The sequence below is a fragment of the Kribbella steppae genome (assembly GCF_004342025.1).
GTDB classification, from domain to species: Bacteria; Actinomycetota; Actinomycetes; order Propionibacteriales; family Kribbellaceae; genus Kribbella; species Kribbella steppae.
Genome location: NZ_SLWN01000026.1, coordinates 1 through 56221, shown reverse-complemented (window position 1 = coordinate 56221; position 56221 = coordinate 1). Strand labels below are relative to the sequence as shown.

At 67.8% G+C, this 56221-nt stretch carries 52 protein-coding genes, 1 tRNA gene and 1 pseudogene (1 of these 54 cut by a window edge); 28 read left to right on the top strand and 26 right to left on the bottom strand.

Going from position 1 to position 56221, the window contains the following annotated elements:
- Positions 1-461 carry the end of a hypothetical protein gene (locus tag EV652_RS42665; RefSeq protein WP_132216854.1) on the top strand. The gene continues 712 nt to the left of window position 1, outside the view, so only the last 461 of its 1173 coding nucleotides appear in the window; its start codon lies beyond the left edge, outside the window; the stop codon is at positions 459-461.
- Complete coding sequence (locus EV652_RS42660; protein WP_132216852.1) at positions 461-1813, top strand: coproporphyrinogen-III oxidase family protein; 1353 nt, start codon at positions 461-463, stop codon at positions 1811-1813. The genes EV652_RS42665 and EV652_RS42660 overlap by 1 nt, the downstream gene beginning before the upstream one ends.
- Before the next feature lie 3 nt (positions 1814-1816).
- On the opposite strand, the gene EV652_RS42655 is transcribed toward EV652_RS42660, so the two are convergent.
- From EV652_RS42655 to adh, 3 genes are all read right to left on the bottom strand, one after another.
- Positions 1817-2347: a hypothetical protein gene (locus EV652_RS42655; RefSeq protein WP_132216850.1), complete on the bottom strand. Its 531-nt coding sequence runs from the start codon at positions 2345-2347 to the stop codon at positions 1817-1819.
- Between the two features lie 109 nt (positions 2348-2456).
- A complete protein-coding gene (locus EV652_RS42650) occupies positions 2457-2837 on the bottom strand; it encodes a DUF779 domain-containing protein (RefSeq protein WP_439649128.1) in 381 nt (126 codons plus the stop codon).
- A gap of 2 nt (positions 2838-2839) precedes the next feature.
- On the bottom strand, positions 2840-4363 hold the full coding sequence (gene adh, locus EV652_RS42645) for an aldehyde dehydrogenase (RefSeq protein WP_132216848.1): 1524 nt from the start codon (positions 4361-4363) through the stop codon (positions 2840-2842).
- 82 nt (positions 4364-4445) lie between these two features.
- Here adh and EV652_RS42640 point away from each other — a divergent pair, with 82 nt between their 5' ends.
- Entirely contained in the window at positions 4446-5897 is a 1452-nt protein-coding gene (locus EV652_RS42640; protein WP_132216846.1) for a GAF domain-containing protein, read from the top strand.
- Between the two features lie 2 nt (positions 5898-5899).
- Here the strand turns inward: EV652_RS42640 and EV652_RS42635 are convergent, their stop codons facing one another.
- The gene (locus EV652_RS42635; protein ID WP_132216844.1) at positions 5900-6448 is read right to left on the bottom strand and encodes a hypothetical protein; all 549 of its coding nucleotides are present in this window, start codon (positions 6446-6448) and stop codon (positions 5900-5902) included.
- 186 nt (positions 6449-6634) lie between these two features.
- On the opposite strand from EV652_RS42635, the gene EV652_RS42630 reads away from it, so the two are divergent.
- The 5 genes from EV652_RS42630 (at position 6635) to EV652_RS42610 (ending at position 13006) form a co-directional block, all read left to right on the top strand.
- Entirely contained in the window at positions 6635-8788 is a 2154-nt protein-coding gene (locus tag EV652_RS42630; protein WP_132216842.1) for a (Fe-S)-binding protein, read from the top strand.
- An 87-nt stretch (positions 8789-8875) separates the two neighbouring features.
- Positions 8876-9664 (top strand): SCO4651 family lipoprotein, encoded by a 789-nt coding sequence (locus EV652_RS42625; protein ID WP_132216840.1) that lies wholly within the window; start codon positions 8876-8878, stop codon positions 9662-9664.
- Positions 9661-10437: a LolA-like protein gene (locus EV652_RS42620; RefSeq protein ID WP_132216838.1), complete on the top strand. Its 777-nt coding sequence runs from the start codon at positions 9661-9663 to the stop codon at positions 10435-10437. The genes EV652_RS42625 and EV652_RS42620 overlap by 4 nt, the downstream gene beginning before the upstream one ends.
- A gap of 120 nt (positions 10438-10557) precedes the next feature.
- Positions 10558-12135, top strand: coding sequence for an alkaline phosphatase D family protein (locus EV652_RS42615; protein ID WP_132216836.1), 1578 nt, complete (start codon positions 10558-10560; stop codon positions 12133-12135).
- Positions 12136-12145: 10 nt separating this feature from the next.
- Complete coding sequence (locus tag EV652_RS42610) at positions 12146-13006, top strand: discoidin domain-containing protein (RefSeq protein ID WP_132216834.1); 861 nt, start codon at positions 12146-12148, stop codon at positions 13004-13006.
- On the opposite strand, the gene EV652_RS42605 is transcribed toward EV652_RS42610, so the two are convergent.
- Entirely contained in the window at positions 13003-13797 is a 795-nt protein-coding gene (locus tag EV652_RS42605) for an SDR family NAD(P)-dependent oxidoreductase (protein ID WP_132216832.1), read from the bottom strand. The genes EV652_RS42610 and EV652_RS42605 overlap by 4 nt on opposite strands.
- Positions 13798-13908: 111 nt before the next feature.
- Here EV652_RS42605 and EV652_RS44385 point away from each other — a divergent pair, with 111 nt between their 5' ends.
- The 4 genes from EV652_RS44385 (at position 13909) to EV652_RS42590 (ending at position 17489) form a co-directional block, all read left to right on the top strand.
- Entirely contained in the window at positions 13909-14673 is a 765-nt protein-coding gene (locus EV652_RS44385) for a hypothetical protein (protein WP_158441554.1), read from the top strand.
- Complete coding sequence (locus tag EV652_RS42600) at positions 14670-15500, top strand: DUF4097 family beta strand repeat-containing protein (protein ID WP_132216830.1); 831 nt, start codon at positions 14670-14672, stop codon at positions 15498-15500. Before EV652_RS44385 ends, EV652_RS42600 begins: the two co-directional genes overlap by 4 nt.
- 99 nt (positions 15501-15599) lie before the next feature.
- A complete protein-coding gene (locus EV652_RS42595) occupies positions 15600-15827 on the top strand; it encodes a hypothetical protein (protein WP_132216828.1) in 228 nt (75 codons plus the stop codon).
- A 135-nt stretch (positions 15828-15962) separates the two neighbouring features.
- A complete protein-coding gene (locus EV652_RS42590) occupies positions 15963-17489 on the top strand; it encodes a PQQ-binding-like beta-propeller repeat protein (RefSeq protein ID WP_132216826.1) in 1527 nt (508 codons plus the stop codon).
- A gap of 11 nt (positions 17490-17500) precedes the next feature.
- On the opposite strand, the gene dcd is transcribed toward EV652_RS42590, so the two are convergent.
- Together dcd and EV652_RS42580 are read right to left on the bottom strand one after the other, a co-directional pair.
- Positions 17501-18076 (bottom strand): dCTP deaminase, encoded by a 576-nt coding sequence (gene dcd, locus EV652_RS42585; protein ID WP_132216824.1) that lies wholly within the window; start codon positions 18074-18076, stop codon positions 17501-17503.
- 219 nt (positions 18077-18295) lie between these two features.
- On the bottom strand, positions 18296-18739 hold the full coding sequence (locus EV652_RS42580) for a MarR family winged helix-turn-helix transcriptional regulator (RefSeq protein WP_242002341.1): 444 nt from the start codon (positions 18737-18739) through the stop codon (positions 18296-18298).
- A gap of 380 nt (positions 18740-19119) precedes the next feature.
- Here EV652_RS42580 and EV652_RS42575 point away from each other — a divergent pair.
- Positions 19120-19193 (top strand) — tRNA-Gly (locus tag EV652_RS42575).
- Between the two features lie 120 nt (positions 19194-19313).
- Here the strand turns inward: EV652_RS42575 and EV652_RS42570 are convergent.
- A complete protein-coding gene (locus EV652_RS42570; protein WP_132216822.1) occupies positions 19314-20063 on the bottom strand; it encodes a phosphatase PAP2 family protein in 750 nt (249 codons plus the stop codon).
- Between the two features lie 103 nt (positions 20064-20166).
- Positions 20167-20757, bottom strand: coding sequence for a TetR/AcrR family transcriptional regulator (locus EV652_RS42565; RefSeq protein WP_158441552.1), 591 nt, complete (start codon positions 20755-20757; stop codon positions 20167-20169).
- Positions 20758-20938: 181 nt separating this feature from the next.
- Here EV652_RS42565 and EV652_RS42560 point away from each other — a divergent pair, with 181 nt between their 5' ends.
- Both EV652_RS42560 and EV652_RS42555 read left to right on the top strand, forming a co-directional pair.
- On the top strand, positions 20939-22918 hold the full coding sequence (locus EV652_RS42560; RefSeq protein WP_132216818.1) for a DUF8094 domain-containing protein: 1980 nt from the start codon (positions 20939-20941) through the stop codon (positions 22916-22918).
- Between the two features lie 128 nt (positions 22919-23046).
- Positions 23047-25569 carry a polysaccharide lyase family 8 super-sandwich domain-containing protein gene (locus EV652_RS42555; RefSeq protein WP_132216816.1) on the top strand — a complete coding sequence of 841 codons (2523 nt, stop codon included), beginning with the start codon at positions 23047-23049 and terminating at the stop codon, positions 25567-25569.
- On the opposite strand, the gene EV652_RS42550 is transcribed toward EV652_RS42555, so the two are convergent.
- Genes EV652_RS42550 through EV652_RS42530 form a run of 5 tightly spaced genes read right to left on the bottom strand, consistent with a single transcriptional unit; the run spans position 25547 to position 29432 of the window.
- Entirely contained in the window at positions 25547-26023 is a 477-nt protein-coding gene (locus EV652_RS42550) for a MarR family winged helix-turn-helix transcriptional regulator (RefSeq protein ID WP_132216814.1), read from the bottom strand. The genes EV652_RS42555 and EV652_RS42550 overlap by 23 nt on opposite strands.
- Positions 26023-26625 carry a DJ-1/PfpI family protein gene (locus EV652_RS42545; protein ID WP_132216812.1) on the bottom strand — a complete coding sequence of 201 codons (603 nt, stop codon included), beginning with the start codon at positions 26623-26625 and terminating at the stop codon, positions 26023-26025. The genes EV652_RS42550 and EV652_RS42545 overlap by 1 nt, the downstream gene beginning before the upstream one ends.
- Before the next feature lie 56 nt (positions 26626-26681).
- Positions 26682-27710: a DNA polymerase III subunit beta family protein gene (locus tag EV652_RS42540; protein WP_132216810.1), complete on the bottom strand. Its 1029-nt coding sequence runs from the start codon at positions 27708-27710 to the stop codon at positions 26682-26684.
- Positions 27711-27743: 33 nt separating this feature from the next.
- Positions 27744-28262, bottom strand: a complete 519-nt coding sequence (locus tag EV652_RS42535) for an AAA family ATPase (RefSeq protein ID WP_242002340.1) — start codon at positions 28260-28262, stop codon at positions 27744-27746.
- 15 nt (positions 28263-28277) lie between these two features.
- The gene (locus EV652_RS42530) at positions 28278-29432 is read right to left on the bottom strand and encodes an anhydro-N-acetylmuramic acid kinase (RefSeq protein WP_132216807.1); all 1155 of its coding nucleotides are present in this window, start codon (positions 29430-29432) and stop codon (positions 28278-28280) included.
- A gap of 140 nt (positions 29433-29572) precedes the next feature.
- Between EV652_RS42530 and EV652_RS42525 the strand changes: the two genes are divergently transcribed.
- The 3 genes from EV652_RS42525 to EV652_RS42515 all read left to right on the top strand — a co-directional run bounded on the left by EV652_RS42525 (position 29573) and on the right by EV652_RS42515 (position 32440).
- A complete protein-coding gene (locus EV652_RS42525) occupies positions 29573-30073 on the top strand; it encodes a SigE family RNA polymerase sigma factor (RefSeq protein WP_132216804.1) in 501 nt (166 codons plus the stop codon).
- Positions 30070-31425: a hypothetical protein gene (locus EV652_RS42520; RefSeq protein ID WP_132216801.1), complete on the top strand. Its 1356-nt coding sequence runs from the start codon at positions 30070-30072 to the stop codon at positions 31423-31425. Before EV652_RS42525 ends, EV652_RS42520 begins: the two co-directional genes overlap by 4 nt.
- 100 nt (positions 31426-31525) lie before the next feature.
- Complete coding sequence (locus EV652_RS42515) at positions 31526-32440, top strand: endo-beta-N-acetylglucosaminidase H (RefSeq protein ID WP_132216798.1); 915 nt, start codon at positions 31526-31528, stop codon at positions 32438-32440.
- On the opposite strand, the gene EV652_RS42510 is transcribed toward EV652_RS42515, so the two are convergent.
- Positions 32437-32979: a histidine phosphatase family protein gene (locus EV652_RS42510; protein WP_242002339.1), complete on the bottom strand. Its 543-nt coding sequence runs from the start codon at positions 32977-32979 to the stop codon at positions 32437-32439. The genes EV652_RS42515 and EV652_RS42510 overlap by 4 nt on opposite strands.
- 90 nt (positions 32980-33069) lie before the next feature.
- On the opposite strand from EV652_RS42510, the gene EV652_RS42505 reads away from it, so the two are divergent.
- From EV652_RS42505 to EV652_RS42480, 6 genes are all read left to right on the top strand, one after another.
- On the top strand, positions 33070-34929 hold the full coding sequence (locus EV652_RS42505; protein WP_132216795.1) for an acyl-CoA dehydrogenase: 1860 nt from the start codon (positions 33070-33072) through the stop codon (positions 34927-34929).
- 169 nt (positions 34930-35098) lie between these two features.
- Positions 35099-36319, top strand: a complete 1221-nt coding sequence (locus EV652_RS42500; protein ID WP_132216792.1) for a hypothetical protein — start codon at positions 35099-35101, stop codon at positions 36317-36319.
- Entirely contained in the window at positions 36316-36969 is a 654-nt protein-coding gene (locus EV652_RS42495) for a hypothetical protein (RefSeq protein WP_132216789.1), read from the top strand. The genes EV652_RS42500 and EV652_RS42495 overlap by 4 nt, the downstream gene beginning before the upstream one ends.
- Complete coding sequence (locus tag EV652_RS42490) at positions 36966-38210, top strand: hypothetical protein (RefSeq protein ID WP_132216786.1); 1245 nt, start codon at positions 36966-36968, stop codon at positions 38208-38210. The genes EV652_RS42495 and EV652_RS42490 overlap by 4 nt, the downstream gene beginning before the upstream one ends.
- Positions 38211-38320: 110 nt before the next feature.
- Positions 38321-39094 (top strand): DUF4097 family beta strand repeat-containing protein, encoded by a 774-nt coding sequence (locus tag EV652_RS42485; protein WP_242002338.1) that lies wholly within the window; start codon positions 38321-38323, stop codon positions 39092-39094.
- A gap of 113 nt (positions 39095-39207) precedes the next feature.
- Positions 39208-39456, top strand: coding sequence for a DUF6458 family protein (locus tag EV652_RS42480; protein ID WP_132216783.1), 249 nt, complete (start codon positions 39208-39210; stop codon positions 39454-39456).
- Here the strand turns inward: EV652_RS42480 and EV652_RS42475 are convergent.
- The 6 genes from EV652_RS42475 to EV652_RS42450 all read right to left on the bottom strand — a co-directional run bounded on the left by EV652_RS42475 (position 39446) and on the right by EV652_RS42450 (position 46891).
- Entirely contained in the window at positions 39446-41224 is a 1779-nt protein-coding gene (locus EV652_RS42475; protein WP_132216780.1) for an NHL domain-containing thioredoxin family protein, read from the bottom strand. The genes EV652_RS42480 and EV652_RS42475 overlap by 11 nt on opposite strands.
- A gap of 33 nt (positions 41225-41257) precedes the next feature.
- Positions 41258-42892 carry a hypothetical protein gene (locus tag EV652_RS42470; protein WP_242002337.1) on the bottom strand — a complete coding sequence of 545 codons (1635 nt, stop codon included), beginning with the start codon at positions 42890-42892 and terminating at the stop codon, positions 41258-41260.
- Positions 42893-43036: 144 nt separating this feature from the next.
- Positions 43037-43936 (bottom strand): carbohydrate ABC transporter permease, encoded by a 900-nt coding sequence (locus EV652_RS42465; RefSeq protein WP_132216777.1) that lies wholly within the window; start codon positions 43934-43936, stop codon positions 43037-43039.
- On the bottom strand, positions 43933-44835 hold the full coding sequence (locus EV652_RS42460) for a carbohydrate ABC transporter permease (protein ID WP_132216774.1): 903 nt from the start codon (positions 44833-44835) through the stop codon (positions 43933-43935). Before EV652_RS42460 ends, EV652_RS42465 begins: the two co-directional genes overlap by 4 nt.
- A gap of 43 nt (positions 44836-44878) precedes the next feature.
- On the bottom strand, positions 44879-46159 hold the full coding sequence (locus EV652_RS42455; protein WP_132216771.1) for an ABC transporter substrate-binding protein: 1281 nt from the start codon (positions 46157-46159) through the stop codon (positions 44879-44881).
- Between the two features lie 288 nt (positions 46160-46447).
- Positions 46448-46891 carry a PNPOx family protein gene (locus EV652_RS42450; protein WP_132216768.1) on the bottom strand — a complete coding sequence of 148 codons (444 nt, stop codon included), beginning with the start codon at positions 46889-46891 and terminating at the stop codon, positions 46448-46450.
- Between the two features lie 60 nt (positions 46892-46951).
- On the opposite strand from EV652_RS42450, the gene EV652_RS42445 reads away from it, so the two are divergent.
- A complete protein-coding gene (locus EV652_RS42445; RefSeq protein WP_158441550.1) occupies positions 46952-47416 on the top strand; it encodes a MarR family winged helix-turn-helix transcriptional regulator in 465 nt (154 codons plus the stop codon).
- Here EV652_RS42445 and EV652_RS42440 read toward each other — a convergent pair.
- From EV652_RS42440 to paaN, 3 genes are read right to left on the bottom strand one after another with little or no spacing between them, the layout of a single operon-like run.
- Complete coding sequence (locus tag EV652_RS42440; RefSeq protein WP_132216762.1) at positions 47401-47919, bottom strand: flavin reductase family protein; 519 nt, start codon at positions 47917-47919, stop codon at positions 47401-47403. The genes EV652_RS42445 and EV652_RS42440 overlap by 16 nt on opposite strands.
- A 13-nt stretch (positions 47920-47932) precedes the next feature.
- Positions 47933-49321, bottom strand: coding sequence for a serine hydrolase domain-containing protein (locus tag EV652_RS42435; protein ID WP_132216759.1), 1389 nt, complete (start codon positions 49319-49321; stop codon positions 47933-47935).
- Positions 49314-50993 carry a phenylacetic acid degradation protein PaaN gene (paaN, locus tag EV652_RS42430; RefSeq protein ID WP_132216756.1) on the bottom strand — a complete coding sequence of 560 codons (1680 nt, stop codon included), beginning with the start codon at positions 50991-50993 and terminating at the stop codon, positions 49314-49316. Before paaN ends, EV652_RS42435 begins: the two co-directional genes overlap by 8 nt.
- A 98-nt stretch (positions 50994-51091) precedes the next feature.
- Between paaN and paaI the strand changes: the two genes are divergently transcribed.
- Genes paaI through paaK form a run of 3 tightly spaced genes read left to right on the top strand, consistent with a single transcriptional unit; the run spans position 51092 to position 54027 of the window.
- Positions 51092-51523, top strand: a complete 432-nt coding sequence (paaI, locus tag EV652_RS42425) for a hydroxyphenylacetyl-CoA thioesterase PaaI (RefSeq protein ID WP_132216753.1) — start codon at positions 51092-51094, stop codon at positions 51521-51523.
- A complete protein-coding gene (gene pcaF, locus EV652_RS42420; protein ID WP_132216750.1) occupies positions 51520-52722 on the top strand; it encodes a 3-oxoadipyl-CoA thiolase in 1203 nt (400 codons plus the stop codon). Before paaI ends, pcaF begins: the two co-directional genes overlap by 4 nt.
- Before the next feature lie 9 nt (positions 52723-52731).
- Positions 52732-54027 (top strand): phenylacetate--CoA ligase PaaK, encoded by a 1296-nt coding sequence (gene paaK, locus EV652_RS42415; RefSeq protein ID WP_132216747.1) that lies wholly within the window; start codon positions 52732-52734, stop codon positions 54025-54027.
- 296 nt (positions 54028-54323) lie between these two features.
- Here paaK and EV652_RS42410 read toward each other — a convergent pair whose 3' ends face one another.
- On the bottom strand, positions 54324-54755 hold the full coding sequence (locus EV652_RS42410) for a peptidoglycan-binding domain-containing protein (RefSeq protein ID WP_132216744.1): 432 nt from the start codon (positions 54753-54755) through the stop codon (positions 54324-54326).
- Positions 54756-55801: 1046 nt separating this feature from the next.
- Positions 55802-56221, bottom strand: a pseudogene (locus EV652_RS44380) (DUF222 domain-containing protein); the annotation flags it as partial.

Genomic DNA, 56221 nt, shown 5'->3' with positions numbered 1-56221 from the left:
CGCTGCTCGCCTGCACCAGTATGCAGAACGAGTTCTACCACTATGTAGATCTGACGTTCCTCGCCATGACGGACCAGCGCCTGGCTCTGAACGGCGTATCGGACCCCGAGCTCCGGCCGGTGTCCGTACCGACCCTCGTGCGGTTGAACGCCGCGCTCGAAGACGACTCTGGGAAGACTGCTCCGCGTTACATGTTCACACTCGACGAGATGGCTTGGTTCCATCGCAGCGGACTACTTTTCCAGCCGGTCGCCAACGCCTTCGAGTCCTTCTGCCGGAAAGTCGTCGCCGTCGAGGTCATCGACGGGCCGCAGGCAAGTGTCCGCTTGCCGGCCCTATTCTCCCGGGACGGACCCCTTGAGGTGCCACTCGCTGTCCGCGGTGGCGAGGTCCGCTCAGTGCTCGATTCGTTTTCCAAGTCCAGCCGCACCGCCCTGCCATTTTACGAAGGGCCACTGTAATGAAGCTGCTTGCCGACTCCCCGCAGGATGTCGACATTCGGGCACTGATGTCTAGCGACACGCAAGGCGACTACATCTACATGTATCCGCCGCGCCAGGCCTACTCCACGATCGACGGCAGGACCGCGACCAGCGTGATCGACAAGTCGCTGGAGCACACCCAGCATGACCCGGTGAATCTGTATCTCCACTTCCCGTTCTGCAAGCAAATCTGCAAGTTCTGCAACCTGTACGCGGTACCGCTCGGCGACGACAGCCTGTTCGACGCGTATGTGACCATGCTCGAACGAGAGATGCAATCCTGGTCAGCTCGCATTGGCGGACGGCCCATCGACACCGTCTATCTCGGTGGCGGCACCCCCTCGCTGCTGCCGGTCGATGCATTGGATCGTGTATTGCGAGGCATCGAGAAGACGTTCTCAGTCGACATGGACTCGGTCGCAGAAGTCGCACTCGAGGTCGCGCCTGACACCGTCGACGCGCGCAAACTTCACGACCTCCAGGGCATCGGCATCAACCGCGTCAACCTCGGACTCCAGTCCGCGACCGACGAAGAGATTCGGTCAATCGGACGTCGGCACGGGTTCGACCGAGCTCAGCGCTCGATCGTCGACGCCCTGGAAGCGGGATTCGGCAACGTCTGCATCGACTTGATCTATGGACTGCCCGGGCAGTCTGTGGAGAGCTGGATCGCCACACTCGAGAAGGTAGTCGCACTGTCCGCGCCCACAGTCTGCGCCTACCCCCTGACTCTCAGACCAGGAACGGGTTTCGGACGGCGCGGAGTCAGCATCGAGGGGCACGACCAGTATCGCAAGTACGAACTTGCGCGAGATGTACTGCGCTCCGTTGGCTACGAGCAGGAGACACACGTTCGCTACGTGGTCGCAGGAGTCGGCGGTTATCGGCAGAAGGTCAACCACTGGGCCGGCCAGGACATCGTGGGGCTGGGCGCCGGAGCCCGTGGCTACCTGCATCGCTTGGACTACCGAAACGGCTACAGCCTTCGTCGACGAAAGTCTGCTCTCGTCACCTACATGGAAGACATGACAGATGGTCGCTGCCCGATTCGTAGCGGCTTTGAGTTGGACCCCGACGAACGCCTGCGAAAAGCACTCATCCTCGGTCTGCTGAACTTGGACCGGCGCAGGGTGGTGACGCACCACGGGGTCGATCCGGTCGACGCGTTTCCCGGCATCTTCGACGAACTCACGTCACTCGACCTGGCGCAGGTCGACGATGACCGAATCGCGTTGACCGAGGCAGGCCGCAAGTTCCGCGATCTCGTCGTACAACTGTTCTTCTCGTCCGATGTCTGGAAACGGATTAAGGAGTTCGACTACTCGGAATGAGGACTAGGTTCGGTGCGTCGCCTCTATGACAGTCAGCGGTAGCACGCCAGCATCGGACTCGAACTGAGCGACGAACCGAATCAATCCCGATCCGCGCGTCACACAGGGAAGTTCAAACGACTGACCACCAGATAATCGGCGCGGCGCCAGCGTCCAATTCGGTGATGTGGAGAATCCGCCATCACCTGGCACGGATCCCAACTGGAGATTGTCGACGGCCAAGTCTCCGACGTTCCTCAAAACCAGCACCTGTTCAGGAAGACTCGCGACCATACGCTGCTCCACAGTGGCAACGAGTTCAGCCCGCCGCTCCTGCTTCGCACCTGTGACGGTCTGCACGATTGCGCCCCGCTTTGTCGTCGCCATCAGTGCAGGTCCGTCCGACAACTGGTTGCCAGAGCCAGAGATGGCCCTTCCCTGGCTATTGGCCACCGCAGTCTGATACCGACGAATATAGAACCTGGCGGCCAATGTACCCCCAACGGCTCCACTGACCAGACCGCCGATTATCGCGCCGATGAGCTCAGTGACCATTGCTGGAGAATACATTGCACAGTCAGGTGATTGTAGGGCTCGCCGCCATCCGCCGGAACTGAAAGAGTGCCGGCCGTCCGGCAACGCCACCGGACGGTCGGCACTCGCTCTAGTGGAGTCCCAGTTGAGCGGACTCTTGGTCGGTGAAGAGGCGGGAGCGGATCAGGAAGCGGACGCCTTCGGGGGCTTCCACCGAGAAGCCGCTGCCACGGCCTTTCACCACGTCGACGGTGAGCTGGGTGTGCTTCCAGTACTCGTACTGGTTCGCGGACATCCAGAACGCGATCGGCCGGTCCAGGCCGTCCACGACCAGATCGCCGAGATGCACGTCCGCCGACCCCGTCTTGAATTCCCCGTCCGGGTAGCACATCGGCGAACTGCCGTCGCAGCACCCACCGGACTGGTGGAACATCAGCGGACCGTGCATCGCGGTGAGACGGCGCAGCAACTCCGCCGCCGCGTCCGTGAGCCCGACCTTCTCAACCACCATGGCTAGAAGAACCCGAGCTTCTGCGGGCTGTAGCTGACCAGCAGGTTCTTGGTCTGCTGGTAGTGGTCGAGCATCATCTTGTGGTTCTCCCGGCCGATGCCGGAGCTCTTGTATCCGCCGAACGCCGCGTGCGCTGGGTAGGCGTGGTAGCAGTTCGTCCAGACCCGGCCGGCCTGGATCTCACGACCGGCCCGGTACGCCGTGTTGATGTCCCGCGACCAGACTCCAGCGCCGAGCCCGTAGAGGGTGTCGTTGGCGATCTTCATCGCGTCGGCGTAGTCGTCGAACTTCGTCACCGCGACCACCGGACCGAAGATCTCCTCCTGGAAGATCCGCATCTTGTTGTCGCCCTCGAAGATCGTCGGCTGGATGTAGTACCCGCCGGCCAGGTCACCGTCGAGCTCAGCGCGAGCGCCGCCGGTGACGACGCGGGCGCCTTCTTCCTTGCCGATGTCGATGTAGGCAAGGATCTTCTCGTACTGGTCGTTACTCGCCTGCGCGCCCATCATCGTGTCGGTGTCGAGTGGGTTGCCCTGTTTGATCGCCCGGGTCCGGCCGGTCGCGTCGGCCAGGAAGTCGTCGTAGATCGACGACTGGATCAGCGCCCGGGACGGGCAGGTGCAGACCTCGCCCTGGTTCAGCGCGAACAGCGTGAACCCTTCGAGCGCCTTGTCGTAGAACTCGTCGTGGGACGACGCGACGTCGGCGAAGAAGATGTTCGGACTCTTGCCGCCGAGCTCGAGCGTGACCGGGATGATGTTCTCCGACGCGTACTGCATGATCAGGCGCCCGGTCGTGGTCTCACCAGTGAACGCGACCTTGGCAACTCTGTTGCTAGAGGCAAGCGGTTTGCCCGCCTCGACACCGAACCCGTTGACCACGTTGAGCACACCGGGCGGCAGCAGGTCGTGGATCAGCTCGAGCAGCACGTGGATCGACGCCGGCGTCTGCTCGGCGGGCTTCAGGACGACGGCATTGCCGGCCGCCAGTGCGGGAGCCAGCTTCCAGGTCGCCATCAGGATCGGGAAGTTCCACGGGATGATCTGCCCGACCACGCCGAGCGGCTCGTGGAAGTGGTACGCGATGGTGTCGTCGTCGATGACCGAGACCGACCCCTCCTGGGCCCGCAACGCACCGGCGAAGTAGCGGAAGTGGTCGATCGCCAGCGGCAGGTCGGCGGCCAGCGTCTCCCGCACCGCCTTGCCGTTGTCCCAGGTCTCGGCGACCGCGAGCGCCTCGAGGTTGGCCTCGATCCGGTCCGCGATCTTGTTCAGGATGTTGGCGCGATCGGCCGGCGAGGTGCGGCCCCAGCCCGGCGCGGCACCGTGGGCGGCATCGAGAGCACGCTCGACGTCCTCCGCCGTACCGCGGGCGATCTCGGTGAAGACCTCACCGGTGACCGGGGTGGGATTCTCGAAGTATCCGCCCTTGACCGGCGGCACCCACTCGCCGCCGATGTAGTGCTCGTACCGCGATTTGTACGCGACCGGGCTGCCATCGCTGCCGGGAACTGCGAAGATCGTCATAGGTCCTCCTACGGAACTCGACGGTGGACCGAACCTAGGTGGCGCGACGTTGCAAGGACGTTGCAACCCGGAGTGAGGCTGGATGGACGCACCGGAGCAGGCCCGCCGGTTGAGCGAGTTGTACGACGAGGTGCTCGGTGGCGGCCGGGAACCCAGCGGCCCGCGCCCGCTGGTCGCTGCGTCATGGGAGCGATCACTCGCCGCCGACGTCGATCCCGAACTGGACGCGCCGCCGGTGATCGTCAATCCCGACGTCGTCGAGGGCATTCGCGAGAACCACCCGCTCCGCGCCGTCCTGCCGGTGCTGCGCCAGACGCTGACCTCGATCGCCGACGAGGCCTCGCACATCATGATCATCACCGACGCCCAGGGGATGATCCTCTGGCGCGAAGGTGCGGCCGACGTACGGCGCCGGGCCGACCGGATCGCCCTGTCCGAAGGCGCGATCTGGTCGGAGGACAAGATCGGCACCAACGGCATGGGTACGTCGCTCGCCGTCGGGAAACCGGTGCAGATCCACTCGGCCGAGCATCTGGTCCGCCGGATCCACGAGTGGACCTGTGCCGCCGCGCCGGTCCACGATCCCGACACCGGCAAGCTGCTCGGCGCGGTCGACGTCTCCGGGCCGTTGCGGACCGTTCATCCCGCGATGGTCGCGCTGGTGACTGCCGCGGCACAGCTCGCCGAGGGGCAGCTGAAGGTCCGGATGGCCGCGGCCGACGAGATGCTGCGCGCCCGGAACATGCGGCACCTGATGGCCTTGGGCGACGCACCCGGCGCACTGCTCACGCCGACGGGCCGAGTGCTCGCCGTCCAACCGCTCGAGTGGTTGCCCGATCGCCTCGTCGTACCGGATGGCGCCGACCGCATCGACCTCGGCGACGGCCGTGAGGGCTTGATCGAGCGGCTCGACGAGGGCTACCTGCTGCGCATGCCCGGTGCGCCGGTCCGCCGCAGCAGGCCGTCACTCCGGCTGAGGTTGCTCGGGACCGGCCAGCCGATCGCGGTCGTCGGCGGTCGTGAGATCGCCTTGACGCTGCGACGGGCCGAAGTACTCGCACTGCTCCTGCTGCACCCGGCCGGGCTCACCGCCGAGCAGCTGATGCTCCAGTTGTACGGCGACGAAGGTAACCCGACCACCGTTCGGGCCGAGATGCACCGGCTGCGGAACCTGCTCGGCGGCGGAGTCCTCGACACCAAGCCGTACCGGATCATCGCCGATGTCACCGGCGACGTCACCGACCTACAAGCCGCCCTGCGCGACGGTGACCTGAGCACGGCTCTCGACCTCTACAACGGTCCGTTGCTTGCCCGCTCCGACGCCCCGGCCCTCCGAGCCGAACGCGACGAGCTCGACGCCACCCTGCGCCGCGCGATCCTCGACACCGGCGATGCCGACCTGCTGTGGCGGTTCGCCCAGACATCAACCGGTGCCGAGGACCTGGAGATCTTCGAGACCCTGCATGCGGTGCTGCCACCCACGGACCGCCGGTTGCCGGCCGTCGCGGCCCGGCTCGACCGGCTGACCGGTTAGTTTCACTCGCGACCGACGAGGATCCACATGTAGTCGCGGTTCTTGACCGGGAAGGTCGCGGTCTTGCTGCTGAGTTCCTTCGTCTTCTTGCAGTCGCTGGTGGTGTAGCGCCAGCGGACCACCTGGACGCGCCAGGACTGCTTGAGTTGGTGCAGCCGGCGGATCTTTCCGGCCGGGACCTCGGCCGTGTACGACCAGGTCTGCGAGACAGCGTGCGACTTGCCAACGGTCTTGGAGTACTTGTTCTGGATCTCCGCGATCACCAGCGGGATGCTCACCCCGAGGTCGCCGGACCAGGACGAGTTCGACTCCGAGGTCGCCGTCTTCTGGTAGGTGATCCGGCCCGGGCCCTCCAGCCACTCGCTGTAGAGGTTCGTGCCGACGTACACCTCCTTGCCACCGCGGGTGTACCAGTTGACCTCTTTGGTGTTGCACTTCTTCGCGGCCCGGACTTCCGGCTCCACCGGCGCCGCACTCGCCGTACCCGCGCCGTGCACCAGCAACCCACTCGCCAGCACCGCACCTGCGACCGCTGCCCTCTGAAGACGCATCCCACTCTCCCGTGAAATCATTTCCATCACTGCATTCGCAGTTGTTGGAAACTTACGGATTGGTCTACTTCTCCGGCAACGTCTTCCCTGTAACGCTCTGTGTCGGTTTGCTCACGGTCACATCTCGGGCGTGACGAGCCCTACACCGACATGACTCACGGGTAACCAACCAATAACATCGCTGGTATGCAGATCCTCGCCATCGTCGTCTCGCTCGCGATCGCCGCCGTCGGTGTCGCGTTGTTCGGCAAGACGATCGGGCACATCGTGTCCGTCATCAAGCTCGGCCAGCCGGTCAGCCGGACCGACAAGCCCGGGCAGCGCAGCGTCACGCTGGCCAAGGAGACACTCGGCCACACCCGGATGCTGCAGTGGAGTCACATCGGCGTATTGCACTGGTTCGTCGCGTTCGGCTTCATCGGGCTGTTCCTCAGCCTGGTGACGGCGTTCGGGCAGCTCTTCGACGCGCACTATGCGCTGCCGATCATCGGGCACTGGTTCGTGTTCGAGTGGGTCACCGAGTTCCTCACCTGGACCGGGCTGATCTCGATCATCGGGCTGATGGCGATCCGGCTGCTCAACCTGCCGAAGGGTCACCTGGCCCGGTACAGCCGGTTCTTCGGCTCGCGGGCCTGGCAGGCGTACTACGTCGAGTACACGATCCTCGGCGTACTGCTCTGCATCCTGCTGCTGCGCGGCCTGGAGTACGAGCTGGGGGCCGGCTCGAAGTTCCACTTCCCGACCACGTTCTTCATCGGCGAGGCGCTGTTCGGCGGGCTGAGCGAGTCGGCCCTGGAGAACACGGTCTACCTGGTCGCGATGATCAAGATCCTGATCTCGTTCGCGTGGATGATCACGATCTCGCTGAACGCGACGATGGGTGTCGCCTGGCACCGGTTCACCGCCTGGCCGAACATCTGGTTCAAGCGCGAGGCCGACGGCGGCACGGCGCTCGGCGCGTTGCAGCCGATCATGGTCAAGGGCGAACCGATCGACTTCGAGAACATCGAGGAGCTGGACGAGGACGCCGCCCTCGGTGTCGGCAAGGTCGAGGACTTCACCTGGAAGGGCCTGCTCGACTTCACCACCTGCACCGAGTGCGGCCGCTGCCAGTCCCAGTGCCCGGCCTGGAACACCGACAAGCCGCTGTCGCCCAAGCTGGTGGTGATGAACCTCCGCGAGCACGCGTACGCCAAGGCGCCGTACCTGCTGGCCAGTGACGACGACACCCGCAAGTCGCTGCCCGAGCTGGTGCTCGCCGAGCAGGACAAGCCGCTGGTCGGTGCCGCCGACGTCGCGGTGATCGACGAGGAAGCGTTGTGGGCGTGTACGTCGTGCGGCGCGTGCGTGCAGCAGTGCCCGGTCGACATCGAGCACGTCGACGCGATCATGGACATGCGCCGCTACCAGGTGCTGATCGAGTCCTCGTTCCCGTCCGAGCTGAACGGATTGTTCAAGGGTCTGGAGAACAAGGGCAACCCGTGGAACATGAACCCGTCAGGCCGGATGGACTGGGCCAAGGACCTCCCGTTCGAGGTCAAGCAGGTCGGGACCGACGTGGAGACGCTGGCCGAGGTCGAGTACCTGTTCTGGGTCGGTTGCGCCGGCGCCTTCGAGGACCGCGCGAAGAAGACCACCCAGGCCGTCGCCGAACTGCTCAACATCGCCGGCGTCAGCTTCGCCGTCCTGGGTGACGGCGAGACCTGCACCGGTGACCCGGCTCGGCGGTCCGGCAACGAGTTCGTCTTCCAGCAGCTGGCGATGCAGAACGCGGAGGTCTTCGAGGAGACCGGCGCCAAGAAGGTCGTCTCCACCTGCGCACACTGCTTCAACACGCTGAAGAACGAGTACTCACAGCTCGGTGTCGAGCTCGACGTCATCCACCACACCCAGCTGCTGAACCGCCTGGTCCGCGAGGGCAAGCTCACCCCGGTCGCCCCGGCCGACAGCTCACTCAACGGCCAGAAGATCACCTACCACGACCCTTGCTACCTCGGCCGCCACAACCAGGTGTACGACGCCCCGCGCGAGCTGCTCGACATCATCCCCGGTGCCGAGTACGCCGAGATGCCGCGGAACCAGACCAAGTCGTTCTGCTGTGGCGCGGGCGGTGCGCGGATGTGGATGGAGGAGAAGATCGGCAGCCGGATCAACCTGAACCGGACCACCGAGGCGGTCGAGACCGGCGCCGACAAGATCGCCACCGGCTGCCCGTTCTGCCGGGTGATGCTGTCCGACGGCCTGACCGCGAAACAGGCCGACGGCTCGGCCCGCGAGTCCGTCGAGGTCGCCGACGTCGCCCAACTCCTGCTCGCCTCCGTAAAACGCAGCGAAAGTTAGGTTGCAGCTAGCTGCAAAAGGCTTCCTCTCCAGGCGGTCCAGACCATAAGATCCTGCGTCTGCATCACCTGGGGAGGAAACCGCACCATGAAGCTCCGCTTCGCCATGTCCACTGCCGCCGTACTGCCGCTGGCGCTCGGACTGGCCGCCTGTGGCTCCGGAGAGCCCGAAGCCACCGGCTACAAACCATCCATGCCGACCGCCACGCCGGTCGTCACCACCACCGCCGCACCGCAGAAGGTCGCGCCGGCCGTCCACCTCAACCGGGTCACCTTCGTCCCGGCGATGAACACCGCGCTGACCAAGCAGAAGTCCTGGCGGATCGCCGGCACGATGACGGCCGGCGGCGCCACCATGATGACGATCGACGGCATCCAGACCGCCAAGCCGCTCGCCATGTCGGTGACGATGTCCGGCGCGGCGTTCGACGGGAAGACCGCGAAGGTCGTCCTGGTCAAGGGCACCGGGTACGCCTCGATCCCGGGAGCCACACCGGCCGGGAAGTACATCACGTTCGAGGCCGGTGACTCCGCCGAGCTCGACCAGCTGCTCGAGGGCGGCGACCCGACCAAGATCTTCAAGTCGTTCGGCGGCGCCCTGAAGGGCGTGAAGTTCGTCCGCACGGAGACCGTCGGCGGCCAGAAGCTCGACCGGTACGACATCACCGTGAACACCGCGAAGGCCCTTGCCGCGCAGGGCAAGAAGGTCCCGGCCGGCGTACCGGCGACGCTGACCTACTCGCTCTGGATGGACAAGTCCCACCTGGTCCGCAAGATCTCCTTCGACCTGGCCGGCGTCGCCATGGTGATCACCATGTCCGACTACAACAAGCCCGTCACCATCACCGCGCCGCCGGCGAGCAAGATCGTTCGGTGAGGCTCTCGACGCGAGTTGCGGCCGCGGCCGCGATCCTGCCACTGCTCCTCGGCACCGCTGCTTGTGGAGGCGAGAAGCCGGTCTCCACGGCGATCAAGCCGGCGCCCGTCACCACCACTGCTGCACCGCAGCAGGCGGCCCCGGTCGTCTATCTCAATCGGAAGACCTTCGTCCCGGCGATGACCGCGGCGCAGGCCAAGCTGAAGTCGTGGCGGCTCCTCGGCAGGATGATGATCAACGGGTCACCGGTGCTGACGATGAGCGGGCTGCAGACCACGAGACCGGCGGCGATGGCATTGGTCATGAAGGGCTCGGCGATCGACGGCAAGACGGCCCGGGTCGTGATGATCAAGAACACCGTCTACCTGTCGGTGCCGGGGGTGTCACCGGCAGGCAAGTTCGTGAAGCTGGCGGCCGGCCAGACCAGCGAGCTCCGCGACCTGGTCGACACCAACGATCCGACGAAGAACTTCGAGGCGCTCGGCCCCGCCCTGCGCGGCGTCACGCACACCGGTTCGCAGCAGTTCAGCGGTGAGAAGCTGCAGGTGTACGAGGTCACCGTCGACGTTGCCAAGTTGCTCAAGGCACAGGGTAAGAAGGTCCCCGCCGGCGCGCCGCGGACGGCGACGTACGTCTTGTGGATGGACTCGGCCCACCGGGTCCGCGAGCTGACCTTCGAGTTCGCCCAGGTGTCGGTGTCGATGAGCCTGTCCGACTTCGACAAGCCGGTCTCGATCAAGGCGCCGCCGGCGAGCAAGATCGTCCGTCGCTGAGGCCGGATCCGGTCACTTCACATCCATGCGTGAGAACTTCTCGTAATGTGACGTTAGTCAGGTAGAAACCTACCTGTTGCGGAAGTAATCACCTGCGGATGATCGGGTGGGCTGGTGCCGATGAGCGTGCGTGTTGGTAGTACTCGACGAAGCTTTCTGACAGTCACCGGAGCGGCGGCCGCGCTGGCGCTGTCCGGCAACCTGCCCGAGGTGGGGCAGGCGTTGGCCGGGGCGACCGGTCGCGGCGACCGCCGGGATCCGTTCACCCTCGGCATCGCGTCCGGCGATCCACTACCGGACGCGGTGGTGATCTGGACCCGGCTCGCCCCGGACCCGTTGGCGCCGTTCGGCGGCATGGACCGCCGGCCGGTCGAAGTCCAGTGGCAGGTCGCCGAGGACGAGCAGTTCCGCCGGATCGTCCGCCAGGGCACGACCCAGGCCCGGCCTGAGTCGAGTCATTCGGTGCACGTCGACGTACGCGGGCTGCGTCCGTGGCGGCACTACTGGTACCGCTTCCGTGTGGACGGGAAGCTCAGCCCGGTCGGACGGACCCGCACCGCGCCGCCGGCCGACGCGATCGTGCCCGAGATGTCGCTGGCGTTCGCGTCCTGCCAGGCGTGGTGGGAGGGCTGGTACACGGCGTACGCCGACATGGCCAAGCGCGACCACGACGTGGTGTTCTTCCTCGGCGACTACATCTACGAGTTCGGTATCGACCGTGGCATCCGGCCGAACTCGAACGAGCCTTGGATGACCCAGCAGACGGTCACGCTGGACGAGTACCGCGTCCGCTACGCGTCGTACAAGATGGACCCCGACCTCCAGGCGGCGCACGCGGCCGCGCCCTGGGTGGTCACCCTCGACGACCACGAGGTGGTCGACAACTGGGCCGACGAGGCGCATCCGAGTGCACCGCCCGCGCAGTTCCTGGTACGCCGAGCCAACGCCTTCCGCGCGTACTGGGAACACATGCCACTGCGGCTCGCGCAGATGCCGAAGGGCCCGGACATGCAGCTCTACCGGCGGATCCGGTACGGCCAGCTGGCCGAGTTCAGCGTGCTCGACACCCGGCAATACCGCTCCGACCAGGCGTACGGCGACGGCACGAAGGCACCCGGCCCGGAGACCAAGGACCCGGCCCGTACGATCACTGGCGCCGCCCAGGAGAAGTGGTTGCTCGACGGCTGGTCGGCGTCACGCTCGCGCTGGAACGTGCTCGCCCATCAGACGGCGATCGCCCGGCTCGACACGAAGGACGGCCCGGACGTGCTGGTCCCGATGGACACCTGGGACGGGTACGAGGCGTCCCGCGACCGCGTCCTCGGCGGCGCCGTCCAGCGCAATGTCAGCAACCTGGTCTCGATCGCCGGCGACCTGCACCGCAGCGTCGCTTCGGACCTCAAGCTGGACTTCACCAACCCGGACTCGCCGACTGTCGGCACCGAGTTCGTCGGTACGTCGATCACGTCCGGGATCGACGGGATGGACCTGGATCCCGGCGGCCTGACCCTGCTCAAGGAGAACCCGCACATCAAGTTCGGCAACTTCCAGCGTGGCTACGTCAGCTGCAGCATCACCCCGCAGCGCTGGATCTCCGACTACCGCGTGGTCGACAAGGTCAGCGTCCAGAACGGCACCGTCAGCACTCGCGCCAAGCTCCTCGTCGAGGACGGGCGCCCGGGCATCCAGACCCTCTGAGGAGAGACCGATGACGATTCGATGGCAGTCGGCGGTCGCGCTCGGAACCGCGGTGGCGGCGACCGTGATCGCGTTGCCCCAGGCAACTACCAACCCACCGCGGACCGACGTACAGGTCTCCGTCCAGCCCGAGCAGCTGAGCGTCGTCGGCCTGCCCTGCTTGCCGGGCAACCTGACGCTCACCATGACCAACACCGGCACCGAGGACCGGTACGCCGACCTGACCCTGGACCCGAGTGGTCCGCTGCAGCTGTCCCGCGAACTGTTCTCGTCCTGGCTCCCGGCGGTCGACCCCGACCAACCGGTGTCGGCACCGGTCGACGTCCGCGTCCCGCGCGACACCCAGCCCGGCAACTACTCCATGGAACTCGAGGTCGACAAGTCCAAGCTGACCGTTCCGGTGACGGTGAATCCCCTGCCATCCAAGGGCCCTGGCAGCAACGTCGCACTCGGAGAACAGGCCTCTGCCTCGTCGACGCACGGCAACTTCGCGCTCTGCGGCGCGGTCGACGGTGACAACGACACCGAGCACTGGGACACCCTGACCGGCTGGAACGACGGGACCCGCGCGGTCTTCCCGGACAACTACGACGTCGCGCTCGCGGCGCCGACCACGATCAACCGCGTCGAGCTCTACACCCTCGATTCGAAGCAGTACCCGGCCCCGACCAACGGCCTGCGCGACTGGGACGTCCAGGTCCGCAAGGGCACCGGCGACTGGCAGACCGTGTCCCAGGTCCGCGGCAACACCCTGGGCCACGTCACGTCGACGTTCGATCCGGTCGAGGCGGACGCCGTACGCATCCTCTGCCTGGCCGGCAACGGCAACACCTACTCCCGGATCGTGGAGCTGGAGGTCTACGGGAGTTAGTGCAGGTAGGAGGCGCCGTTGAAGTCGAGGACGGCGCCGCTGGACCAGCCGGCCGCCGGGGAGGCGAGCCAGTAGATCGCTTCGGCGACCTCCTCGGCGGTGGCGGCCCGGTTGAACGGGCTCTGCGCCCGGATCGAGTCACCGTCCGGCCCTGCCAGCCACGCCTCGGTCATGTCGGTGGCGATGAATCCGGGCGCGATTGACGTCACCGTGATGTCATGTGGCGCCAGCGATACCGCCAACGACTGCCCCAGCGAGTGCAGTCCCGCCTTCGAGGCTCCGTAGGCGGGCACATCCGGCTCACCCCTGTACGCCCCGCGCGATCCGACGTTGACGATCGCGCCCCGCCGGCCGCCGTCAGCTGGGTCCATGTCCAGCATCTGCCGGGCCACGCACCAGGTCAGGTGCGCCGCCCCTTCCAGATTCACCGCGAGCGTACGACGCCACGCCGACACCCACTCGTCGTACGACGTCTCGGCGAGCGGATGCCCGATCCGGCGGGAACCGGAGACCGGCTCGTCCACGAACAGCGCCGCGTTGTTCACCAGTACGTCGATCCGGCCGAGGACTCCGGCCGATTCCTCAACCAGGGCAGGGATCGCGGCCGGATCACCGAGGTCGGCCGCGACCACCCCATGCCCGTCCCCGGGCAGCTCGGCCCGGACCTGTTCGGCCCGGTCGACCGCGCCGCGGCAGTGCAGCATGACCCGGTCACCGGCCCGCGCGAACACCTTCGCGACCTCCGCTCCGACACCCCTGGACGCACCTGTGACGAGAACACCTCTGGACACCGCAGCTCCTTGTCGTCGACTGAGCCCTCATTCTGCCGTGGCGGCACTCTGGCGACACGATGACATCAGAAGGGTTGACAGTGACGTCACGGTGACGTCATAGTTGCAGTCATGGAACTTGATCACTATCTCGAGTCGGTCCGGCGGAGCGTGGAGAACGCCACCGCCCTGGCCGACGACCAAACTCGCTCCGTGGCCCAGCGCCTCGGAGCCACGCTGGATGACGCGGGCCGGCTGGCCCTCATCTCAGCCCTGTCCGACGCCGCCGGGGAGATCAGCCGCGAGCTGTCCCCCGGTTCGGTCGAGCTCCGGATGGCCGGCGGCCGTCCCGAGTTCGTGGTCACGCCGGCCCCGAGCCAGCTGACAGGCCACGACGACGCGGACGACGACGAAATCGACGAGGACGAGACCGACGACCAGCCTGACGAAGCCGTCACGCCGGAGGCCGACGAGCCGACCGCGCGGATCACGCTGCGGCTGCCGATGTCGGTGAAGAACAAGGTGGACGAGGCCGCCGCGGCCGATGGCATCTCCTCGAACGCGTGGCTGATGCGCACCGTGATGACCGAGCTGCGCGACCGGGGCCGAGGCCGCGGACCGCGCCCGCCCCGTCCCCCGCGCCCGCCGCGCGGCGGCGGCATCTTCGGCCCCGAAGGACCGCTCGGCCCGAACGGCCCGCTCGGACCTGAGGGTGTCTTCGGCCCGGACGGCGTGTTCGGCCCCGACGGCCCCTTCGGCGAGGAGGGCGTCTTCGGACCCGAGCGCGGCGGCAAGCGCAACCGGGACCGCGATCGCGATCGTGGCCGGCGTGACCGGGACCGGGACCACCGCGGGCGCCGCGGCCCGGGCCAGCGGATGACGGGGTGGGTCGAATGAGCGGCTTCAGCAGTCAATTGGTCGAGGACGCGAGCCTGATCGACCGGGTCCGGATCGAGATCGGCTCCGGCCGGGTCGAGATCGTCCCGAACGACGGCACCGAGACCGCCGTCACCCTCGAGGTCGACCGCGGCAGCGAGGAGGACGTCGTCTTCAAGGTGAACGACGGCGAGCTGATCGTCGAGGGTCCCCGCAACGTCCGCAACGGACCGGAGATCCACGTCCGGATCGTCACACCGTCGACACTGGACGCCCGGATCAAGACCGGTTCCGGTGACATCAGCTCGCGGATGCCGCTGGGCACCGCGCGACTGTCGACGGGCTCCGGCGACGTCCGGATCGAGCGGGTCGAGGGCGACCTCGGCATCAGCACCGGCAGCGGTGACGTCCGGGTCGAGTACGCCGCGGGCACGGTCCGCGCCAGCACCGGCTCGGGCGGGATCGACATCAACGAGGCCGCCGACGCGCTCGGGCTGAGCACCGGTTCCGGTGACGTCCGGGTCGGCGACGCGGCCGGCCCGACGACCGTCAAGGTCGGCTCGGGTGACATCACCATCGAGCGGATCCGGGACCACTCGGTCGCCACCTCCGGGTCCGGCGACGTCCGGGTCGAGCTCGCCGACGGGCCGAGTGTCCGCGCGGAGACGGCCCGCGGCGACGTCCAGATCGGGGTACCCGACGGCGTCCCGACGTACCTGGACCTGAAGACCGTCACCGGGCGGATCCGGTGCGACCTGGAGCCCGGCGAGAAGCCGGCCGAGGGCGAGCGCGCGCTGATGCTGCGGGCCCGCACGGTCTCCGGCGACATCAGCGTCGTCAAGGTCTGATCCACACCACCCAGGAGGTTCCGCCGGCGACGGTCCGGCGGGACCTGGGCGAAGCACTGCCGAAAACAGCACGGGGACAACAGTGAGGGGAGCACGACCATGATCACCGAACACCAAGAGGTAGCGCGCTACCGCGTCGCCGAGAGAGTCCGCGTTGCCGAGGCCCGGGCCCGACGCCAGGAAGTCCGGGAGGCCCTCAAGGTCGACCGCGTCAGCGCCCCACGCCACGGACTGGCCGCCGCCCTCCGCCGGCTGGCCGACCGCCTCGAGCCCCAGCCGATGAACCGGCGCCCAGGGCTGTCCGTCGTCCGATCGCAGGCTCGCTGATGGGGTCTGTGAACAGCGCGGCGGCCTCCGTTTGCAGCATCCTGCAACGGCTGGGGCTGGTGACGGTGAGGACCCGGAGTGACTGCTAGCGTTCAGGCGATCATTCCGGGTCTGACTTCGGGAGAGTAACCAACGATGCTGCGTCCGACGGCCGCCAAAGCAGTCGCCACCGCCGCCACCGCCCTCGTTCTGCTGACCGCCTGTGGCGGCAGCGACGACAAGAGCGCCGACACCGGAGCCCAGGGCGGCGGCGACACACCCGCCGGCACCCCGTCGGCACCGGCGGTCGCCTCGTTCGACCCACCCAAGACCTTCGTCACCAGCTCCGCCTTCGGCGTCGAGCCGACGAAGAAGGACAACCAGTTCACGTTCACGGCCGGGATGGTCGGGCAGACCACTCTGATCGCGGGCCTGGAAGGCATCAGCGGGCGCAACATCGCCGCGCAGGGCAAGGCCTGGTTCTACCCCGCCACCGAGTTGGACACCACCGAGACGCTGGACCTGAGTGCGCCGATGGGCGTCCAGGTGGACGGCAAGGACGTCGTCGCCATCGCCTACACCCAGACCGACAAGGGCAACGGCACGCAGAAGGCCAAGGGCCAGGTCGTGTTCCAGTGGATCGACGCCGCCGAGGGCAAGAAGGTTGCCGAGGTGGTCGCGGACCTCACGCCGGCCCTCGGGCCCGGCGCCGGCGCAGACGACGTGGTGAGCCAGGCCTATGACCCCGCCACCGGACAGATCGCGTTGGGTGTCTCGCCGTACAACGGCCCCAAGAACTCCGAGGCTCTGACCGTCTACGCCGACCCGAAGACCCAGAAGTCGAGCGTCGTCGCCGATGTCACGCCGGCCGGTGTGCTGAACGGCGTCATCGTCGGCGCCAAGGGCGGCAACCAGGAGGGTGCCAACGACGGCACGATCGTGGTCGCCGACGGCGCCACCGGCAAGGTCACCAAGCAAACCCCGACCAAGCAGGACTACCTGTTCCCGGCGAGCAACGGCGGCACCAAGCGCGCCTACCTGTCAGGTCACTCCTACGTGAAGGCGAAGCCGGGGTCGTACGACGGCACGTACACCAACACCCTGTACTCCGTCGACATCGCGACCGGGGCCGTCGTACCGACCAAGTCGCCGTTCGCCGCTGACTCGATGAACTACACCTGTCTGGGCGACCGGGCCAACGCGGTGGTGTGCACGGGCAAGGACAACATGTCGAAGGAAGAGATCCTCGGCCTGGACGACTCGACCGGTAAGAAGACCTGGGGCTACACCAAGGAATCGGCGAGCCGGATCATCCCGGAGGTCACCGCGGCCTTCCACGGCATGATCTATGCGCAGGCCGAGGTCCAGCCGGTCCTGATGGACGCCGCCACCGGCAACGACGTGAAGGGCCCGTCGGACAGCGCCACCCCCACCGAGGGCTCGACGCCGTCCGACGGCTCGACTCCGACCGAGGGTTCGTCCCCATCTGAAGGTTCGTCCCCGTCCGCAGGCTCGACGCCGCAGGGTGCTGACCCGGGCAGCGCGAACGGTTCGGACATGTCGCTGTTCAACGGCAAGATGAAATCGCCGGTCGCGGTGACCCAGTACGGCGGCACCTACCTGCAGAGCACCATGGGCAGCAGCTTCTACACGATCCTGATCGCCCTGACCCCGACCGCCTGATCACACCAACGCTAGACGTCGGTGCGGTGGAAGTTCTTGTACGAGCGGGACGGCGTCGGGCCGCGCTGACCCTGGTAGCGGGAACCGTACTTCGCTGAGCCGTACGGGTGCTCGGCCGGCGAGGACAGCCGGAAGAAGCACAGTTGGCCGATCTTCATCCCGGGCCAGAGCTTGATCGGCAACGTGGCGACGTTGGACAGCTCCAGCGTCACGTGCCCGGAGAACCCGGGGTCGATGAACCCCGCGGTGGAGTGGGTGAGCAACCCGAGCCGGCCCAGCGAGGACTTGCCCTCCAGCCGCGCGGCCACGTCGTCGGGCAGCGTCACCATCTCGTACGTCGACCCGAGCACGAACTCACCCGGGTGCAGGATGAACGGCTCGTCACCCTCCGGTTCGACCATCCGGGTCAGGTCGGGCTGTTCCTCGGCCGGGTCGATGTGCGGGTATTTGTGGTTCTCGAACACCCGGAAGAACCGATCCAGCCGTACGTCGACACTCGACGGCTGCACCATCGCAGCATCGAACGGATCCAGCTGGACCCGCTTCGCGTCGAGCTCGGCCAAGATGTCACGGTCGGAGAGCAGCACGAACGCACGTTAGCAGCGTGCCGCGTCTCCGCCCAGTTTCGGGGCCGGATCGGGATCCCGGTGCCCGGCGACCGATCGTCCGGAGCCCTCAGCTCTCCGGCGAGACCACGTCCCCGGGCTTCCCCGAGTTGCGTCCAGCTGTTTTCGGCCGTCGTACCCCGATGATCGTCCGGCGCCGTTGCGGCGCACCGGCCAACTCGGGGCCTGAGGCAACGAACGTCAGTCGGACAGCTTGTTGAAGCGCGACACCTGGGTGGCGAAGGTCTTCACCTGCGCCGGCGACCAGTCCTTGAGCAGGTCCTCGATCACCTTGTGCCGCTTCTTCCGGGCTGCCGCAAGCTTGCGCTTGCCCGCCGCGGTCAGCGTCAGCAGGGTCGCCCGGGCGTCCGACTTGTCGGCCGCACGCTTCAGCAGACCCTCTTCCTCCAGCCGCGCGCAGGCCCGGCTGACCGGACCCTTGTCCACCTCGAGAGCTGCCACCAGGTCGGCCATCCGCACCGGCGCCAGTTCCTCGACGTGGTTCAGCAACGCGTACTGCGCCGGCTCCAGATCCGGATGTGCCTCGTCGGACAGCGTCCGCTGCAGACCGCGCAGCCGGCGCGCCAACGTGACGAGCTCCTTCTCCAGGTTGTCCAACGCGTCACTCGTGTCTGTTGCCACCATTCACCCCTTCATCCAGTTGCCCCGCAACCATCTTGTCCGGTCCCGGCGAGGACCGCATCCTCACGTTGCGTTCAAATGTTGCCCCCGGCAACGCGTTCTAATCTGCCAGAAGATGCCGGACCACTCCAGTCCTCAGCGTGCCCTTTGTGGAAAACTGCCCAAGAACCCCCCTCGCAAACCGCCCCACACCCCCTTTTCGATGCATCCGGCATCAGTCCACTGGGTGCACTGTCGTCCGTCCGGCGGGCGCCGGCGTACTCAATTGGTGCACAAGGTCGAGAGATCGGCGCGATCGGCCGCGGCGCGCCGAACCCGCCGTGGCTCGGGCCCCACCCATCGGCTATGCTCTTCTCCGCCTGCTGGTCCCACCGCCAGGCACTGCGGGTGTAGTTCAATGGCAGAACATCAGCTTCCCAAGCTGACAGTGCGGGTTCGATTCCCGTCACCCGCTCCATATGTCAGGACATGACTGAGCCCAGGCCGGACGGCCTGGGCTTTCGATTTGGTTGCCTAGACACCCTTCTTCCGACAAGCCGGGTTTTCGGCTCGATCAAACGGTTGACCCAGGCAAGGTTCAGACGGCTGTGACCGTGCGGTCGTTCACACCCTCAGCCATTGCCGACTGCTTCATCTCATCGATCCTGCGACGTCTGACCAGGAAGTCAACCGCTCTCGTCAGGAGCGGGTTGGCGATCAGCAGCATCGCGGCGACAAGGGTCGCGCCGAGAGCAGCACCGGCGACGACGTCATGCGGGTAGTGAACGCCGGCCGCTATCCGCGCCAACGCCACCGCGGCCGCCAGCGGCAACGCAACCACGGCCAGCCGAGGGCGCATCAACGCGATGCCGACAGCGAGACCGGCCGCGAGCGTGGCGTGGTTACTGGGGAAGGACCAGTCGCCTATCGCCGGACAGTGCGCGATCACCTCGGCCCCGGACACCACGCGGCAGGGACGGTCCTCGTCGACCACTAACTTCAGCGCCTCACTCATGCCATAGGCGACCACAGTCCCGACACCAGTCAGCAGTACGCCGGCCAGAGTCCGGGCATCGCGATAACGCAGAGCCGTCCAGACCAGCAGCAGACCCAACACAAGCAGCAGCCCGTCCCCCGCGAGGTCGACCAACGACTCCACCCAGGACGGCGCATCAGCCACCGCCTCGTTCAGCACCCGGAACACCGACGCCGACTCACCGCTCGTCACGCGCACCGGCACGGTCGTGCCCAGTCCACCCGGGTAAAGCAGCAGAACGACGACCGCTCCCGCGACCAGTACGCCGATCGACCCCAGTACCCGACGGACTCCGTCGTACCTCGATGTCATTTCCCCAACACTAGGAGCGACCACAAGCACGGCACACTGACCCAAAGTCCAGCCCCACCCCTGACGATCGTCAGGTAGTTGCCTCAAGCACCTTGGAACACCGTCACTCCTGAGCCAGGTAGGGCGCGATCACCAGGTCGAGCTGCTCGGTCAGGAACTCGGTGAGGGAGCCCCAGCCGTTCACGGCCCAGACTTGGAGGGCGCCGTTGAAACAGACCAGGGTGTGCCGGGCGAGCGCCGGTACGTCGGCGTGCGGCCGCAGCTCGCCCGCTTCCTGGGCCGCCCGGTAGAGCCGGGCGCAGCTGTCGACGATGGCGGCGGAGTGCGCCAGCGCATGCTGGCGGAACTCGGCATCGGCCACGTCGAGCTGGACGAAGCCGAGACCGTTGCCGAGCTCCTGGCGGTGCTTGATGTGGGCAACCGCCGACAACGCGAAGTCCCGCAAGGTCGCCAGCGGCGAGGTATTCCGCGCCTCGGCCTCCTCGACCGCCCGGAGCACCATCAGCGGCGATCTGGCCGCCGACGCCAGCAGCAGACCGCGCTTGTTGCCGAAGCGCTGCATCAGCGTCGGCGGAGCCAGCCCGACCCGCGCGCCGACCGCGGCCAGGGTCAGTTTCGTGGGCCCCAACTCGGCCAGAACCTGCCTGGTCGCGTCCAGGATCGCGTCGTCGCTGACCAGTCGCGGCCGGGCCACCGAGGCCACCTCCGAGTTTATGAACGGCCATTCGTTAACTCGCAGACAGTAACAGATCCTTGTTCGCTCAGTTATTCACGGCAACGGGTGAACTACGGGGCGCAACATTGGCCCGCTGCGGGGAGCCCGTTGCCCGGTCCACCCGCCGCGGCCCGGGCTCGTCGTACAACGGGAGCTCTTCATGCGTTTCGCCCGCACCGCCCTGGGCCTGTTGCTGACTCTGGCCGGCCTGGTGGTCACGCTCGCCGGAGCAGTCGCCGCCTTCTGGCTGGTCGGCCCGGACAACACCATCACTACCGGCAGCCGCCAGTTCACCAGCCAGGGCCTGGCCATCATCACCGCGCCCGACCTGCTCGACCGGCACGGACCGACCCTGCACGTGACCGCGTCCGGCGACAGACCGGTCTTCGTCGGCGTCGGGCAGGACCTGGACGTCGCGAACTACCTGTCCGGCACGGCGCACACCCGGCTGATCCGGTTCGACCCGCCGGCGACGTACGGCACGCAGGAGATGCGTGGTCGCAGCGCCAACCTGACGCCGCCCGGCGAGCTCGACTGGTGGGTCGCGCAGGCCGGCGGGTCCGGCCGACAGTCGGTCGCCTGGCCGATCCAGGACGGCCGGTACGACGTGGTCGTGATGAACGCGGACGGGACGCCGGCCGTCGGCGCCGACGTACGGTTCGGCGTCGAGGTCGACCGCGCGTTCGGGATCTGCCTGCTGGTGCTGGGCGCCGGCATCCTGGCGCTCACCTTCGGCCTGATGCTGACCTTCCGCCGCCGCTCCGCCACAGCTCCGGCCGCCGCACCCACCCGCATCACCCCAGTCCCCGCCATTCAGGCTGCGATTACTCCTGGTTTCGCCGGCCCGAGTCCGTTCGCTCCGGCTGCGGCGGAGGCTGCCCCTGCCTACCGGGCGCCGGCGATCAAGCCCACCGAGCAGCGGGAATCGATCACCACGGCGCCGATGCTGATGTCACCCGTCGCGGTGGCGAAGGCGAAGTCCCCGGCCTTCCTGATCGCGGTCGGCGCGGTCGCCGACGACGAGGAGCCCGGCTACGACGAGACGACGTACGCCGAGGACGCGGTGGACCCGGAGCCCGTGCGGCTGCGCGTGGTCGAGCCGGAGACTGTGAGCCTCGAGGAGTCGCCGGAGTTCGAGCGGAGCGACGAAGCCGTGCGGAAGACCGCGGCCCTCCTGGCCAGCGGCGCTTTGTTGCTCACGACAACGAGTTGCGGACTGCTGCCGGCCAAGAACAGCGAGGCCGCGCCGGAGACCCGGCCGGCCGTCACCCTCGCCGACGCACAGGCCGTGGTCCAGCGGTACAACCAGCTCAACAACCAGGCGAACCAGGCCCGCGACGCCAAGGTGGCCGAGACCATCGAGGCGAACCCGACGCTGACCCAGACCCGGGCCGGCTACCTGATCGGCCGCAAACTCGACGCGGCCGGCAAGGACAAGAGCAAGCCGTTCACCTTCACCGAGCCGCAGATCGGCGCTCCGGAGTTCGGGTCGTACCCGATGCGGTTCGTGGTCAGCTCCGGCCTCTCGACCGATCCCGGCAGCCGCCAGCTCGGCGTCTGGCAGCGGCAGAGCGCCGGTACGCCGTGGCTGCTGACGAACACGGTCTACCCACTGAAGTCGGTCAAGCTCCCGTCGATGGAGGGTCTGCGAACGCCGGACCAGGCGGACCTGGACTCGCTCTACAGCCTGCCGTCGTCGGCCGCAACCAACCTGGCGGCGTACCTGACGGAGGGCGCGACATCGGCCAATGCCAAGCTGTTCGTCCCATCCCCGGGTACGACGACTCTGCTCGAGCGGCGGGCCAAGGCGAAGGTCGCGGACACCAAGGAGACGTACATCGCGAGCGTCTCCGACAAGTTCGCGCCGTCCGGCGAGCCGCTCACGTTCATCACCTCCACCGGCGAGGCGCTGGTCTTCGTCACCCTCACCGAGCAGTACCTGCAGCGGGTCGAGCCGGGCTCGAACGCCTACTGGACCAGCGGCGAGGCGACCGCGTTCAGCAGCATGGTCAAGTACACCCAGACCCTGCACCAGGACTACCTGTACCAGGCCGCCCTGGTCATCCCGACCAAGGCCACCGGCGGCACCATCCGCGTCCTGTCGATCGACGGCCAGCTAGTGGGAGCCGGCGGCTCCTAACAACCAGCGCCCACGGGGTCGCGATCCCGGCAATCTTCCTGATTGGTCAGCGGCAAACGGTTGCTGAAGGATAGTTCCGGCTGATTGACTCTCGGGGTGAGGTTTTTCCCATCCGCCTGGGAGTATCAGTGCACATCACCCGCCGCCGCCTGCTGTCGTTCGTGCCCGCCACCGCATTGTTGACCGCGGTCAACCCGGCCCCGGCCGCCCGCGCCACGCGCGGGACGATTGCTTCCGTGACCGCCGACGCGAGCCAGTTGCTCGCCAACGCGGTCGCGATCTACGCCGGTACGCCGGAGTCCAACGCCCGGCCCGACGTCGCCGCCAAGATCGCCGCCCTCGACGCGACCGCCCGGACCTGGCTCACCGCGATGGACCGAGCCGGAGCGGGTGAGCTCTTCGCCGGGCTCCCCCTCGGCACCAGCGATCCGAACCTCAACGCGTCGTACCAGCACCTCTACGAGATCGCGCTGGCGACCAAGCGTCCCGGCCCGGCCTCCGACCTGCAGGGCAACGAGCAGGTCCGCGCCCGGGTCGCCGAGAAGCTCGTCTGGCTGCACGAGAACTACTACGGCGACCAGTCGAAGGGGTACTACGGCAACTGGTTCAACTGGGAGATCGGTATCTCGACCCACGTGTCGAAGACGCTCGCTCTACTCGACGCGCCCGCCGCGCTCGTGGCGCAGTACGTCCCCTCGATGGACGCTTACCTGCGCAACGGCAAGGACGGCGACGTCGACCTGGACTCGCGCTTCCACACCGGCGCCAACCTCGTCGACATCACCGCCAACCGGGTCCTGCAGGGTGCGTTGATGGGTGACGACGCGCGGATCCGCAAGGCGCTGCAGGACCAGTTCACCGTGTTCGCGACGATCGACCCGTACAACCTCCAGCACGGGGTCACCGACGGGTACTACGCCGACGGCTCGTTCATCCAGCACTCGTCCGTCGCGTACACGGGCTCCTACGGAAAGGGCCTGCTCAGCCGGGTCGTCCAGACCATCAAGGTGCTCGCCGGGACGGAGTACGCGCAGAGCGACGACCTCGTCGGCGTGGTCCAGGGCTGGGTCGAGCACGGGTTCGCGCCGCTGATCTTCGAGGGCTGGATGATGGAGATCGTCAAGGGCCGGGCAGTCTCCCGGACCGCCACCGGGTACGCCGACGTGGCGGTCGTGGTGGAGGCGATCGTCGACCTGGCCGACTACGCGACCGGCGACGACGCGGCGCGGCTCAAGTCGTTCGCGAAGTTCACCGCCCAACCGACGATCAACCCGAACAGCTTCGTCTCCCCGGTCAGCATCGCCCGGTTCGCCGATATCAAGGCCGATCCCACGATCGTGCCGGCCGACCTCAACCCGGCCGCGAGCACGACCGCGTTCAACGCGATGGACCGCACCGTGCACCGGCGGCCGGGGTTCGCGTTCGCGCTGGCCCGCAACTCGGACCGGATCAGCAAGTACGAGTACATGAGCGGCGAGAACCTGCTCCCCTGGTTCCAGGGCGACGGCGCGCACTACCTCTACCTGGCCGGCCAGGACCAGACCCTGTCGTACGGCGTCGACTACTTCACGACCGTGTCGCCGTACGCGCTGGGCGGCGTCACCGCGCCGGTGGAGGTCCGCAAGACGATCCCGGAGCTGTACGGGACGCCGTACTACGACAACCCGGATCACCCGCTGAACTTCACGTCCTCGAGTGAGTCGCAGAACACCTACGTCTACTTCCCGACCGGGACCAACACGCATTCCGGCGGCGCCACGCTCGGTGCGTACGGCGCGGTCGGTTGGGTCCAGTCGAGTGACTTCGCCTACGCGTCGCGCGACATCCTGCCCGACGATTTCGTCGTCTACCGCAACGCGGAGGCGACCAAATCGTGGTTCCTGCTCGACGACGAGATCGTCGTCCTGGCTGCCGGCGTCGGTGACGACACTCGCGCGGTGACGACGACGATCGACACCCGGATCGCAGCGCCGGGTGATGCCATTTCGATCACCGGCGTACGACGGGATGGCGGCGCCTGGAGCGGCACGGGTACGACGGACCCGCGGTGGCTGCGGTACGCGAACGGCGGAGTGTCACTCGGGTACTACTTCCTGCAGCCGAATCAGGTGTCGGTGGATCTGCAGCAGGTGACGCGGAGCCGCCGGGTGGTGCGGACGGCGAACCCGGACACCGCGGTGACCAAGCAGGTCTTCGGGTTGACCGTCGCACAGCCGGCCGGGTCCAAGCAGTCTCTCGCCTACGCATTGGTGCCTAATGCAACAGAATCCGGGCTCAGGTCGTATGAGCACGGGCGGGTCGCGGTGCTCTCGAACACTCCGCGGTTGCAGGCGATCCACCACCTCGGACTCGGGTTGACCGGTGCCAACAGCTTCGGGCCCGGTAAGCACAACCTGCCCGGTTTGACCATCGATGGGCCGGCGTCGGTGCTGCTGCAACGGCACAAGGACCGCACGATCACGGTCTCCGCGGCCGACCCGACCACGACACGCGACACGATCACGGTCAACCTGTGGGCGCAGTACCTGCGGCCGGTTTCGGCGGATCCCGGCGTACAGGTGGTGCGGACCGTGACCGGGACGCGGCTGACGTTCACCACTCACCACACTTATGGGCGGAGCCTGACGGTCAAGCTTCTTCCAGCCTGGTGATCAGGGTCTGCATGGTGGCGAGCGTCGTCCGCAGCTCGTCGAGGTCGATGTTCGCGCTCAGCTTGTCGGCGAACGGGTGCTGAGCGACGGAGATCTGCCGGATCGCCCAGTAGCCGGCCTCGGTACAGGCGAGCAGTTTGGCGCGGCGGTGGGCCGGGTTCGGCCGGTACTCGGCCAGGCCGCGCTCGACCAGCAGGTCGGCGATCCGCTGCACGCCCTGCCGGCTGACACCCATGATCCGGCCGACGTCGGCGACCGACCGCGGCTCGTCCAGGACGCCGCCGAGGACCTGCCACCACGCGGCGGTCAGCCCGCCGTGAGCGGCGAGATCCTGGGCGGCCTCCATCAGCCTGGCGTTCAGCCGGAACGTGGCGAGGATGACATCGGTCACCAGCACACCACCTTCCGGCAGCGGGTCCGGCCTCGGCCAGTCCTTGCGCGGTGGAACAGTCATCAGCCGACGAGCGCCGGGTAGGCGGACGGGTCGGCGCGGTGGAACACCGCCTCGTACGCGTCCAACTTCTCGTCCGACGCGAGGCCGAGCCGCTCGAGCGTCGCCCGCGCGAACTGCACCGGTGAATCCGGGCCGGCCGTGATCAGGTCGCCGTCGATCACCGCACGCTCGTCCACGTAGTTGTCGCCGCCCTGGTAGCCGGTGGCCAGCAGGTACTCCTTCACCGCACTGGTGTGCTTGCGGTCGTCGAGCAGACCAGCCCTCGCAAGCCCCGCTGTCGCGCCGCAGATGGCGGCGACCGGCTTTCCTGCCTCGAGGAACCGCTGCGCCACCTTGGTGAACGCTTCGCCTTGAGCTTCGTCCCACAGCGCCGACCCGGCCAGCACCAGCAGGTCGCCGTTCTCCGGCTCGACGTCGGCCAGCACCATGTCCGGAACGACCCGCAACCCACCCATCGTCGTCACCGGCTCGGCCGACTCGGCGACCGTCACGATGTTCCACTGCTCACCGGTGAACCGCCCGGTCCGCAGCTCGACCAGCAGATGCCCGATCTCCCAGTCCGCCCACGTCTCGTACACACCCACATAAGCTGTCTTGGTCATAGACAACATGCTGTCATCTCGACAACATGTTGTCAATAGCCGAAATTGGGCTGCCCTCAGCTGTCCAGGCGAACGGGCATGACCAGGGTGGTGAAGGTGCCTTGGTCGGCGGACCGTACGACGACCGGGCGGTCGGACGCGCAGATCTCGAGGAGGACGTCTGGGCCGACGCTGGCGTCCAAGGCGGCGGCCAGGAGCGATGCAGTGAACCCGATCTTGGTCGAACCCGAACCGATCGCTTCCAGCTTCACGTCGCCGTCGATGCGCAACTCCCCCGAGTCGATGTCAAAGGCAACGACCTCACGGCCCTCCAGCGCCGCCCGCAGCGCCGCCCGGTCCACCACCACCCGGCACCCCGGCGGTGTCAGCCCTTCCAGAATCACCTGGTACGCCGGATAGTCCCCCGAAACCAGGGGGAGATCGCGCTCTTCCCCGTCCCGCACGATCACCGCCGTACCCGGTCCGGCCTCGATCCGCACCGCGTCACCCGCGGCAACCCACCGGCTCAACCCGCTCAGCTCGGACGCCGGCACCAGCAACCGCGCCGCCGCCCCGCTGAACTCGACCGGCTGCACCGTGCGCATCGACAACCGGTAGCGGTCGGTCGCCACAAACGTCACCTCGTCCGAGCCGAGCTCGATCAGCACGCACTCCAGCACCGGAAGCTCTCCGGACTCCGCGGCAGCGGCCGGGGTGACCTGGCGGATGGCGCTGGCGAACTCTGGACCGCCCAGAACGACCACGGTCCGATCGGCCGACAGTTGCGTGAGGAGGTGGTCGGCGGCTGCTCGGGCAGCGGCGGTCTTCGCCTCGACTGTGCGCAGGTGAGCACGTACGACGGCCGCGAGGTCGGCCGGCTCCGCGTCGAGAGCGACGCGCACCTCCGCGAGTGGGAGGTCGATCTCGCGGAGGTCCCTCAGCAACCGTGCTCGGCGTTCCTGCGACGGGACGTAGTACCGGTAGCCGTTGGTCTCGTCGACCGAGGCCGGCGGGAGTACGCCGCAGTCGTCGTAGAAGCGCAACGCACTCGGCGCCAGGCCCACCAGCCGGGCGAACTCGCTGATCGTCAGCCGTGAAGAAGTCATGCCCCGACCCTCAGCCCTGAACCAACTCGAAGGTCAACTCCGCAACCGGCCCCACAGGCTGAGGGTCTTGCCCAGCCGCTCGCCGCGGATCCAGTCCAGGATGCTCTTGGCAGAGCGCTCCGGCGAGACGTCGCCGCGCACCGAGCGGGGTACGAGCTTGCGGATCTCGGCGGCATCCGCGAGCGCCTCCTCGATCTGCGATTCCGGCCACCCCCGCCTGGCCAGCCGCTTCCGCCGGACCGCGTCCGGGCAGTCCAGATGCAGCCACCGTCCCTCGGGCAACTCCGTCGGCAGCAGCGGCGAGAGCAGCAGGACCGGGATCCCGGACCGCCGGATCAGCTCGGTGATCCGTAACCACAGCGCGTTGTACGCCGGCCAGATCGGCGCCGCGGTCGGACTCGCGATGCTGATCCCGAGCAACCGTCCGTGATCGTCCAGCAACTCGTCCATGTCCATCACGACCATGTTCCCCGGATTGAGCCGCACCAGTTCCGGTACGACCGTCGACTTCCCGGAACCGGGCGCACCCGTCACCACGAAGAGCCTCGTCACAGAGAACAGTGTCGGTCACTCGATCGAGAGACTCACAGGAGGTCGCGCGTCGCCCCCGACAACCGGCAACCCGGCAGCCCCGGGGGTGATCGACCCGAGCACACTCGCGTGCCGCGCACCCGTGCAACTCGGCACCGTCCCGCCGAGCCCGTTCACGGTCAGAAACCCGAGTACGGCGAACGCGTACGCCTCCTTGGCCGCCGACGGCAACCCCAGTTCGTCAGTACTGCGCAACGGCACCGTGCCGAGCTCCGACGCCAACTGATGCATCAGCACCGGATTGCGAATGCCCCCACCGGACGCGATCACCTCGGTCCCGCCATACCGCCGTACCGCATCGGCAACGGTCCGGGCGGTCAGGGCCGTCACCGTCGCCACCAGGTCGTCGGCGGGGATCTCCGACAGGCCCTCGAGCGCCCGGGCGAGGTAGGCGAGGTTGAACAGCTCCTTGCCCGTGCTCTTCGGCGCCGACCGGCCGTAGTACGGCTCCGCCAGCAACCGCTCGAGCAACTCCCCGTGCACCTGTCCGCGCCCGGCCATCGCTCCGTCCGCGTCGAACGCCCGGCCGGTCAGCTCGCTCACCACCGCGTCGATCAGCGCGTTCGCCGGCCCGGTGTCGAACGCGACCGGCTCGCCGTGCACGACGGTGATGTTCGCGATCCCACCGAGGTTCAGCGCGATCGGTACGCCGGGCCGCCCGCGCAACCAGAGCACGTCGATGATGCTCACCAGTGGCGCACCCTGCCCACCGGCCGCGACGTCGCGAGCCCGCAGGTCCGACACCACGGTCGTCCCGGTCGCCTCCGCGATCCACGCCGGCTGCCCGAGCTGCAATGTCCCCCGGACGGCACCGCCGTCGACCCAGTGGAACACCGTCTGACCGTGCGACACGATCAGGTCGGCGTACCCACCGCACAGCTGCTCGACCGCCTGCCGCGCCACCTCGGCGAACGCCTGCCCGATCCCGGTGTCCAGCCGGCACACCTGCTCCATCGACGTACTTGCTGGCGGCAACGACCCGGCAATCGAGGAGCGCAGCTCAGCCGGATACGGCTGGCTCAGCATCCCCAGCGGTGTCAGCACCAGTTTGTCGCCGTGGAGCCGCAGGTCCGCCGCGGCGGCGTCGATGGCGTCGTACGACGTCCCGGACATCAGGCCGATGACTCGCATATCAGTCCCGCAACTCCCGTCGATAGTCGTCACCACGCAACGTCAGCAATGCGATCACACCTGCCGCGACCCAGGGATGCAACCTTCCGGACACCGCCGGTGTCTACCTGCTACCAGACCAACTGACCGAGGAGGGGTGGATGGTCACCCGCGGTGACGATTTCGACGACTTCGTCCGTGGCAGCTCGACCCGGCTGCTGCGGACCGCCGTACTGCTCACCGGCGACCGGGCCGCGGCCGAGGACCTCGTCCAGGAGATGTACGAGCGGGTGTACGTGCGCTGGCGGCGGATCCACAGCGCGCCCGAGGCCTACGCCCGCAAGACCCTTGCCAACCTGGCCGCCAACCGCTGGCGCAGCAAGGGACGCAAACCCGAGGTCGCCCTGGCCGACCGCCACGACCCGGCCACTCCGGACGGCACCGAGGGTTACGCCGTCCGCGATGAACTGCTGACCGCGCTCCAGGAGCTCCCACCGCGGCAGCGCGCGGTCGTCGTCCTCCGGTACTACGAGGACCTCACCGAAGCCCAGACCGCCGAGGCCCTCGGCTGCTCGCTCGGCACGGTGAAGAGTCAGACCTCCCGCGCCCTTGACCGGCTCCGCCTGATCACCGAACCCGCCTTTCTGGAAGGACTGCGATGACCGAGACCGACCTCAAGAACCGGCTGAGCGCCAGCGTCGACGACATCGAAGCGCCGTCGGATCTGCTCGACCGCGCCCGCCTCGGAGGTGCCCGCCGGCTCAGCCGGCGCCGCTTCCTCTCCCTGTCCGCCGGCACGCTCGCAGTGGCCGCCGTCAGCGGAGCAGCGGTCGCAGCGCCGACCCTGCTCGACCGCTTCAACGACAACCCGGCCGCGGCGACTCCGATCGACAACGACCCGTACGGCTTCCTGATGGCGGGCGGGACCCGGGGAGACCTGGCTGGCGACTCCACCTACCTCGCCCAGGTCCTGACCGCCTGGCGGACCACGCACCGCAAGTCCGCGAACCACGACCGTGGCATCTTCGACCACCTGCGCGGCGAACCGAAGGTCTACTGGGCCGGCCGCACCCCCGGCGGCCGGGTCGCGCTTGTCGGGCAGTACTCCGACCTGCGGCACCACGACAACATCCAGCTCGACCGTGAAGGGGTGCACACCCTCATCGGCTTCGTTGTCGATGGCAAGGACGGCAAGCCCGGCGTACTGGCCGACAGCTATCCGGCGCCCGGTGTCGGCCTGGTCACCGGAATCGTCGCCTCGAAGGGCGAGACCAAAGCGCTCGTCGTCCTGGACATCGGCAAGAAGACCGGCTGGTCAGTGGGCCGGACCTACGACGAGCAGGGCGGCAGCGGCCGCGTCTACACCCCACTGCAGTTCAAGGACGGCGTCGCCGTGGTGGAGCTTCCGCGGGACATCGACCTTCCGGACCTCAGCATCAGCCCGCTCCCGGCCAAGGCGTTCTCCGACCAGTGGATCGCGAACGGAGGCATCGAGGCCTCGCCACCCGAACAGGCCGGCGACCGGCGGCTGTGGACCGACTTCCCCGACCGGGCGCTCTGGCCGATGACCGAAAACGCGCAGAGGCTGCGCGACACCGCGCCCGACGTGTTCGACACCGCCCTCGACGCGGTGACCGACAAGAACACCTATTCCCGCGGATTCTCGATCTGGAGCGGGTACGGCGTGACGTCGAACGGGACCGCGGTGTACCTCGGCGAGCAGCAACTCGACAACGACCCGACCCGGGTCTACGCCGTGCTCAAACCGAAGTCCGGCAAGGCCACCATCGTCCCCGGTGGCATCCCCGATCGGAACGCCGTACTGCCGGTATTGATCAAGCTCACGGCCGGCCAGGGCTGGGCGGTGGCCCGCCGGGACGCCAAGCTCTCCTACCGGTACGACGGCGGCGCGTGGAGCCCGGCGCGACCGGACGCACTCCTGGTCCCGGCCGGCCCGAAGGCGGAGGTGAAGGTCGAGGCCGGCGGCAAGGAGGAGATCGTCACCCTGCGCTGACAGCTTCTTGACACAGGGTCCCAGGCCGTCGAAGATCAGGGCTGCTATACCGGTTTAGTTCCGGTGTGTTTGCCCCGCCCAGCAGACCTGGAGTTGATCGATGAGCCCTGAACCCATTCGCAGAAGAACCCTGCTGTCGGCCATCACGGCGACGACCGTGGTGGCCGGCACCGGTGCCGCGCTGCCCGCCACAGCAGCCGCGAAACGCCGCCCGCGCGCGAAGATCGGACCGATCTCGGTGGTCTACGTCGAGGTCAACAACGAGAGCATGACGAACGCGGCCAAGTACACGCTGGCCAATGGCGGCGCGCAGGTGTTCGACATCGCGGTCATCTTCGCGGCCAACATCAACTACGACGGCACGAACGCCTACCTGCACTTCAACGAGAACGTCCAGAACGTGCTCGACAACGTGGCCACCGAGGTCCGGCCGCTGCAGCAGAAGGGCATCAAGGTCCTGCTGTCGATCCTCGGCAACCACCAGGGCGCCGGTTTCGCGAACTTCCCGTCCCAGCAGGCCGCCGACGCGTTCGCCCAGCAGTTGGCCGACGCAGTGACGACGTACGGACTCGACGGCATCGACTTCGACGACGAGTACGCCGAGTACGGCAACAACGGCACCGGCCAGCCGAACGACAGTTCGTTCGTCTACCTCGTCTCGGCGCTGCGCGAGAAGCTGCCGAACAAGCTCATCACGCTGTACGACATCGGCCCGGCCTCGGATCGCCTGACCTACAACGGTGTGAGCATCGCGAACACCTTCGACTACGCCTGGAACCCGTACTACGGCACCTGGGCCGTACCGAGCGGCCCGAGCGACAAGGCCCGCCTCTCGCCGGCCGCCGTGTCGTACACCGCGACCAGTTCGTCCACCGCCGCGACCCTCGCCCAGCGCACGGTCACCGAGGGGTACGGCGTCTTCCTCACCTACAACCTGACCGCGGCGGACACGGCCACCTACATCTCCGCCTTCACCAACAAGCTGTACGGCAGCGTCGCCGTCTACACCCCCTAGACCTCGTACACCCAGCCTGGTCGCCACTCGAACGGGGCGGCGACCAGGTCCTCGAGGGACGCGCGGCTGTCCAGGAGGTGGTCGAGGGACCAGCGGTTCGCGGAGTGCGCGACCACGAGCACCACTTTGCCGTTGTGCCAGCGCTTGAGGTCCTCGAGGAACGAGCGGGTCAGTTCCATCACCTCCCAGTAGCTCTGCCCGCCGGGGAACGGTGTGTGCACCCGTTGCGGCCGCGGCTCGAGAGCTTCCCGGGGCGCCCCGTTCAGTGAGCCGTAGTTGCACTCCCGCAGGCGCCAGTCCTGGAAGTGCGGCACCGTCAGGCCGGCGGCCTCGACGGTCTGCACCGCTCGACGCAGGTCGGAGCTGAACACGAGGTCGACCTCCCCTCGCCGCGCACCCAGCTCCGCCGCCTGCCGACGCCCAGCCTCGGAGAGTTCGCCGGGCAGCCACCCGGTCGCGATTCCCTGCTCGTTGTCGAGCGTGGTCGAGTGCGTTTCGTAGATCAGCTTGACCGTCACCCGGACAGTCTCCTGGATCACGTCACGGACAACTCCCTTTGTCTTCGTTACCCGTGGGTATATACTCAAGTTACTCGTGAGTACGACGCTGCGAAGAGGTAGGGGAACCCTGTGAGCCACTACAAGTCGAATCTGCGGGACATCGAGTTCAACCTGCTCGAGGTCCTGGGCCGGGACGAGGTGCTCGGGCAGGGCCCGTACGCCGACATGGACGTCGACACCGCCCGTGAGGTCCTGGCCGAGATCGACCGCCTGGCCAAGCACGAGCTGGCCGAGTCGTTCGCCGAGGCCGACCGCAACCCGCCGGTCTTCGACGCCGAGGCCCACGAGGTGCGGATGCCGGAGGCGTTCAAGAAGAGCTACCACGCCTACATGGACGCCGAGTGGTTCAAGCTCGAGCTGCCGGCCGAGCTCGGCGGTCAGCCGACGCCGCCGTCGCTGCGCTGGGCCGCCGCCGAGCTGGTGCTGGGCGCCAACCCGCCGGTGCACATGTACGCCGCCGGCCCCAACTTCGCGCACGTGCTCTGGCGCAACGGCACCGAGCGGGACCAGAAGATCGCGCACCACGTCATCGAGCGCGGCTGGGGCGCCACCATGGTGCTGACCGAGCCGGACGCCGGTTCCGACGTGGGCGCCGGCCGGACCAAGGCCACACTGCAGGAGGACGGCAGCTGGCACATCGAGGGCGTCAAGCGGTTCATCACCTCGGGCGAGCACGACATGACCGAGAACATCGTCCACCTGGTGCTGGCCCGGCCGCAGGGCATCGAGGGTGTCGGCGGTCCCGGTACGAAGGGCCTGAGCCTGTTCGTCGTACCGAAGTACGACTTCGATCTGGAGACCGGCGAGCTGACCGGTGAGCGCAACGGCGCCTTCGTCACGAACGTCGAGAAGAAGATGGGCATCAAGGTGTCCACCACCTGCGAGATCACCTTCGGCGACGGGACGCCGGCCAAGGGCTGGCTGCTCGGCGAGGTGCACGACGGGATCGCGCAGATGTTCCAGGTGATCGAGTACGCGCGGATGATGGTCGGGACGAAGGCGATCGCGACCCTGTCCACCGGCTACCTGAACGCGCTCGAGTACGCCAAGGAGCGGGTCCAGGGTGCAGACCTGACCCAGCCGGCCAAGGACGCGCCGCGCGTCACGATCACCCACCACCCCGACGTCCGCCGGTCGCTGCTGACTCAGAAGGCGTACGCCGAGGCGCTGCGGGCGCTGGTCCTGTTCACCGCGACGTACCAGGACCGGGCCGAGCAGGCGCGGTACGCCGGTGAGCACGACGTACTGGCCGAGGGTGTGAACGACCTGCTGCTCCCGCTGGTCAAGGGCTACGGCTCGGAGAAGTCGTGGACGCTGCTCGGCACCGAGTCGCTGCAGACCTTCGGCGGCTCCGGCTTCCTGCAGGACTACCCGATCGAGCAGTACGTCCGGGACGCCAAGATCGACACCCTGTACGAGGGCACCACCGCGATCCAGGGCCAGGACCTGTTCTTCCGCAAGATCATCAAGGACCAGGGCAAGGCGCTGGGCCATCTGGCCGAGCAGATCCAGGGCTTCGTCGCCTCCGAGGCGGGCAACGGCCGGCTGAAGGAGGAGCGGGGGCTGCTGGCGAAGGGCCTCGAGGACACCCAGAAGATCCTGGCGGTCATGGGCCAGGCGCTGATGGCGAGCAACCCGCAGGCGGAGAACGGCGACCCGCGCAACATCTACAAGGTCGGCCTGAACACCTCTCGGCTGCTGTTCGTGCTGGGTGACGTGGTCTGCTCCTGGCTGATGCTGCGGCAGGCCGAGGTCGCGCTCAACAAGCTCGGCGGCGAGCTGTCCCCGGCCGAGCAGGACTTCTACACCGGCAAGGTCGCCGCGGCCCAGTGGTTCGTCCGGTCCACGATGCCGTCGGTCCGGGCCGAGCGGGTCAAGGCCGAGCTCACCGACCTGGACGTGATGGACCTGCCGGAGTCCGCGTTCTGATTCCCGACTCCTCCGGCTCGACATAAGAGGGGCAGATGATCTGCCCCACGATCTGCCCTGGTGAGGAACCACCGCCCTGGAGGAACGTTTCTGCCCGTGGCAACCACAAGACCCTGGCTCGGCTTCCCCTGTCCGAGCCAGGGCCTTGCCATCTCGTACGCTGTGCGCGATGTTTGCCCGCCTGCTCCGCCTCGCCGCTCCGCTTGCCGTCCTGGCGCTCCTCCCGGTCCTCCCCGCGCGGGCGGCGACGCCGGAGCTCCCGGACCGGATCGCTGCTGCCTGGCGGACCGACAAGATCTACGTCGACGAGCGCCTGCGGCCGATCCCTGACCTGGATCGGATCCGCACCGAGGCCGGCACCGTCGACTTCGCCGTGTACGTCGCGCTGGTGCCGCGGACGCCGTACACGCGGGAGAAGCTGAGCGATCTGATCACGCTGTTGCAGGCTCGGGTCGGGCAGCCGGGGCTGTACGTGGTGGCCGTGGTCTCCGACGAGTACTGGACCGGGATGGCGGAGCTGTACCGGCCGGGCGGGCTGAAGGGCCGGGATCTCACCAGCGTCCAGAGCGACGACGAGCGGCGCAGAGACATCGTCGACGACCGGCCGGAGCCACAGATCGTGCGAACGATCCAGCAGGCTGCGACGGCGTACGACGGTCGTCCGCTGCCCGCGATCCCGGCCGCCGATCTGGAGCCGGAGGACGAACCGAGGGGTCCGTCGGTCACGGATCTGGAAGACCGGTCCGTGTTCATCGGCATGGCGATCGGCGCGTTGGCCGGTTTCGCGCTGACGCTCTGGCTTTCACTGCGGCGACGGAGTGGAGGTTCCCGGCGGGCGGAAGTACCTGCGGGTGAGCTTCCGATCCCGGAGTCGGACATGCGGGGTCGCGCGGACGAGTGGATCGAGCGGGCGCAGTCGGCTTTGGACCGCTTGGAAAAGCGGCGTGGGAAGTCGGTGGAGCTCCTCGATCGGCGGGACGACGCCAACCGCCGGCTGGACGCGGCCCGCAAGCTTCGGGACGGCCAGCCGGACGACCTGCTGGCATTGACGGGCGCCTTCGTCCTTGCCCGTCAGGCCGAGGGTGGCGCGAGTCGGGCAGAGGTTCTGCGACCGTGCTTCTTCGACCCGACCCACCGGTCCGGGACGACGCCGGTGACCTGGGCGGACGACATCCAGGTGCCCGCCTGCCGGCAGTGTGCGCGGACCCTCGGCAAGGGCACGACGCCGTACGGGCTGCAGGTGTGGAAGCGGTCCGGCCTGATCGGTCGCGAGCATGTCGCCTACTGGACCCTCGATCCCGAGGACAGCGTGATGGTGGAGACCGGATTCGGCGCGCTCTCCGACGACCTGCCTGACCGGGTGGCGCGACTCCAGGACGGTGTCCGATGAGGCGGGTCCTGCTGTTGCTCCTAGCAACCATCTGCTTCGTGCCTGGGACGGCGTTGGCCGCGGTTCCGTCGGATCCACGGGTGACCGCCGCGACCGCGGCCTGGGCGACGCAGCCGTTGTACGTCGACCCGGACTACACGTCGCTGGTCGACGCGACCCAGTCCGCCGAGCTGTTGCGCGAGATCGAGGCCGCGCCGGTCCCGGTGTTCGTCGCCGTCGTACCGGCCGGGGAGTGGTTCCAGGAGGAGGGCGACACGGCGCTGCTGGCCGGCTGGCTCGCTGCGGCCCACGAAACGCCCGGCCTGTACGTCGTGATGGACGGCAACACGACGTACGGCGTGGAGCACGAGATCGCAGCCTGGGCGCCGTCCAGCTCGTATGCGAAGGCGAGGCAGTCGATGTCCGGCCAGCTCAGCGACTACCTCGAGGACCTCAAGGTGGACGATCGGTACGACCCCAAACCGGCGCGGACCGAGCCTACCCAGCCGTATCCGGAATCGCCGTCCGAACCCGAGCGGTTCACCGTCGGCAAGGCGATCGGCAACGGTGTCGGCGGGGGCGTCCTCGGACTGCTCGGCGGCGCCCTGCTCGCCGGAATCGTGCTCGGAGTCGCGGGAGCGGTCGGACGACGACGTGGAGGAACGCAGTGAAAGCCCGGTTCGCCCTGACGGCCCTGTTGACGCTGCTGGTGTCGCTGACCGCCGTACCCGCTCAGGCGCAGACTCCGGCCGAGCGCGCCCGGGAGATCGCGACAGCGCTGGCCAAGGATCCGTTGTACGTCGATCCGTCGTACAAGTCGGCCTTGCCGGAGAACCTGCGGGCCGATGTCCGGGCCAAGGCGACGGCACTCGGGTACCCGGTCTACTCGATCGTGCTGCCGCTGGCGCCGAGCGACGCGTTCCAGGGCAAGGAGCGGAACGTGCTCACCCTGGTCATCGATGCCCTCGGCAAGCCCGGCCTGTACGTCGTGGTCGACGGCGGCGGGCAGTTCCCCTGGTACGAGGCACACGGCCTACCGCAACTGGCCGAGGACAAACTGCGCGCGGTCCGGGCGCGGGCGCTCGACGACACCGGGTACGACGCCGGGCCGACCGAGGTGCTGGCCCGGATGTACGAACTGCTGGCGGCGCCTGGGCTGCCCGCGACCAGACCCACCACGTCCCGGCCGGCCAGGTCTTCCTCCTCCGATGAATCAGAAGAGGACGAGTCCTCGGCAGGAACGATCGCGCTGATGATCGGGCTGGGGATCGCCGCGCTGGTGGGGCTCGGGTTGGTGATCGGTCTGCGTCGGCCTGGCTCGCGACACCAGGACCGGCCGCGGCGGGAGAAGCCGTTCAGCATCCCGCCACATGTGGCCGCGAGCGTTGCGGCCGAGCGACGCCGTCGCCTGACCCATGAGACGAGTGCGGAGCTGACCACGCTCGGCTCGGAGTTGGCCGCGTTGCCTGATGCCAAGGGTGAGGCCCTGAGACATCAACAGGCCGCACTCGACGCACATCACGCCGCCGGCAAGGTGCTCGACGCGTCGGAGGACCTGGTCGACGTGGTCGGCGCGATGGTGCTGCTGGACAAGGCGCGGCGCGAGTACGACGCTGCCGTCGCGGTGGCGGCTGATCGCAAGCTGCCCGTCGTACCGAGGTTGTGTGCCTTCAATCCCTTGCACGGAAGGTCTTCCGGGCGACCGACGCAGGTGAAGGCCGACGGGGCGACGGTGACGCTGCCGTTGTGTGCCGAGTGCCGGCAGGCGCTCAAGCGCGGCAAGGCGCCGGCGTCGCTGCCGGGCGACGACGGCCCCTACTGGCACGGCGACGATCTCTGGGCCCGGACCTTCTTCGGCACCCTCGACGACGATCTCGCCGCCGCGGTGTCCCGGGGCGACCACCGGTCCTGACTCAGGCGTCTCTGGGGTGGGGTTCAGGGGCGCCTCGGGGGTTCTGCCGGATCCTGCGCTACCGCTGCCCGGCCTACTGTCGAGCGACAAGGTGGGCCGAGAAGGGGCGGATGATGGCGGAGAGCAAGCAGCTCGGGGCAATTCTTCTGGTGGTGGGGGCGGGGCTGGCGTTCTGGCAGTTCGGGGACCGCGACGCCACCGACGACCACGAGATCACCGAGAAGATCACCACGGTCCAGCTGGCCGCCAAGAGTGCCGACGTCACCATCCAGGTCTCCGGCGACGACAAGACCACGGTCCAGGAGAAGCGCACGTTCTGGCTGTGGAAGAAGGGCGACGCCTACTCGGTCGACGACGGTGTGCTGAAGCTCGACGGCGACTGCGGCTGGCAGTGCAGTGCCGACTTCGTGGTCACCGTTCCGCGCGGAACCAAGGTGACCGGCGAGAACGGCAGCGGCGACATCTCGATCGCCGGGGTCAGTGGAGTCGACGCGTCGTCGCGGTCCGGAACGATCGAGATCAGTGACGTCACCGGCGACGTGAAGGTCGACCTCACCTCGGGCGACGTGGTCGTCAAGGACCTGACCGGGAAGCTCGACGTGACGGCGACCTCGGGCGACATCGAGGCCTCCGGGCTGAAGGGCGGAGCGGTCAACGTCGAGACCACCTCCGGCGACCTCGAACTCGAGTTGGCCGAGGCGAACGACGTACGGGCCAAAGGCACCAGCAGCGATATCGAGGTGACGGCGCCGGCCGGCAGCTGGAACGTCAGCACCGAGACCCGCAGCGGCGACGTCGACAACCGGCTCGGCGACGACCCGAACGGCACCCACACCATCAATGCCACCACGACCAGCGGAGACGTCGAGCTGCAGGCGCGCTAGCACCCGGGTTTACCACTGGGTACACATGGCGTAACAGACAGGCGCTGTTGATGGATAACGTCGCCCAAGCGGAGTAGCGTCGAACCGTCAGGCGACTTCACGAGGAGGCTCGGATGAGCATCGGTGTGGGCATCTTTCTGATGGTCGTGGGGGCCATCCTGGCGTTCGCGATCCGGGACTCGTGGGAGGCCGTCGACCTGACCGTCGTCGGCTACATCCTGATCCTCGCCGGACTGGCCGGGATCGTGCTCTCCTTCTACATCACCAACCGGCGCCGTCGGGTCGAGACCGATGCGATCGACCCGGCGATCGAAGAGGAGTACCGGGTGGTCGAGGAGCACAACCGCGACATCAAGGAGTAGACGCTCCGGACAGCACCAACTCGAGCCGCGTGGCGCCTTCCGGCGTCACGCGGATTGGTACGCCCCAGTCCTGCCGGTGCATGTGGCACGCAGGGAACTCGACTTCGTCGGAGTCATCACACGAAGCAGCCTGTACGGCGACGTGCAGCACGCCGTCTCCGACCCGTTCGTCGATCACCAGCTTCCGGCTGAGATCCGTCGAGTCGCCCGCACCGTCGCGCAGCAGTGACTCGGGCGTCGACGACACCAGCAGCCGCGTCGACGGGCCGTAGCGATCGTCCAGCTTCTGTCCCGGCGGAGGCGTGAACACGACCTCGAGCGTGATCTCGCCGGCCGCGATGTCCATCGGCGGCCGCTGCGTCCTGGTACTGAACTCGTCCGCGGTCGCCGACTCGCCCAGCGGGATGCGGGTCAGCCGGTGGGCGGCCGACTCGACCACCAGCAGTTCGTTGCCTACGACAACAGCACCGCTGGGTTCGGCGAGTCCGGTCGCCATCGTGTCGACCACGTCGGTGCTCGGGTCGTAGCGTCGTACGGCGCCGTTGTAGGTGTCGGCAATTGCCATCGAACCGTCGGGGAGGACCGTCACACCGAGCGGGTGCTGCAGCAAGGCCTCGCTCGCCTTGCCGTCCCGCAGGCCGAAGTCGAACAGGCCGGTGCCTACAGCGGTGTGCACCTCGGTGTCGATCCAGCGCAGCGCGGAGATCTCGGAGTCGGCCAGCCAGAGACGATCCCCGTCGACCGCCAGGCCACTGGTCTGTGCGAACCAGGCCTCCTTCAGCGCGCCGTCCTTCAGACCTTCGTTCGTGGTGCCTGCGGCAACTTCCGTGGTCCGGGTGAACGGGTCGTACGTCCACAGTTGATGGACGCCGGCCATCGCGATCCAGACCTTGTCCTGCCACCAGGCGACATCCCAGGGCGAGCTCAGGACGTCGGTGCCGTCACCGTCCATCCATTGCTTGCCGGTGCCGACCAAGGTGGTGACCTGGCCGCTCTCCAGGTTGATCCCGCGCAGGGCGTGGTTCACCGTGTCGGCGACGACGACGTCGTACCCGAGCTTGGTTGCGACATCTGCGGGAAGGACGGTGAGGCCGTTCGGCTCGGAGAAGGCAGCCTGGTCCCCGTCGGTGAATCCACGGGTGCCGGTGCCGAAGCGTCGTACCACGGTGGTCGCGTCCTCGGCGAGCTGGACGATGCTGTGGTTCCCGGCGTCGGCGACCAGGAACCCGTTGTCGAGAGCAACCACCTTCGCCGGGAAGCGGAGGTCGCTTGGCGCCGGCTCCGGCGCGACGTACGGCGACTTGCCACGCGTCAACGTGCCGGCCTGCTCGTGCTCGGCGATCAGCTCCGCCAGCTGAGCATCCAGCGCGTGCGCGTGCCCTTCACCCGAGTACTGCGCGACGATGTAGCCGTTCGGGTCCACCAGCACGAGCGTCGGCCAGGCCCGCGCGGTGTAGTTCTGCCAGGTCACCAGTTCGGGGTCATCCAGCACCGGATGCCCCACCTCGTACCGCTCCACCGCAGCCCGAACCGCCGCCTCTTCCCCCTCATGCGCGAACTTCGGCGAATGCACCCCCACAATCACCAGCGCATCCCCGTACTTCTCCTCCAACGGCCGCAACTCGTCCAGCACATGCAGGCAGTTGATGCAGCAGAAGGTCCAGAAATCGAGGAGTAGGAACCGTCCCCGGAAGTCCGAGAGCGACAACTCCCGCCCACCCGTGTTCAACCACCCACGACCCCTGAGCTCCGGCGCACGCACATGCATACCCCCATTCTCCGCCGCCCCACAACTGCGCAGTCAGCGGGGGAGGATGAGGGTGTCGGTGAGGAGTTTGGCGGTTTTGCGGAGGGTGGCCGGGGAGGAGGAGAGGTCGGCGGCCAGGGCGTAGGGGGTCAGGGGTTCGCCGGGGCCGACCAGGCGGTGACGGTGGGCGAGGAGCCAGACAATGGCTCGGGGCCAGGTGGAGAGGCGGGCTTTGGCGAGGAGGTCGGGGGCGTCACGGACCAGGCGTTCGGCGATGTCGAAGGCGTCGGGGGCGTACGTCGTACCGAGGGTCTCGCCGGCCATCAGCCAGGCGTGCGGGGCCAGGACCGACAACGTCGCCGCTTGCGACTTGTCCAGGCCCTGGAGGTCCGGTTGTGGCGGTGAGCCCAGGCCGGACAAGGCTCGGTAGGCGTCCTCGAGGTCGTTGGTGGTGTCGTCGAGGAAGACGCGTTCACCCGGTTTGGAGCCGATCGGGTCGATCATCGCCGCGGCCTCGAGCGCCGGGGTCCACACGTCCACCGCATCGACCGCTTCGTCGATCGCGTCCAGCGCCAGCGCGGTCCGCTCCCCCGCGAACTCCAGCCACGCCTTGACCACCAGGGGTACGGCCTCGAAGTAGGTGCTGTCAGCAAGGACCTTCCGCGGCAGCCAGTGCGCGAGGAACAGCTCCACCAGTACGGCGCTCACCCGCAACGGACCGCCGACGGTGTGGTCCACCGCGTGGTCGATCCACAACCGGACGATGTCGGCCGCGTCGTCGGGCAGGCCCACGGCGTACTGCGACTCGAGGAACTCGTCGACCAGCTGCTCACGCTGCTTCGGTGACAGCAATGGCCGGATCGGTGGGCGAATGGGGCGCTCGGGCAACTGGGTCAGCCGGTTCACCAGCAGCCCGGAGAAGAACTCGAAGTCCTCGGTCACCGGTGGATCGTCGAAGTCGTTGGTCTCGCCGAGCGCCTGCAGGATGATGCCGGCCGCGGTCGGCGGCCGGACCGTCCGGATGGTCACCCGGCCACCGCGCTGATACGCCTCCAGCACCCGGTCCACCGGTGGGCCGACGAACACGTCCTTGACGATCGCGCCGAGGTTGTTGTCGATGAAGACGACCACGGTGTGCGGATGCTGCTCGTCGTCGTAGTCCAGGACGACGCTCAGCCCGTCACCGGTGATGTCCTCCGACACGATCGCGCTGGTCAGCCGGAACCCGGCGATCCGGGTCACCCACTCGGGCACCTCGGCCTCGGTCCGCAACCGGGACAGATGGGCGCGCTGCAGCGGCAACCGCCCGGCCGGACCGACCGTGCGGGCCAGACTCGTCAACAGAACAAAGGATTGCGGGTCACGGCGCTCGCCCAGCACCCGGGCGGCGTCGGCCCAGAAGAACCGCTCCACCTCGCCGATCTCGTCCGGCCGCCCGGCCGGCCACAGCTGGTCGGCGAGCATCGCGGCGGACCGCGCGACCGAGGCCTCCGCGATCACCGGATGCAGGGCCCGGGGAGCGGCGGCGAGGTCGAGGGACAGCGTTTCCAGCAGGGTTTCCAGCACGGCGACACTCGGCGTGGTGTCGACGTCGACACCCGCCGTGGTCCGGTGGGTCGGGCCCGGCGTGGAGCCGACCAGCCGCAAGTGGCTTGGTCGTCCGTCCCGGCCTCGTGGTGACTTGGTCACGTCCGCGACATTACCGTCCAGCCCCAGTCCGCCGCAGGCCCCTGCGCGCGTCCTGTGGATAAGTACATCGACACGCCGTCACCACCCGACTGCGGCCCGTGCATCGAGTAGCACGGGCCGCAGACGACGTACATCAGTGCTTGATCAGCCCTTCAGGGCGCCTGCCATCAGGCCGCCGATGAACCAGCGGCCGAGCAGGATGTACACCAGCAGGGTCGGGAACGAGGCGATCAGCGCACCCGCCATGCTGGCCGCGTAGTCGACCTTCTGCCCGCCTGCCAGCGCCGCCAGGCCCAGCGTGACCGGGCCGTTCTGCTGCTGGGTGAGGAACAGCGCGAACAGGAAGTCGTTCCAGACCGAGGTGAACTGCCAGATCAGCGTCACCACGAACCCGGAGATCGAGATCGGCAGGATGATCCGCGCGTAGGTCTGGATCAGCCCGGCACCGTCGACCCGGGCCGACTCGATGATCTCGTTCGGCACGATGGTGGCGTAGTAGTTCCGGAAGATCAGCGTGCAGATCGGGATGCCGTAGATGACGTGGGCGATGATGAGTGTCGGTACGCCGCGGGTCACGTCCAGCTCGGTGAACGTCGTCCGCAGCGGCAGCATCACCGCCTGGTAGGGGATGAACATCCCGAACAGGATGAACGCGAACACCAGGTTCGCGCCCGGGAACCGCCAGCGGGCCAGCACGAACCCGTTCGCGGAACCGATCATCGACGAGATGATCGCGGCCGGGATCGCCAGCGAGAGCGACCGGACCATGTACGGCTGCAGCGTGTCCCACGCCTTGCGCCACGGCTCCAGCGTCCACGTCTCCGGCAGCGACCACTGCGCGGCGGCGGTGGTGTCACTGGACGTTTTGAAGCTGCCGATCACCACGACGTACACCGGGGTCAGGACGAACAGCAGGAAGAGCAGCAGCAGGAGGTAGCGGATCGTCCGGCTTCGCCGGGTCGAACCGTCGGCGATCGCGCTCCGCCGCGGCTTCTGGCGAATCGCCGCGGCGGCCTGTCCGGTCGCGGCCTCTGCGGCGGTCATTTTTCACTCTCCTGCCGGATGGTGTACGCGACATACGGGATGACGAGGACAGCGACAACAGCCAGTAGGACGATGGCGATCGCGGCCGCCTTGGCCATGTCACCGCGGAGCAAGGTGTTCCACATGTAGATCGAGGGCACCTCGGTCCGGAACTGGTTCGGCCCGGTGATCGCGTAGATCAGGTCGAACAGCTTCAGCGACATGTGGCCGAGGATGATCAGGGCCGACAGCGCGATCGGCGACAGCTGCGGGAACAGCACGTGCCGGTACAGCTTGAACTCACTCGCGCCGTCGACCCGGGCCGCCTCCCGTAGCTCTGGCGGGATGCCCCGGAACCCGGCCAGGAACAGCGCCATGATGTAGCCGGACAGCTGCCAGACCGCGGGGAGCGCGATGGCCATCATGGTCGTCCATCTACTGCCCGCGGTCCACCAGGGATTCTCCAGGAAATTGAGCTGGAGGATCGAGAACAGCCGGTTCAGGCCGCGCGCGTCGTCGCCCTGGGACGGGTTCAGCAACCAGCCCCAGACCACTCCGGAAGCGATCATCGAGATCGCCATCGGGAACAGGAAGATCGACCGGAACACGCCCTCGCCGGTGACCCCCTTCTCCAGCAGCAACGCCCAGATCACGCCGAAGATCAGCGTGCCCACGATGAACGCCACCGTGAGCACGCCGAGGTTCTTCAGGGAGTTGATGAACCGGTCCTCGCTGAACAGGTTCGCGTAGTTCTCGAACCCGACATAGTCGACCGGGCCGCCCCTGCGGGCCGTGTGCCGGTCGGTCAGCGAGGTGTTGAACGTCCATGCGATCAGCACGTAGACGAAATACCCGAGCAGCAGCACCGTCGGCAGCAGCACCAGGGCGCCCGGGCCCCAGGTGCGGATTCTTCCGTGCATGCTCAGTCCTCCGACCCGACGTCGGTCCGCAACTCGTTCGGCATCAGCTCGACTTCATCGCAGTGCCGAGTGCGGCCTGCAGTTTGGCGACGTCCTGGCTACCGCTGAACTGGCTGATCGCGGACAGGATGTCGTTGTTCTGGCCGAGCGTGCAGGCGGCGCCGTGCGCGCAGGACGGAACGATCTTGTCCTTCTTCCAGTCGGCCATCGCCGACTGCTGGTACTTCGGGTAGTCCGCCGGGACCGCGTCCGAGCGGGCCGGGATCGAGCCCTTCTTGGTGTTGAACGCCTTCTGGCCCTCGGCCGAGCCGGTGACCTTCAGCCAGCACTTCGCACCCTCCGGGTCCTGCCCGTTGGTCGGCAGCGTGAAGGAGTCCGCCAGGTACTGGAAGTTGCCCGCCGTACCCGGAGCCGGCCAGTAGGTGTAGGCCGTGTCCGGAATCTTGTCGGACAGCTGCTGCGCGGCGACCCAGTCACCCATCAGCGTGTAGCCGGCCTGGCCCTTGTTGACGTACTGCAGCGCGTCCGGCCAGTCGATCGCCTCGCGGTCGGCGTTGGTGTAGGACAGCAGCGTCTTGTACTTGTTCAGCGCGGCGGTCACGTTCGCGCCGGCCCAGTCCGTCTTGCCGTTCCACAGGCCGGTGAAGTCGTCCGCCCCCAGTTCGGCCAGCAGCACGGCCTCGACCAGCATCTCCTGGGCGAAGCCCTTGGAGATGGCCAGCGGCGCCTTCACGCCGGCCGCCTTCAGCTTCTCCAGGTCCGCGATCCACGCGTCCACGTTGGCCGGCGCGGTGGCGCCGTCGAGGTTCGCCTTCTTCAGTACGGTCGGGTTGGCCCAGACCACGTTCGCGCGGTGCACGTTGGCCGGGATCGAGTAGATCTTGCCGTCGACGGTCAGGTTGTCGATCAGGCTCTGCGGGAAGGCCTTGTCGAGACCGAACTCCTGGTAGAGACCGCTGACGTCGTCGACCTGACCAGCGTTGATGTAGTCGCCCAACTCGGCGCCGGCGTGCGCCTGGAACGTCGACGGCGGCTTGCCCGCGGCGAGGTCGTTCGCCAGCACCTGCTTGGCGTTCGACCCGGCACCACCGGCGACCGCGGAGTTGACGAACTTGTAGTCCTTGCACTCGGTGTTGAACACCGAGACCAGCCCGTCCAGACCGGCCTTCTCACCACCGTCGGCCCACCAGGTGAAGACGGTGACGTCCTTGCTGGCCGCCGAGTCCCCACCCCCGCCGCCGTCGTCGCTGTTTCCGCAGGCACTGACCGCGAGAAGACCCGCCGCACCCAGCACCGCGACAGTCTTGCTCAGACCACCACGCATGATTTCACTCTCCGATCACCTCATGGAAGCCGCCTGTGACAACGATGCCCCCTTGACGGGCCAACTCTGGGCACGCGGCGCACCGGGTGTCAACGATCCGCGCAAGCGCGTTGCGCAGCCGTGACCCCAGCGGGCCGTGCGTGTGAGAGCGCGCACATTCAGCGCCCGATCGGGCACCTCGCGCAATGTGCTTGCGCGTTTGTGACCGTGTTAAGCGGCGTCCCACGCAGCGTCACCGCGTTCGGCAATGATCTCCGTGGCACCGAATTCCTGCGCAAGCTTCTTCCACTACGGAACCACGCGGAAAACAACGCACCGCGGTGCGATGGCTTCGAACTCGTCCGGCGAACCACTGGTGACCACGCCGACCCGGATGAAAAACGACACCCCGCCAGGCACCTCAGTCGGGAACGCACGCAGCACCGCCGCCTTCTCAGCCGCGTCGGCCACCTCCTCCAATCGGACCGGCGTGGACTTCCGGCCCGCTGCGAGCAGGCCCCGACCAGCAGCCTGAGCGTTGAGCACCCAGTCCGAGCTCGGCAGCGGACTCAGGATGTACCGCTTGCCGTCGACAGTCAGCGGTGAGACAGGCGTCGTACGCATCGCACCGCTGACGCGGCCGGGAACCGACAGGACGTGGATGGTCCCGAGCGGGACGCCGGTGCGGGACAGGAGCTTGACCAGTCGATTCACCGGCTTCAGCCAGCCCGGCAGCGGTGTGGTGACAGCCATCGGAAGCCTCCAAATTATTTCGAGCATCGAAAGATTTCTGTCGATGGTAGATTATTTCGAGTGTCGAAACAAACGCTGATCGCGGAGATCACCGAGGCCGTGGTGCGGTTCCAGAACGCGACCGACCGGGTGGACGCGGCGGCGGCCGGCGTACTGGGCGTGAACCGGACCGACCTGCTCTGCATCGGTCTGCTACTGCGCAACGGCGGCATGACCGCCGGCCGGCTCGCGGTCGAGGCAGGCCTGAGCCCGGCCGCGACGACGGCCGCGATCGAGCGGCTCGAGAACTTCGGGTACGCCGCTCGCACCAAGGACGAGGCCGACCGACGCCGGGTGCTGGTGACCGCGACCCCGCTGGCGGAGGAACGCGTCGAGAAGGTCTATGGCCCGGTCAGGCCGGCGGGCACTGCTGTGCTGTCCCGCTACACCCGGACGGAGTTGGAGACGATCCACCGCTTCCTGGTCCAGGGTGAAGAGCTCCAGGACCACCAGGCGGAACGGATTCGGGATCAGAGGGTGAAGTAGCGGCCGCGTCGGTGAACCAGGGTGGGGGTCTCGTCGGGCGTCAGCTCGACGTGAACGATCTCCAGCTGGACCTGGAGCGCCCAGCCGGCCTCCGGCGGATCGGTGGAGACGAGCGTGCAGCCGGCCCAGGCGCTGACACCGACCGGCGCCGGACCCCAGGCAGTGTCGGTCCAGTCGATCATCCGGAACGGGCCGCCGGGGGCCGGTGCGACGTAGCCGAATGCGTCGGCGAGCTGCTGGTGACCCTCGCCGAGCAGGGACACCACCGCGGTCCTTGCCTGACGCAACGTCTCCCAGAGGTCCGAGTCCGGATCGATCAGGCCGATCACCGATCCCGGCTCACCGTCGGCCACCAGCATCGACGACACCGTGAGGCCCGCCCGCTTCCCGTCGTACACGGTGGTCCACAACCCGACCGGTGACGGCAGTCGCCCACGCAGCCGCCGTACCGGACTCCGCTCGGACTCGGGCGGCAAGAACGGGTGATCGCCGTGGATCGTCATACCCGCACGGTACTTACTCCGCGGTCAGCCGGGACGGCAGGGTGAAGCGGTCGATCGGGTCGGTCAGGAGGCCGGTGGCATTGCGGACCGTGTCGGGCCGACCGTCCGCGTCGAAGGTGAAGTGGTACCTCTGCCCGTAGGCACCGGTGCCGGAGTCCTCGGTCACCAGGAGCGTGTCTCCGTCGGCTTCGAGCGCGGTCGGCCTGTCGGCCGGATCGCCCTGGGCAGGGTCGAGCGCGTAGAGCCGGCCGCCGAGCTGGACGATGTCGCTGACGCCCCAGAGGTTGGCGTAGCGGCCGGTGAAGCGGCTCAGGTCGGCCACGGTGCCGGGGCGATCCTTCGACTGGGCCAGATCGAGCAGCTTGAAGAATCCCTCGGCCAACTGCTGCGCGGGGCCGTCGATCGCGTTCGTCAACACGCTGACCGCGATGCCGGCGGACCCGTCGACCAGGGACCTGGTGATGTGCCCCGGATAGCCACCCCCATGCCCGAACAGGCGCCGTTCGCCGATCTTCGCGATCTGCACGCCCAGCCCGTAGCGCGGCCAGTCGTCGCCGGCCGCGGTCTGCCAGAGCGGGTGCTGCATCTCACGCTTGGACTTGTCCGTCAGCAGCCGGTCGTCGCCGGGCAGGTGAGCAGAGAAGTAGGTCGCCAGGTCACGAGCATTGCCGAAGAACCCGGTCGCCGCGGCGAGTGCCCGGGTGTCGACGTGATCGATCGGGATCCGCTCGGCGGCGTACGACAGGGCGCTGTACCCGGCGGCGTACTCACTGCTGCGCGCCGGATCCAGCTCCGGACCGAGCCCGGACAGCCCGAGCTTGTCCACGATCGCGGTCTGGACATAGGAGTTGTACGACGTCCCGGCCGCCGCCTCGACCACGAGGCCGAGCAGCCCGTAGCCGATGTTCGAGTACTTGAAGCGGTCGTTCTCCGGCAGTACGGCGGACGACTCGTCCCGCAGTACCTCCAGCAACTCATCCCGGTCCGGGAAGGCCTTCGCGAGCTGCCACCAGTCCGCGTCCAGACTGTCCCGGGTGATGCCGCCGGCGTGCGCCAGCAGGTCCCGCACGGTCCGCTCCCCCAGCGGCGTACCGACGATCTCGGTGACGTGCTGCCCCGCCTTGTCGTCCAGCCGGAGCCGGCCTTGTTCGACCAACTGGAACACGGCTGTCGCGGTGAACGTCTTCGAATGCGACGCGATCCGGAACAGGTGCTGCTCGGTCAGCGGTACGGCGTTCTCGACGTCCGCCAGCCCGTACGCCGCGGAGAAGGCGATCCCGTCCGCGGCGAACACGGCGGCCTGAACCCCGGGCACACGTTGATAGCGCTGGTTGAACGCCAGCCAGCTGTCGTAGTAGGTGAGAACTTCGCGTAAGTGATCCGGATCCAGAGCGTCAGACATGACGCCTAGATTGAATGACGCGGAAGCGACTCGCAACGTAAGCGCCGTCGGTGTATGTCGCGTTGGCGGCCGGATTCGCGCCGGTGCCGTGGAAATCGCTGAAAGCAGCCGATTGATTCACGAACACCTGACCGGTCAGGTTCTCCGACAGCGCGACACCCGCATCGAGGGCCGCGTCCCGGGCCTGCTCCAGGGTCTTCGGGTCGGTGGAGTAGATCCCGGCCGTCATCGCGCCGCCCTCGGTGACCGTGGTCCGGAACAGGTCGATCGACTCCGCGGTGTCGGCGGTCTTGACCAGGAAGGACACCGGCCCGAAGCACTCACGCCCGTACACCTCCTCGTCCTTCGCGTCGATCGCGACCAGCAGCGGCGTCCGCACCAGCGCGTCCGGGAAGGCCGGGTGCTGGATCGCCCGGGACTCCAGCACGACGTCGCCGTACTCCGGGGCGAGCTCGAGCCGGCTGATCACGGCCTGGTTCACGATGCCACCGAGGATCTCGACCGCGCGGGCGTCGTCGCCGAGCAACTTGCCCATCGCGCCGGCGATCCCCGCGCCGACCTCCTCGAAGGACTTGTGGCCCTCGTCGGTCTCGATCCCGCCGGCCGGGACGAAGAGGTTCTGGGTGGTCGTGCACATCTGGCCGGAGTACAGCGACAGCGTGAACGCGAGGTTCCCGCACAGTGCCTTGAACGCGTCGGTCGAGTCGACGATGACGGCGTTCACCCCGGCCTTCTCGGTGAACACGGTCGCCTGGGTCGCGTTCTGCTCCAGCCACTCGCCGAACTCGCTGCCGCCGGTGAAGTCGATCAACTTCACCTCGGGCCGGGTCGCCAGCGGCTTCGCCAGGCCGTCACCGGCCCGCTCGGCGGCCAGGGTCACCAGGTTCGGGTCGAAGCCGGCCTCGGCGAGCACCTCGCGGCACACCTCGACGGTGATGGCGAGCGGCAGGACAGCGAGCGGGTGCGGCTTCACCACCACGGCGTTCCCCGTGACGAGTGACGCGAACAGGCCGGGCCAGGAGTTCCAGGTCGGGAAGGTGTTGCAGCCGATCACCAGCGCGACCCCGCGGCCGGTGACGGTGAACGTCTTCTCCATCCGGATCGGGTTGCCCTTGGCCGGCTTTTCCCAGGTCGCCGCGGCCGGGTAGCGGTTCATCTCCTCGTACGCATACGCGACCGCCTCCAGCGCCCGGTCCAGCGCATGCGCGCCACCGGCCTGGAACGCCATCACGAACGCTTGACCGCTGGTGTGCTGGACCGCGTTCGCCAGCTCGAAGACCCGCTTGTGCAACCGGGCCAGGATCTCCAGCGTGACTCCGGTCCGAGCGTCGATCCCGGCCTTGCGCCAGTCGGCCATGCCGCTGCGGGCCGCCTCGAGCAGCTCGTCCAGCCCGTCCTCGACCGTGCGCGGGTAGGCGATGTCCAGCGGGATCCCGAACGGCGAGTGCTCAGTGATCACCGTGCCGCGTGAACCCGGGGTCTCGAGCGGGAACGTCGTACCGAGGTAGCGCTCGAAGGCGGCCTTGCCGTCGGCTGCCGCGGTCTCGCCGTACACCCTCGGACTGGGCGACTCCGGGAAGGCGGAGTGGTAGCCGCGGCCACGGATCGCCTTCGAAGCGTCGTCAAGACGCTCGCGGTGGGTGGCGAGCAAGTCGGTGCCGGTCGTGGTCATGGGGTGTGCTCCAAGCCTCGGGGTCTCGCAGGTGATGTTACAGTCGATGGCGCGACCGGGGATAGAGTGTCACAAGGTCCTTCTTGATTGGGCAAAGTATGGGTGACGACCTGGCGGCCCGGGTGGCCGCCGCGATGTGGGCGGAGGACACCGCCAGCGCCGGCCTGGGTATGCGGCTGGTCGAGGTCGACGAGGGCCGGGCCCGGGTCGAGATGCCGGTGCGCGAGGACATGGTGAACGGGCACGGTATCGCGCATGGTGGTTTCGTGTTCAGTCTGGCTGACTCCGCGTTCGCGTTCGCGTGCAACTCCCGTAACCGGGTCACCGTCGCGCAGACCTGCGACATCGTCTTCGTCGCCCCGGCCAAGCGCGGTGACGTGCTCGTCGCGGAGGCGCGGGAGCGGACGTCGTACGGCCGGAACGCGATCTACGACGTGACGGTCCGGCGCGGTGACGAGGTGATCGCCGAGTTCCGCGGCCGCAGCCGCCAGTTGTCCGGCACGATCATTCCTTCGGAGGACGAGTCATGACGCGCGAAGCCTTTCTGGTGGATGGAGTTCGTACACCGATCGGCCGGTACGGCGGTGCGCTCGCCGCGGTACGCCCCGACGACCTGGCCGCGCATGCCGTCTCGTCACTGCTGGCCCGGCACTCGTTTGATTTCGGGTTGATCGATGACGTGATTCTGGGTTGCGCGAACCAGGCCGGCGAGGACAACCGGAACGTGGCCCGGATGGCGGTGCTGCTGGCCGGACTGCCGGCCGAGGTCCCGGGTACGACGATCAACCGGCTGTGCGGATCGGGATTGGACGCGGTCGCCTCCGCCGCCCGCTCGATCATCGCCGGGGACAACGAGATCGTCGTCGCCGGCGGGGTCGAGTCGATGTCGCGGGCCCCCTTTGTGATGCCCAAGGCAACGACCGCCTTCTCGCGGCAGGCCGAGATCTACGACACCACGATCGGGTGGCGGTTCGTGAATCCGGTGCTGCAGAAGCAGTACGGGATCGACTCGATGCCGGAGACGGCCGAGAACGTCGCCGCCGACTTCGGCATCAGCCGTGAGCACCAGGACCTGTTCGCGCTGCGCAGCCAGCAGCGCGCGGCCAAGGCTCAGGCGAACGGTCGGCTGGCCGAGGAGATCGTGCCCGTGGAGGTTCCGGGCAAGCGAGGTGCCGTGACGGTCGTCGACACCGACGAGCACCCGCGGGAGACCTCGCTGGAGGCGCTCGCCGGCCTGAAGACACCGTTCCGCACCCCTGGAACCGTCACCGCGGGCAACGCGTCCGGTGTCAATGACGGCGCGGCCGCACTGCTGGTGATGAGCGGTGCAGCGGTCGAGCGACTCGGCGTCACGCCGCTGGCCCGGATCGTGGGTACGGCGGCCGCCGGTGTGCCACCGCGGATCATGGGGATCGGCCCGGCACCGGCTACCCGCAAGCTTCTCGACCGCACCGGCGTCGCGCTGGCCGACGTCGGCGTGATCGAGCTGAACGAGGCGTTCGCCTCACAGTCTCTGGCAGTACTGCGTGAACTCGGCCTCCCCGACGACGCCGAACACGTGAACCCGAACGGCGGCGCCATCGCCCTCGGCCACCCCCTGGGGATGTCCGGCGCCCGCCTCGCTCTCACCGCCGCCCTGGAGCTTCGCCACCGCGACGCCGGGTATGCGCTGGCCACCATGTGCATCGGAGTGGGTCAGGGCATCGCGACCCTGCTCGCCCGTCCGTAGGAGAGGCCCATGCTCGGTGATCCGTGTCCCGAGGAGCTGCGTGACGCCGGTGAACGGCTGTCCGTCGACGAGCTCCGGTCCCGTCAGTTGTCGTTGCTGCAGTCAACGATCAGGGCGGCGTACGAGAACGTCCCGCACTATCGCGCGGCCCTGGACGGTGTGGGTTTCGCGCCCGGAGACTTTCAGGAACTGTCGGATCTGAGCCGCCTACCGTTCACGGCGAAGCAGGACCTGCGGGAGAACTATCCGTTCGGGATGTTCGCCGTACCGCGGTCGGAAGTCGTGCGGGTGCACGCGTCCTCGGGTACGACGGGACGACCGACGGTGGTCGGGTACACGCGCCGGGACCTCGACAACTGGGCCGATCTGATGGCCCGATCGATCCGGGCAGCCGGCGGCCGTGCGGGCGATGTCTGTCATGTTGCCTACGGCTACGGGTTGTTCACCGGTGGGCTGGGCGCGCACTACGGCGCCGAGCGGCTCGGGTGCACCGTCGTACCCGTGTCCGGCGGGATGACCGAGCGGCAGGTCGACCTGATCCGCGACTTCGGCGCCCGGATCATCATGGTCACACCGTCGTACTTCCTCGCCATCGTGGACGAGATGGAGGCGCGCGGGCTGGACCCGCGCGACACCTCACTACGGATCGGCATCTTCGGCGCCGAACCGTGGACCGAGCAGATGCGCGCCGAGGTGGAGCAGCGGACCGGGATGCACGCGGTCGACATCTACGGCCTGTCCGAGGTGATGGGGCCTGGCGTCGCGCAGGAGTGCGTCGAGTCCAAGGACGGACTGCACATCTGGGAGGACCACTTCTACCCGGAGATCATCGACCCGGTCACCGGCGAGGTCCTGCCGGACGGTTCGGTCGGCGAACTGGTCTTCACCACCCTGACCAAGGAAGCCTTTCCGGTACTGCGTTATCGCACCCGGGACCTGACCCGGCTGCTACCAGGCACCGCGCGGCCCGGGATGCGCCGGATGGAGAAGATCACCGGGCGTACCGACGACATGATGATCGTCCGTGGCGTCAACGTCTTCCCGACCCAGATCGAGGAACAGATCCTGCTGGTCGAGGGCCTGACCCCGCACTACCTCTGCGTCCTCACCCGCCCCGGCCGCCTGGACGAACTAACCGTCCAGGTCGAAGCCGCCCCCGACCTCACCGACCGCGCCGCCGCCGCAGCCCGTCTGTCCCGCCGCATCAAAGACAGGGTCGGCGTCACCGCAACCGTCGAGGTCGTCGACCCCCACGGCCTCGAACGCTCCCTAGGCAAAGCCAAGCGCATCAAGGACAACCGCTAGCAGTCCCGCGACCTGGCGGGTCACCTGTTCTGGTGTTCGAGCCACTCCTCCGAACTCACCTGCTTGCCGTCCACAGCTGGCAACAGGTCCCGCCGTGTGGCCTGGTAGTCGATCAGGGACATAGCACTGGCCACCCGTAGTCCAATCGCTTGGCCGCTATCTCGTCTACGTCATCGGCTGCGAGGAACGTGTCGAGGGCTTCAAAGCTCGGCTGGAAACAGCAGGTCGACGTCATGGTGCGGGCCGGGCAGCCTCAGGCCGAGCAACTCCGCAGCCCAACCGCCAAACAGCGATGGCTAGGCGCAGGCGGGGAGGGTGTTGCGGGAGAAGTTGCGCACGCTGGTGGTGGTGTGGTCGTTGTCGTAGTTCCCGATCCAGACCGTGAGCTTCGTGCTGTCGTACGCCCCGGCGGCGATCCGTCCCTGGGCAGCGATCCGGTCATCCGAGATGGCGTCTCCGGAGAAGTGACCGCCCGACACGTAGAACGTCCAGTCGGCGGCTTTGCCGGAGTTGTTCCACACCGAGAAGCGGAAGTCCGTCGAACTCGCCTTGCACATGTACACGGTGACCCCGGACTTCCATCCCAGCGCCTTGCCGTAGGTCCGCAGCTTCCGCCAGGTCTGGGGTCCGACCTTGCCATCGACAGTGAGGCCGGCGTCATCCTGGAACGACCGGACGCGGCTCCGCGACCCCGCGCCATACACGCCGTCCACGCTGAGCCCACCCATTCTTCTGGAGTAGCTTCACGCAGGTACCACGGCTGCCGTAGCTCAGGTAGGTGCTGAAACAGCTCGCAGCCGTCGCGGCCTCCGCGGAGGCAGGGGACGCGGCGATGGGCGGGACCGTCGCTTGGCGCGGGCTGTTGAAGTCCGCGTCAGCTACCGGGGCCATGCCCAACACCAGAGCGCCTGCCAGTGCTGTGGCGACGACGATGCCGCGGGTGCGAGGTCGACGCAGGACGTTCCTCATCTAGTTCCATTCCCTCTTGGACGTCCCGGTTTGGGCCGTACTTCGTTGTCTGCTTCGTTTCGCCGCTCTGGGTGCAGTGCTGATCGACGCGGCCACTCGAGGTGTTCCTACAGAAACCGCACAATAGGATCAGCAGAAACAGCCCGCTGCCCGTACTCCCCCCATACCGAAGAGAACCGCCTCCTCGAGTCCGCAGACTCAGCCAGGCAGGGGTGGTGTATTCAGCACAAGGCCGGACCGTGGCGACCCGTCCGCACCGGTGTCAGGAAGTTCAAGAACGTCTTCTCGCTGCAGATCTGCTCGTACCACAACGAATCCACACTGTTTGCCTCCCAAGCCACATCGGACGTCTGGTAGCTGGCAAACCCACGCCTGCGCGGCGCACGTCGAGAGTCGGTCGGCCGATCCGTGAAAACGCCACGGGCGACCGCGCAGACAGGCCGGGTCTGGCGATCCGGTCGTCTGGGGCGCCTCTGGCGCTCTTGATATGGGTCGTGGTGGCCACACGATCGAGTGGCCGGGGACGGGATGACCGGCGAGCGGACGCCAGGCACGTCGGTCATTGGCAGTTGGGATCGCCTGGACGGGAAGCGTCCGGCTGATAGGACCCGGCGAGGACGGATGGTGGAAAGGACCCATCGATGGCGGCGTCCGGCAGCCCCATGTTGTCGGTGCTGTCCGCGCCGGCGACCTGCGCAGCACCATCAGCCCCTGACTTCGCACCTTGCGTGGACGCTCCTTGGGGCGCATCGGCTAGCTCAGCAAAGGGAGAGGGCTTCGGCGCCTCGCCTGATCGGCGGTTGGATCAGGGTGGGCTGTCGGGGTGTTGGGGGTGGTTTGTTGTTCTGGTGGTGCCGGTGGGGGTGACGTGGAAGGTGAAGCCGTGGGGTGTGGTCCATTCCACGGTCTTGCGGTCGACGCGGCGGACGTTCCAGCCGCGGCCGTGCGTCTTCACCCGGTGGCTGAAGCGGCCCAGGGGTGCGAGATTCGCTGTGCTGGTTTGGCCTGGTGGGCCGAGGGGGTCGTAGGGCTGGATGTGGTCCAGGTCGATGGTGGGACTGGTTTCGCGGTTGCCGTAGGGAAAGAGCTCTACGGGGTGGGCGAGCTTGATGCGTTCGCGGATGCGGTCGGGGATCTCGTAGGCGTCGACGCTGATGGCGTCGTTGAGGTCGATGACGGGCTTGACGGTGTAGGGACCGTGGCCGACGAGCTCGGTCAGTTGGTC

What these genes read in the sequence shown, in the direction of transcription:
- EV652_RS42525 (WP_132216804.1), top strand. Translation starts at nt 29,573, where the DNA reads ATGGTCACCCGCGGTGACGATTTCGACGACTTCGTCCGTGGCAGCTCG.
- EV652_RS42590 (WP_132216826.1), top strand. Translation starts at nt 15,963, where the DNA reads ATGCTGCGTCCGACGGCCGCCAAAGCAGTCGCCACCGCCGCCACCGCC.
- EV652_RS42520 (WP_132216801.1), top strand. Translation starts at nt 30,070, where the DNA reads ATGACCGAGACCGACCTCAAGAACCGGCTGAGCGCCAGCGTCGACGAC.
- EV652_RS42625 (WP_132216840.1), top strand. Translation starts at nt 8,876, where the DNA reads ATGAAGCTCCGCTTCGCCATGTCCACTGCCGCCGTACTGCCGCTGGCG.
- EV652_RS42455 (WP_132216771.1), bottom strand. Translation starts at nt 46,159, where the DNA reads ATGCGTGGTGGTCTGAGCAAGACTGTCGCGGTGCTGGGTGCGGCGGGT.
- EV652_RS42540 (WP_132216810.1), bottom strand. Translation starts at nt 27,710, where the DNA reads ATGACTTCTTCACGGCTGACGATCAGCGAGTTCGCCCGGCTGGTGGGC.
- EV652_RS42640 (WP_132216846.1), top strand. Translation starts at nt 4,446, where the DNA reads ATGGACGCACCGGAGCAGGCCCGCCGGTTGAGCGAGTTGTACGACGAG.
- EV652_RS42500 (WP_132216792.1), top strand. Translation starts at nt 35,099, where the DNA reads ATGTTTGCCCGCCTGCTCCGCCTCGCCGCTCCGCTTGCCGTCCTGGCG.
- EV652_RS42595 (WP_132216828.1), top strand. Translation starts at nt 15,600, where the DNA reads ATGATCACCGAACACCAAGAGGTAGCGCGCTACCGCGTCGCCGAGAGA.
- adh (WP_132216848.1), bottom strand. Translation starts at nt 4,363, where the DNA reads ATGACGATCTTCGCAGTTCCCGGCAGCGATGGCAGCCCGGTCGCGTAC.
- EV652_RS42435 (WP_132216759.1), bottom strand. Translation starts at nt 49,321, where the DNA reads ATGTCTGACGCTCTGGATCCGGATCACTTACGCGAAGTTCTCACCTAC.
- paaI (WP_132216753.1), top strand. Translation starts at nt 51,092, where the DNA reads ATGGGTGACGACCTGGCGGCCCGGGTGGCCGCCGCGATGTGGGCGGAG.
- EV652_RS42410 (WP_132216744.1), bottom strand. Translation starts at nt 54,755, where the DNA reads ATGGGTGGGCTCAGCGTGGACGGCGTGTATGGCGCGGGGTCGCGGAGC.
- EV652_RS42460 (WP_132216774.1), bottom strand. Translation starts at nt 44,835, where the DNA reads ATGCACGGAAGAATCCGCACCTGGGGCCCGGGCGCCCTGGTGCTGCTG.
- EV652_RS42650 (WP_439649128.1), bottom strand. Translation starts at nt 2,837, where the DNA reads ATGGTGGTTGAGAAGGTCGGGCTCACGGACGCGGCGGCGGAGTTGCTG.
- paaK (WP_132216747.1), top strand. Translation starts at nt 52,732, where the DNA reads ATGCTCGGTGATCCGTGTCCCGAGGAGCTGCGTGACGCCGGTGAACGG.
- EV652_RS42515 (WP_132216798.1), top strand. Translation starts at nt 31,526, where the DNA reads ATGAGCCCTGAACCCATTCGCAGAAGAACCCTGCTGTCGGCCATCACG.
- EV652_RS42660 (WP_132216852.1), top strand. Translation starts at nt 461, where the DNA reads ATGAAGCTGCTTGCCGACTCCCCGCAGGATGTCGACATTCGGGCACTG.
- EV652_RS42450 (WP_132216768.1), bottom strand. Translation starts at nt 46,891, where the DNA reads ATGGCTGTCACCACACCGCTGCCGGGCTGGCTGAAGCCGGTGAATCGA.
- EV652_RS42560 (WP_132216818.1), top strand. Translation starts at nt 20,939, where the DNA reads ATGCGTTTCGCCCGCACCGCCCTGGGCCTGTTGCTGACTCTGGCCGGC.
- EV652_RS42550 (WP_132216814.1), bottom strand. Translation starts at nt 26,023, where the DNA reads ATGACTGTTCCACCGCGCAAGGACTGGCCGAGGCCGGACCCGCTGCCG.
- EV652_RS42630 (WP_132216842.1), top strand. Translation starts at nt 6,635, where the DNA reads ATGCAGATCCTCGCCATCGTCGTCTCGCTCGCGATCGCCGCCGTCGGT.
- EV652_RS42475 (WP_132216780.1), bottom strand. Translation starts at nt 41,224, where the DNA reads ATGCATGTGCGTGCGCCGGAGCTCAGGGGTCGTGGGTGGTTGAACACG.
- EV652_RS44385 (WP_158441554.1), top strand. Translation starts at nt 13,909, where the DNA reads ATGGAACTTGATCACTATCTCGAGTCGGTCCGGCGGAGCGTGGAGAAC.
- EV652_RS42655 (WP_132216850.1), bottom strand. Translation starts at nt 2,347, where the DNA reads ATGGTCACTGAGCTCATCGGCGCGATAATCGGCGGTCTGGTCAGTGGA.
- EV652_RS42530 (WP_132216807.1), bottom strand. Translation starts at nt 29,432, where the DNA reads ATGCGAGTCATCGGCCTGATGTCCGGGACGTCGTACGACGCCATCGAC.
- EV652_RS42610 (WP_132216834.1), top strand. Translation starts at nt 12,146, where the DNA reads ATGACGATTCGATGGCAGTCGGCGGTCGCGCTCGGAACCGCGGTGGCG.
- EV652_RS42495 (WP_132216789.1), top strand. Translation starts at nt 36,316, where the DNA reads ATGAGGCGGGTCCTGCTGTTGCTCCTAGCAACCATCTGCTTCGTGCCT.
- EV652_RS42635 (WP_132216844.1), bottom strand. Translation starts at nt 6,448, where the DNA reads ATGCGTCTTCAGAGGGCAGCGGTCGCAGGTGCGGTGCTGGCGAGTGGG.
- EV652_RS42440 (WP_132216762.1), bottom strand. Translation starts at nt 47,919, where the DNA reads ATGACGATCCACGGCGATCACCCGTTCTTGCCGCCCGAGTCCGAGCGG.
- EV652_RS42600 (WP_132216830.1), top strand. Translation starts at nt 14,670, where the DNA reads ATGAGCGGCTTCAGCAGTCAATTGGTCGAGGACGCGAGCCTGATCGAC.
- EV652_RS42615 (WP_132216836.1), top strand. Translation starts at nt 10,558, where the DNA reads ATGAGCGTGCGTGTTGGTAGTACTCGACGAAGCTTTCTGACAGTCACC.
- EV652_RS42545 (WP_132216812.1), bottom strand. Translation starts at nt 26,625, where the DNA reads ATGACCAAGACAGCTTATGTGGGTGTGTACGAGACGTGGGCGGACTGG.
- EV652_RS42465 (WP_132216777.1), bottom strand. Translation starts at nt 43,936, where the DNA reads ATGACCGCCGCAGAGGCCGCGACCGGACAGGCCGCCGCGGCGATTCGC.
- EV652_RS42570 (WP_132216822.1), bottom strand. Translation starts at nt 20,063, where the DNA reads ATGACATCGAGGTACGACGGAGTCCGTCGGGTACTGGGGTCGATCGGC.
- EV652_RS42485 (WP_242002338.1), top strand. Translation starts at nt 38,321, where the DNA reads ATGATGGCGGAGAGCAAGCAGCTCGGGGCAATTCTTCTGGTGGTGGGG.
- pcaF (WP_132216750.1), top strand. Translation starts at nt 51,520, where the DNA reads ATGACGCGCGAAGCCTTTCTGGTGGATGGAGTTCGTACACCGATCGGC.
- EV652_RS42480 (WP_132216783.1), top strand. Translation starts at nt 39,208, where the DNA reads ATGAGCATCGGTGTGGGCATCTTTCTGATGGTCGTGGGGGCCATCCTG.
- EV652_RS42580 (WP_242002341.1), bottom strand. Translation starts at nt 18,739, where the DNA reads ATGGTGGCAACAGACACGAGTGACGCGTTGGACAACCTGGAGAAGGAG.
- paaN (WP_132216756.1), bottom strand. Translation starts at nt 50,993, where the DNA reads ATGACCACGACCGGCACCGACTTGCTCGCCACCCACCGCGAGCGTCTT.